50 protein-coding genes, 1 tRNA gene and 1 pseudogene (1 of these 52 running past the window's edge) are annotated in these 57,671 nt (G+C 61.8%); 25 read left to right on the top strand and 27 right to left on the bottom strand.

Annotation, left to right across the window (positions count from 1 at the left end; genetic code table 11):
- The 3 genes from X744_RS150735 to X744_RS150745 form a co-directional block, all read left to right on the top strand.
- Positions 1-1,069 carry the 3' portion of a hypothetical protein gene (locus tag X744_RS150735; RefSeq protein ID WP_023760649.1) on the top strand. Its footprint begins 680 nt before the window's first position, so only the last 1,069 of its 1,749 coding nucleotides appear in the window; the start codon falls outside the window, past its left edge; the stop codon is at positions 1,067-1,069.
- A gap of 198 nt (positions 1,070-1,267) precedes the next feature.
- Positions 1,268-2,071: an alpha/beta fold hydrolase gene (locus tag X744_RS150740; RefSeq protein ID WP_023760648.1), complete on the top strand. Its 804-nt coding sequence runs from the start codon at positions 1,268-1,270 to the stop codon at positions 2,069-2,071.
- Positions 2,072-2,185: 114 nt separating this feature from the next.
- Positions 2,186-2,803, top strand: coding sequence for a hypothetical protein (locus tag X744_RS150745; protein ID WP_023760647.1), 618 nt, complete (start codon positions 2,186-2,188; stop codon positions 2,801-2,803).
- On the opposite strand, the gene X744_RS150750 is transcribed toward X744_RS150745, so the two are convergent.
- Complete coding sequence (locus X744_RS150750) at positions 2,787-3,716, bottom strand: metallophosphoesterase (RefSeq protein WP_023760646.1); 930 nt, start codon at positions 3,714-3,716, stop codon at positions 2,787-2,789. The two genes, X744_RS150745 and X744_RS150750, sit on opposite strands and share 17 nt — an antisense overlap.
- 53 nt (positions 3,717-3,769) lie before the next feature.
- Here X744_RS150750 and X744_RS150755 point away from each other — a divergent pair, with 53 nt between their 5' ends.
- Positions 3,770-4,267, top strand: coding sequence for an NUDIX domain-containing protein (locus X744_RS150755; protein WP_031260660.1), 498 nt, complete (start codon positions 3,770-3,772; stop codon positions 4,265-4,267).
- Between the two features lies 1 nt (position 4,268).
- On the opposite strand, the gene X744_RS150760 is transcribed toward X744_RS150755, so the two are convergent.
- Positions 4,269-5,258 carry a glutathione S-transferase family protein gene (locus tag X744_RS150760; protein ID WP_023760644.1) on the bottom strand — a complete coding sequence of 330 codons (990 nt, stop codon included), beginning with the start codon at positions 5,256-5,258 and terminating at the stop codon, positions 4,269-4,271.
- A gap of 275 nt (positions 5,259-5,533) precedes the next feature.
- Between X744_RS150760 and X744_RS150765 the strand changes: the two genes are divergently transcribed.
- From X744_RS150765 to X744_RS150790, 6 genes are all read left to right on the top strand, one after another.
- Complete coding sequence (locus X744_RS150765; protein ID WP_023760643.1) at positions 5,534-6,067, top strand: N-acetyltransferase; 534 nt, start codon at positions 5,534-5,536, stop codon at positions 6,065-6,067.
- 62 nt (positions 6,068-6,129) lie between these two features.
- The gene (locus X744_RS150770) at positions 6,130-6,891 is read left to right on the top strand and encodes a 3-hydroxyacyl-CoA dehydrogenase (protein ID WP_023760642.1); all 762 of its coding nucleotides are present in this window, start codon (positions 6,130-6,132) and stop codon (positions 6,889-6,891) included.
- A 6-nt stretch (positions 6,892-6,897) separates the two neighbouring features.
- Entirely contained in the window at positions 6,898-8,073 is a 1,176-nt protein-coding gene (locus tag X744_RS150775) for a CaiB/BaiF CoA-transferase family protein (RefSeq protein ID WP_023760641.1), read from the top strand.
- Positions 8,074-8,108: 35 nt separating this feature from the next.
- Positions 8,109-8,897, top strand: coding sequence for a HugZ family protein (locus X744_RS150780; RefSeq protein WP_023760640.1), 789 nt, complete (start codon positions 8,109-8,111; stop codon positions 8,895-8,897).
- Positions 8,898-9,042: 145 nt separating this feature from the next.
- The gene (locus X744_RS150785) at positions 9,043-9,387 is read left to right on the top strand and encodes a metalloregulator ArsR/SmtB family transcription factor (protein WP_023760638.1); all 345 of its coding nucleotides are present in this window, start codon (positions 9,043-9,045) and stop codon (positions 9,385-9,387) included.
- A 161-nt stretch (positions 9,388-9,548) separates the two neighbouring features.
- Positions 9,549-10,352 (top strand): RNA methyltransferase, encoded by an 804-nt coding sequence (locus tag X744_RS150790; RefSeq protein ID WP_023760637.1) that lies wholly within the window; start codon positions 9,549-9,551, stop codon positions 10,350-10,352.
- A gap of 2 nt (positions 10,353-10,354) precedes the next feature.
- Here the strand turns inward: X744_RS150790 and X744_RS150795 are convergent, their stop codons facing one another.
- Complete coding sequence (locus X744_RS150795) at positions 10,355-11,485, bottom strand: hypothetical protein (RefSeq protein WP_023760636.1); 1,131 nt, start codon at positions 11,483-11,485, stop codon at positions 10,355-10,357.
- A gap of 247 nt (positions 11,486-11,732) precedes the next feature.
- Entirely contained in the window at positions 11,733-12,269 is a 537-nt protein-coding gene (locus tag X744_RS150800; RefSeq protein WP_245266769.1) for an EipA family protein, read from the bottom strand.
- A gap of 411 nt (positions 12,270-12,680) precedes the next feature.
- Here X744_RS150800 and X744_RS150805 point away from each other — a divergent pair, with 411 nt between their 5' ends.
- Complete coding sequence (locus X744_RS150805) at positions 12,681-13,310, top strand: histidine phosphotransferase family protein (RefSeq protein WP_023760634.1); 630 nt, start codon at positions 12,681-12,683, stop codon at positions 13,308-13,310.
- A 240-nt stretch (positions 13,311-13,550) separates the two neighbouring features.
- Positions 13,551-13,955, top strand: coding sequence for a response regulator (locus X744_RS150810; protein ID WP_023760633.1), 405 nt, complete (start codon positions 13,551-13,553; stop codon positions 13,953-13,955).
- A 106-nt stretch (positions 13,956-14,061) separates the two neighbouring features.
- On the opposite strand, the gene ctrA is transcribed toward X744_RS150810, so the two are convergent.
- A complete protein-coding gene (gene ctrA, locus X744_RS150815; RefSeq protein ID WP_006203583.1) occupies positions 14,062-14,757 on the bottom strand; it encodes a cell cycle two-component system response regulator CtrA in 696 nt (231 codons plus the stop codon).
- 451 nt (positions 14,758-15,208) lie between these two features.
- Here ctrA and X744_RS150820 point away from each other — a divergent pair, with 451 nt between their 5' ends.
- Positions 15,209-15,586, top strand: coding sequence for a flagellar export protein FliJ (locus X744_RS150820; RefSeq protein WP_023760632.1), 378 nt, complete (start codon positions 15,209-15,211; stop codon positions 15,584-15,586).
- A gap of 81 nt (positions 15,587-15,667) precedes the next feature.
- Here the strand turns inward: X744_RS150820 and X744_RS150825 are convergent, their stop codons facing one another.
- A complete protein-coding gene (locus tag X744_RS150825; RefSeq protein WP_023760631.1) occupies positions 15,668-16,066 on the bottom strand; it encodes a helix-turn-helix domain-containing protein in 399 nt (132 codons plus the stop codon).
- Between the two features lie 90 nt (positions 16,067-16,156).
- On the opposite strand from X744_RS150825, the gene X744_RS150830 reads away from it, so the two are divergent.
- Complete coding sequence (locus tag X744_RS150830; protein WP_023760630.1) at positions 16,157-17,083, top strand: NADP-dependent oxidoreductase; 927 nt, start codon at positions 16,157-16,159, stop codon at positions 17,081-17,083.
- Between the two features lie 248 nt (positions 17,084-17,331).
- Positions 17,332-17,736: a hypothetical protein gene (locus X744_RS150835; protein WP_023760629.1), complete on the top strand. Its 405-nt coding sequence runs from the start codon at positions 17,332-17,334 to the stop codon at positions 17,734-17,736.
- Positions 17,737-17,928: 192 nt separating this feature from the next.
- Here X744_RS150835 and X744_RS150840 read toward each other — a convergent pair whose 3' ends face one another.
- Positions 17,929-18,204 carry a DUF1153 domain-containing protein gene (locus X744_RS150840; protein ID WP_013529904.1) on the bottom strand — a complete coding sequence of 92 codons (276 nt, stop codon included), beginning with the start codon at positions 18,202-18,204 and terminating at the stop codon, positions 17,929-17,931.
- Between the two features lie 309 nt (positions 18,205-18,513).
- Here X744_RS150840 and mnmA point away from each other — a divergent pair, with 309 nt between their 5' ends.
- The gene (gene mnmA, locus X744_RS150845) at positions 18,514-19,704 is read left to right on the top strand and encodes a tRNA 2-thiouridine(34) synthase MnmA (protein ID WP_023760628.1); all 1,191 of its coding nucleotides are present in this window, start codon (positions 18,514-18,516) and stop codon (positions 19,702-19,704) included.
- Between the two features lie 80 nt (positions 19,705-19,784).
- Here the strand turns inward: mnmA and X744_RS150850 are convergent, their stop codons facing one another.
- A complete protein-coding gene (locus X744_RS150850) occupies positions 19,785-20,744 on the bottom strand; it encodes a Gfo/Idh/MocA family oxidoreductase (protein WP_023760627.1) in 960 nt (319 codons plus the stop codon).
- A 240-nt stretch (positions 20,745-20,984) separates the two neighbouring features.
- Between X744_RS150850 and X744_RS150855 the strand changes: the two genes are divergently transcribed.
- Positions 20,985-21,061 (top strand) — tRNA-Met (locus X744_RS150855).
- A 175-nt stretch (positions 21,062-21,236) separates the two neighbouring features.
- Complete coding sequence (locus tag X744_RS1000000175365; RefSeq protein WP_084025519.1) at positions 21,237-21,491, top strand: GDCCVxC domain-containing (seleno)protein; 255 nt, start codon at positions 21,237-21,239, stop codon at positions 21,489-21,491.
- On the opposite strand, the gene X744_RS150860 is transcribed toward X744_RS1000000175365, so the two are convergent.
- Together X744_RS150860 and X744_RS150865 are read right to left on the bottom strand one after the other, a co-directional pair.
- Complete coding sequence (locus X744_RS150860; RefSeq protein ID WP_023760626.1) at positions 21,468-22,745, bottom strand: MFS transporter; 1,278 nt, start codon at positions 22,743-22,745, stop codon at positions 21,468-21,470. The two genes, X744_RS1000000175365 and X744_RS150860, sit on opposite strands and share 24 nt — an antisense overlap.
- Positions 22,746-22,748: 3 nt before the next feature.
- The gene (locus tag X744_RS150865; RefSeq protein WP_023760625.1) at positions 22,749-23,489 is read right to left on the bottom strand and encodes an MBL fold metallo-hydrolase; all 741 of its coding nucleotides are present in this window, start codon (positions 23,487-23,489) and stop codon (positions 22,749-22,751) included.
- 70 nt (positions 23,490-23,559) lie between these two features.
- Between X744_RS150865 and X744_RS150870 the strand changes: the two genes are divergently transcribed.
- From X744_RS150870 to X744_RS150875, 3 genes are all read left to right on the top strand, one after another.
- The gene (locus X744_RS150870) at positions 23,560-24,228 is read left to right on the top strand and encodes a metalloregulator ArsR/SmtB family transcription factor (RefSeq protein WP_023760624.1); all 669 of its coding nucleotides are present in this window, start codon (positions 23,560-23,562) and stop codon (positions 24,226-24,228) included.
- Between the two features lie 36 nt (positions 24,229-24,264).
- Positions 24,265-24,414 (top strand): hypothetical protein, encoded by a 150-nt coding sequence (locus X744_RS1000000173905; protein WP_023760623.1) that lies wholly within the window; start codon positions 24,265-24,267, stop codon positions 24,412-24,414.
- A 125-nt stretch (positions 24,415-24,539) separates the two neighbouring features.
- The gene (locus tag X744_RS150875) at positions 24,540-25,178 is read left to right on the top strand and encodes a response regulator transcription factor (protein WP_023760622.1); all 639 of its coding nucleotides are present in this window, start codon (positions 24,540-24,542) and stop codon (positions 25,176-25,178) included.
- A 305-nt stretch (positions 25,179-25,483) separates the two neighbouring features.
- Here X744_RS150875 and X744_RS150880 read toward each other — a convergent pair whose 3' ends face one another.
- Both X744_RS150880 and X744_RS0137540 read right to left on the bottom strand, forming a co-directional pair.
- Positions 25,484-27,574, bottom strand: coding sequence for a hypothetical protein (locus X744_RS150880; protein ID WP_023760621.1), 2,091 nt, complete (start codon positions 27,572-27,574; stop codon positions 25,484-25,486).
- A gap of 469 nt (positions 27,575-28,043) precedes the next feature.
- Positions 28,044-28,240 (bottom strand): annotated as a pseudogene (locus X744_RS0137540) (ATP-binding protein); the annotation flags it as partial.
- A 1,734-nt stretch (positions 28,241-29,974) separates the two neighbouring features.
- On the opposite strand from X744_RS0137540, the gene X744_RS1000000175360 reads away from it, so the two are divergent.
- The 3 genes from X744_RS1000000175360 (at position 29,975) to X744_RS150890 (ending at position 35,582) form a co-directional block, all read left to right on the top strand.
- A complete protein-coding gene (locus X744_RS1000000175360; protein ID WP_245266767.1) occupies positions 29,975-32,371 on the top strand; it encodes a DUF5801 repeats-in-toxin domain-containing protein in 2,397 nt (798 codons plus the stop codon).
- Between the two features lie 77 nt (positions 32,372-32,448).
- Positions 32,449-34,236 (top strand): type I secretion system permease/ATPase, encoded by a 1,788-nt coding sequence (locus X744_RS150885; protein ID WP_023760620.1) that lies wholly within the window; start codon positions 32,449-32,451, stop codon positions 34,234-34,236.
- A complete protein-coding gene (locus tag X744_RS150890) occupies positions 34,233-35,582 on the top strand; it encodes an HlyD family type I secretion periplasmic adaptor subunit (protein WP_023760619.1) in 1,350 nt (449 codons plus the stop codon). Before X744_RS150885 ends, X744_RS150890 begins: the two co-directional genes overlap by 4 nt.
- A gap of 83 nt (positions 35,583-35,665) precedes the next feature.
- Here X744_RS150890 and X744_RS150895 read toward each other — a convergent pair whose 3' ends face one another.
- From X744_RS150895 to X744_RS1000000171080, 6 genes are all read right to left on the bottom strand, one after another.
- Positions 35,666-36,418 (bottom strand): GGDEF domain-containing protein, encoded by a 753-nt coding sequence (locus tag X744_RS150895; RefSeq protein WP_023760618.1) that lies wholly within the window; start codon positions 36,416-36,418, stop codon positions 35,666-35,668.
- A gap of 185 nt (positions 36,419-36,603) precedes the next feature.
- Positions 36,604-37,302, bottom strand: a complete 699-nt coding sequence (locus tag X744_RS150900; RefSeq protein WP_023760617.1) for a thermonuclease family protein — start codon at positions 37,300-37,302, stop codon at positions 36,604-36,606.
- Positions 37,303-37,335: 33 nt separating this feature from the next.
- Positions 37,336-38,601 carry an ABC transporter substrate-binding protein gene (locus X744_RS150905; protein ID WP_023760616.1) on the bottom strand — a complete coding sequence of 422 codons (1,266 nt, stop codon included), beginning with the start codon at positions 38,599-38,601 and terminating at the stop codon, positions 37,336-37,338.
- An 87-nt stretch (positions 38,602-38,688) separates the two neighbouring features.
- Entirely contained in the window at positions 38,689-39,435 is a 747-nt protein-coding gene (locus X744_RS150910) for a transglycosylase SLT domain-containing protein (RefSeq protein ID WP_023760615.1), read from the bottom strand.
- Positions 39,436-39,467: 32 nt separating this feature from the next.
- Positions 39,468-39,839 (bottom strand): hypothetical protein, encoded by a 372-nt coding sequence (locus X744_RS150915; protein ID WP_023760614.1) that lies wholly within the window; start codon positions 39,837-39,839, stop codon positions 39,468-39,470.
- Between the two features lie 60 nt (positions 39,840-39,899).
- The gene (locus tag X744_RS1000000171080; RefSeq protein WP_245266765.1) at positions 39,900-42,677 is read right to left on the bottom strand and encodes a DUF5801 repeats-in-toxin domain-containing protein; all 2,778 of its coding nucleotides are present in this window, start codon (positions 42,675-42,677) and stop codon (positions 39,900-39,902) included.
- Positions 42,678-45,957: 3,280 nt separating this feature from the next.
- Between X744_RS1000000171080 and X744_RS150925 the strand changes: the two genes are divergently transcribed.
- The gene (locus tag X744_RS150925) at positions 45,958-46,896 is read left to right on the top strand and encodes a transglutaminase-like cysteine peptidase (RefSeq protein ID WP_023760611.1); all 939 of its coding nucleotides are present in this window, start codon (positions 45,958-45,960) and stop codon (positions 46,894-46,896) included.
- A 44-nt stretch (positions 46,897-46,940) separates the two neighbouring features.
- Here X744_RS150925 and X744_RS150930 read toward each other — a convergent pair whose 3' ends face one another.
- The 9 genes from X744_RS150930 to X744_RS150970 form a co-directional block, all read right to left on the bottom strand.
- The gene (locus X744_RS150930) at positions 46,941-47,582 is read right to left on the bottom strand and encodes a ribbon-helix-helix domain-containing protein (protein ID WP_023760610.1); all 642 of its coding nucleotides are present in this window, start codon (positions 47,580-47,582) and stop codon (positions 46,941-46,943) included.
- Complete coding sequence (locus tag X744_RS150935; RefSeq protein WP_023760609.1) at positions 47,572-48,861, bottom strand: HlyD family type I secretion periplasmic adaptor subunit; 1,290 nt, start codon at positions 48,859-48,861, stop codon at positions 47,572-47,574. The genes X744_RS150930 and X744_RS150935 overlap by 11 nt, the downstream gene beginning before the upstream one ends.
- 42 nt (positions 48,862-48,903) lie before the next feature.
- Complete coding sequence (locus tag X744_RS150940) at positions 48,904-51,036, bottom strand: type I secretion system permease/ATPase (RefSeq protein ID WP_023760608.1); 2,133 nt, start codon at positions 51,034-51,036, stop codon at positions 48,904-48,906.
- A 39-nt stretch (positions 51,037-51,075) separates the two neighbouring features.
- A complete protein-coding gene (locus X744_RS150945) occupies positions 51,076-52,524 on the bottom strand; it encodes a TolC family protein (RefSeq protein ID WP_023760607.1) in 1,449 nt (482 codons plus the stop codon).
- Positions 52,525-52,857: 333 nt separating this feature from the next.
- Complete coding sequence (locus X744_RS150950) at positions 52,858-53,421, bottom strand: invasion associated locus B family protein (RefSeq protein WP_198032255.1); 564 nt, start codon at positions 53,419-53,421, stop codon at positions 52,858-52,860.
- Positions 53,391-53,873 carry a DUF4189 domain-containing protein gene (locus X744_RS150955; protein ID WP_023760605.1) on the bottom strand — a complete coding sequence of 161 codons (483 nt, stop codon included), beginning with the start codon at positions 53,871-53,873 and terminating at the stop codon, positions 53,391-53,393. The genes X744_RS150950 and X744_RS150955 overlap by 31 nt, the downstream gene beginning before the upstream one ends.
- A gap of 45 nt (positions 53,874-53,918) precedes the next feature.
- Positions 53,919-54,584, bottom strand: coding sequence for a hypothetical protein (locus X744_RS150960; RefSeq protein WP_023760604.1), 666 nt, complete (start codon positions 54,582-54,584; stop codon positions 53,919-53,921).
- 13 nt (positions 54,585-54,597) lie between these two features.
- Positions 54,598-55,179 (bottom strand): invasion associated locus B family protein, encoded by a 582-nt coding sequence (locus X744_RS150965; RefSeq protein ID WP_023760603.1) that lies wholly within the window; start codon positions 55,177-55,179, stop codon positions 54,598-54,600.
- Positions 55,180-55,186: 7 nt separating this feature from the next.
- Positions 55,187-57,671 (bottom strand): YadA-like family protein (locus X744_RS150970; protein WP_023760602.1); only part of this gene is annotated, 2,485 nt, incomplete at its 5' end.

Genomic DNA, 57,671 nt, shown 5'->3' with positions numbered 1-57,671 from the left:
TGTCGCCGCATCGCTGCGTGCGGGCCTGAGCGGCTTCGATACGATCGACTTCATCGGGCGCGATGCCGTCGCCGATTCGGACGACGATGCCACAAGCTTCATATTCGATATCCTGCCCGGTGCCGGCACCGGTGACATCACAATCGAACTGCAAAGCGTGGCGTCCGGACGAGTGCTTCTTTCGCGCAATCTGACGCCTGCCGACAGCGCTCCTGCGGCGATCGAAGACCGTATCGCAGACATGCTCAGTTCAGCGCTTCCCGCCTCGGGCACGATCTACAACTATATCGAGCAGACCAGTACGCCAAATGGCCTGACGCAATGTTTGCTGCTCAACGACAAATATTATCTCGACCAGAACGCCAGGACGCATGAGACTGCCTATCGCTGCCTCGAGAAGCTGGCCAATGGCGGCACGAAATCGTCGCTCGTCTATTCGGAACTGGCCTCCCTTCATCTCGAGGCGGTCTCCGATCACTATGCCTATCCGCCCAATGCGACGATCGAGAAGGCGGTGGAGTTTGCCCATCGCGGCGTGCAGATGGGACCGACCAGCCCCTATGCGCATCGCTCCTACGGCTATGTCAGTTCGCGCCTCGGCAATACGGACGAAGCGATCCGCTGGATGCGCAAGGCCTATGAACTCAATCCGTATGATCTCGGCATGGCCGCCGCGTATGGCTACGGACTGATCTTCGCCGGCCGATACGCGGAGGGAACGCCGATCCTTGACCATGCGGCAGAGACCTTCAGCGGGCACTCGACATGGTGGGACTACGGGGTGTTCGTTGGCGAGTTCATGCTCGGCGACATGAACAAAGCCATCGCGGCCAGCATGGCATTGAGAACGACGGCAACGAAATCGCACTATCTGGCGGCGCGGCTGATCGGCGCCAAGGCCGCCGGACAGGACCATCTAGTGAGCACTTTGCTGAATCAACTGACCACCGAGTTCCCAAAATTTGCCGCCGATCCGCGCGCGACCTTCGTCGAGCGGAAATATCCGGCTGACCTGACCGACCGGCTGGTCCAGGCGCTGCGCGCTGCCGGGCTTGGCAACCCAAGCTGACACCAATCGACATCCGCAGGCCGGCCGCGCCACGTCCTAATAGTGGGTTTCCTGTCTCCAAACGCCGCTGCGGTTGGTCGCCGAAGTCTGTCCGCGACCGTACAAATCGCGAAAATTTTACTGGCTTCGTGTTGACTAGGAGCAATCCAGTCACAATTGGTGTTCCGCATCCTGATAACAGCAAAAAAATCAGCATTCATGACCGCATCGCTTTTTGTCGCCGAACAGGGTGCTGGCTCGAAGGCCATTGTCCTGCTGCATGGTTTCGGCGGTTGCCACGATGTCTGGCGCGAGGTGATTTCCTCCCTGATGCCTGCCACCCGCACGCTGGCCTATGATCTGCCGGGGCATGGGCTGTCGCTCGATTTTCCGTCGGCCGGTCCGGCCAAGGTGGCGGCAAGGGCCGTGCTCGCCGATCTCTCGCAGCGTCGCCTGAGGCGCTTTCATCTCGTGGGCCATTCGATGGGCGGTGCGGTGGCAGCGCTGATGGCGCAGGCCGAGCCCGAAAAAGTCGCCTCGCTGACGCTTCTGGCGCCGGGCGGCATTGGCCCGGAGATCAACGGACCATTGTTGCGTCGCTATGCCGGTGCAGCGGATCGGTCCGAGATCCGGGCCTGCCTCGTCGCCATGTCGGGACCATCAGCCCGGCCGCTCGATCACATCGTGGACACCCTCTGGGAAATGCGTAGGCGAGCCGGCCAGTTGGAAAAACTCATCGAGATCGCAGCCGCCATGACCAAGGACGATCGCCAAGGCGTTATCCCGCATGATCGCCTCGGCGGGCTGAAGATGCCGGTGATGGTAGCTTGGGGAACGGACGACGCGGTGCTGCCCTTTGCCCAGGCGGATGATCTGCCGGCGCATTTTCATGTGCACCATGTGCTGGAGGCCGGCCATATGCTGGCCGAAGAAGCCCCCGACCTCGTCGCCGAGATTATTCGCCGCAACACCAACCGTCGCGCCGCGTCGCGTCGCCAGAAATTCGCCGCAGCGGCCAGCTGATCCTTTTCGCGCACGATAGGCTTCGTCCGCGCCTCAATGCCGTCCATCTCGCCAGTGCATTTTGCCGGCGGCTGTGTTAACCCCGTGTTAACCAAACCCGCGAGGCAAACGCCGATGAAGGAAGCAGGCGAGAAGACCATCGATCAGTCGAATAAACTATCCGATGCCATCCGCGATGTGAAAAATGCCTTCGCCGACCGCGATGACGTCGTAGTCGATATGCGCGAGGCGCATCGCATGCGCCTTGATCTGCTTGCCGCCGAGCTGGCGCCGGTTTTTGCCGATGTTCCGGCCGACATGGACAATTTCGACTTTGTCGTCTCGTCCGGCTTGCAGCCGCGCCTGTGGATCGACGCCGTCAGCCATGTTGCCATGGGACGCGACCGCCGCACCTATCGCTTCCTCAAGGACACCCGCATCGGCCGGATGGTGCTTGCCGAATCGACCGAGATGAAAGCGGTTGCCGATTCCGTGACGCGCTATGTCGCCGAGCGCATCGTCGAGCGTCAGAGGATGATGGAAGGCGGGGTCGAGCCGGCTGTCGCCGGCATGAAACGGGCCGATGTAGCGGAAGCCGAACCGCCGCTGCGCGCAGCGACGAGCGGCAACGGCTGGGCGACCTTTCTGTCCGGGCTTGGCCTGATCGCCGCCGGTGCCCTGGTCGGCCTGGTGGTGTCGGTCGTCTTGTTGTGGGACCGTCTCGTCGGCATGATTGTCAGCTTGCGGCCATAACGGCTCCGGGCTCCGCGCCAAGCTCAAGCGTCTGCAGATCGGATGGCGGTATGGACGGCCCGGTCAGGCCGCGCCGCGTCAGCCGGATCCGCCAATTGCCCTTTTCGCCGTCGATGTCGAACAGATTGTACTGCGCCGCTGGGGGCTTGCCGCCCGGTGCCTGGCCTGCGGCAGCAACGCCGACCGCCGGGATCCTGACGCCTCGACCGCCGATGAAGAACAGCGACGGCAGATGCGAATGGCCGTGCAGGACAAGTTCGGCGCCATGGCGCCGAATGATCTTGTGAAAGCGGGCGATGCCGAACAGCCGCTTGTGCTGCGGGACCGCGCCACGCACCGGCGGATGGTGGATCATGATGGCGCGAAACAGCCCCTGTCGGCCCGTGGCATCAAGCAGCTTACGGAGCCGCTCCGCCTGGCCTTCCATGAAGAAGCCGTTGGCCATGAAGGGTGCTGTGGCGCGCGCCGTCGAGACGCCGATCAGCGCGACGTCGCCGCGCACCCGCAGATAGGGAAACGCGTTGCGGTCGACGGGCGTGTTGATGCCGTCGCCACTCATCCACGCCGCCCAGGATCGGCAGACCTTGTCGAAGGCGCCCGGTACATAGGCGTCGTGGTTACCCGGAACGACCGAAACGTCATGCGGCGGCCCCAGCGTCTCCAGCCAATGCCTGGCCATCTCGATTTCGCCGTCGAGCGCCAGATTGACCAGGTCGCCAGTGACGGCGAGGTGGTCAGGCGTGTTCGCCTTGATGTCGGCGACGATCGTGTCGATGACGGCGTCATGCATGTGGCGGCGGCGGTTGCGCTGCCAGTTGACATAGCCAAGCACGCGCTTGGACGCGAGATCGCGATAGGATACATCGGGGAGCGGCCCCAGATGGACATCGGAAATATGCGCGAGCCTGAACATTTCTCCTTCATATGCGAGGCGCGCCCCGCTTTCCACCTGCGGTTTGGCTGGTGATGAGGAGTGATCCCGAGAAGGCCTTTCGCCAGACTGGCTGGGCAGGTCTGAGGGCCAGGCTGTTCCATCTCTATTTCGTGCTGCGGCGCCCTATGACGCTTGGGGTGCGCGGCCTGGTCCACGACACCGCGTCCAATTCCGTCTTCCTCATTCGCCACACCTATGTTCCGGGCTGGCAGCTTCCCGGCGGCGGTGTCGAAGTAGGCGAGACGCTTGCCGAGGCGCTTGCACGTGAATTGGCCGAGGAGGGCAACATCGCGCTGACCGCCCCGCCGGTGTTCAAATCGATGCATTTCAACCGCCACGCCAGCCGGCGCGACCATGTCGGCTTCTACGTCATCGAACGCTTCAGCCAGACGGCACCCAAACTTCCGGACCACGAGATCGCCGAAGCCGGCTTCTTCCCGCTCGATCGCCTGCCGCAAGGAACGACACCTGCAACGCTGCGCCGGATCGCCGAGGTTTTTGGCGGCGAGCAGCCCTCGCCCCACTGGTAGATCAGGCCGCCGCCTTGCTGAACCGCGCCCGGTCATGCCGTGCGCCATAATCCAGTTTCGGCCCGACAGGCACGATCCGCGTTGGATTGATCGTTTCGTGGCTGCCGTAATAGTGCGCCTTGATGTGGTGCAGGTTCACGGTCTCGGCGACACCAGGCACCTGGTAAAGATCGCGCAGATAATTCGACAGGTTTGGGTAGTCGGCTATGCGATGCAGATTGCATTTGAAATGGCCGACATAGACCGGGTCGAAGCGCACCAGCGTGGTGAATAGCCGCCAATCAGCTTCCGTAAAGCGATCGCCGACGAGATAGCGTTGCTTCGACAGCCGGCCTTCCAGCGCATCGAGCGCAGAGAACAGCTCTCCAAATGCTTCCTCATAGGCGGCCTGCGTCGTGGCGAAGCCGGCGCGATAGACCCCGTTGTTGACCGCGGGATAGACCAGTTCATTGACCTTGTCGATTTCGCCGCGCAGCGCGTGCGGATAGAAATCGAGGCCGGCATCACCCCATTCGTCGAAGGCTGAATTCAGCATCCGGATGATTTCGGAAGATTCGTTGGAGACGATGGTCTGCTCCCTCTTGTCCCACAACACCGGCACCGTCACCCGGCCTGAATAGACGGGATCGGCCTTGGTATAGATCTGGTGCAGGAAGTCGAGGCCGTAAAGCGTGTCGCCAGTGGCGCCGTCCTCTGCCAGGAACGTCCATCCATTGGCGCCCATGAAATGATGCACCACCGACACCGATATTACGTCTTGCAGCTTCTTCAATGCGCGAAAAATCAACGTCCGGTGCGCCCACGGACAGGCAAGCGAGACATAGAGATGATAGCGGCCGGGCTCGGCCTTGAAGCCGCGCGTTCGGCCTGCGGCCGGCGCCCCGTCAACGGTGATCCAGTCGCGCCATTGCGATTGCGTCCGTACGAACCTGCCGCCGTTGTCCGTCGTATACCGACGATCCTGCCACTTGCCTTCGACCAGCAATCCCATGCAAATCTCCTTGTCTCTCGCCATTGCATGTAGGCACAGGGTTGCCCCGTCTAAGACGTCAGGTGCTGAACAGACCGTCACTTGGCCGAAACTGCGGACAGAAGCGGCCGATTGCAGCGGCGGGAAATTGGTGCTAGCGGACAATCCGCATGTTCGACTTTGCTTTAATCCGGTTTGACCGACGACGAAAGGGCGCCCGCGCTTGATGAAGCGCTGACTGGCGCATGCTGCCGTTTGCAGCAAACCTTTCCTCATTCTACCGGATCGCAAAGACCATGAGCCTTGCCGACGTGAAATACCTGCTGGAAACCCCGGCGCACAACCCCCAGATCGAAGCCATCAACGACGAAGCCTTCGGGCCCGGCCGCTTTGTGCTGGCCGCCTACAAGATCCGCGAAGCCGGAGGGCACGAACGCTCGTTGTCCTTTGTCGCCGTCGACGGCGACATTGTCGTCGCCTCGGTGCGCATGACCCGCATCGCCGCCGGCGCCGGTCGCGCGCTGATGCTCGGGCCGCTTGCTGTGCGGCCGGCCTTCAAGAATCTCGGCATCGGCCGCCGGCTGGTGGCGATCGCGCTGGAGGCCGCCGCGAAGACCGGTGCGCCCGCGGTCATGCTGGTCGGGGACGAGCCCTACTATGGGCCGCTCGGCTTCAAACGCATCCCACGCGGCCAGATTTCGATGCCGCGCCCTGTCGATCTTGACCGCTTGCTGTCGCACGAGATCGTGCCGGGCGCGGTGGCCAGGCTCTCGGGCGAGGTCTGCCACGCCGATCAGGCCAGGATTGCCGCGCTCGCGGCGATGGCTTGACCTTCCCCATCGATCTGGCGCCTGATCTGTCCCACTGTTCCTGAGATCAAAAGGATGACGCCATGAACCCGAACGGCCAGATCGCGATCGTTACCGGTGGCGGCTCCGGCCTTGGCGAGGCAACGGCGCGCGCGCTGGCTGCCAAGGGCGCCCGTGTCGCCATCTTCGACGTCGGTATCGACCGCGCTGCCAAGGTCGCGGCCGAGATCGACGGCATTGCCGTGCAGTGCGATGTCAGCAGCGCCGACAGTGGGACCGCCGCATTCGTCGACGTCGCCGAAAGGCTTGGCGAGCCGCGGATCCTGGTCAATTGCGCCGGCATCGCCATTGGCGTGAAGACGATCGGCAAGGATGGTCCCCATCCCCTCGATCAGTACCGCAAGGTGATCGAGGTCAATCTGATCGGCACGTTCAACATGATCCGCCTCGTCGCCGAGCGCGCGTCAAAGCTCGAGTCGCTGCAAGGCGGCGAGCGCGGCGTCATCGTTAACACTGCCTCTGTCGCTGCCTATGATGGCCAGATCGGCCAAGCGGCCTATGCGGCCTCCAAGGGCGGCGTCGTCGGCATGACGCTGCCGGTGGCGCGCGATCTTGCCCGTTCCGGCATCCGCGTCTGCACCATCGCGCCCGGCATTTTCAAGACGCCGATGATGGCCGGCATGCCGCAAGAGGTGCAGGATTCGCTGGGCGCCGCCGTGCCCTTTCCGTCGCGCCTGGGCGAACCATCCGAATATGCCGCTCTCGCCCTGCACATCATCGAAAACCAGATGCTGAACGGCGAGACCATCCGTCTCGACGGCGCCATCCGCATGGCGCCGAAATAGACGGACATGAGCACCGGCCCGTCCGCTGCCGGCAAGACCGGCCCGCTTGTCGGGCTGAAGGTGATCGAGATGGCTGGGCTGGGGCCCGTGCCGCTGGCTGGCCTGATGCTGTCGGAGATGGGCGCCGAAGTGCTGCGCATCGAACGGGAGGGGACCAGCCGACCGCTCCTGTCACTCCCGGATGAGTACAATATCGATCGCCATGGCCGCACCATACTGCGTCTCGACCTGAAGCGCCGGGACGGCGCCGATCTGATGCTGCGTCTGGCCGAAAAGGCGGACGTGTTGCTCGAAGGATTTCGCCCCGGTGTCATGGAACGGCTTGGCCTCGGCCCGGAAGCGATGCTGGCGCGCAACCCGGGGCTGATTTACGGCCGCATGACCGGCTTCGGCCAGGACGGCCCGCTCGCCGGCCGCGCCGGCCACGACATCACCTATCTCGCCTATTGCGGCGTGCTGCACGCGATCGGCCACGCCGACAGCCGCCCCGTCCCGCCGCTCAACCTAGTCGCCGATTATGGCGGTGGTGCCATGATGCTGGTTTCCGGTCTGCTGGCTTCCCTGTTCCAACGCTCGCGCACGGGCAGCGGCGAGGTCGTCGACGCCGCGATGGTCGAAGGCGCCTCGATGCTGGCGGCGCCCTTGCACGCTTTCACCGCGGCCGGGTTGTGGAGCGAAAATCGCGGCGCGAACCTGCTCGATTCCGGCGCACCCTTCTACGACACCTATGAGACATCAGACGGACGCCATATCGCTGTCGGTTGCCTCGAGCCGCAATTCTTCGCCGAATTCGCCAGACTGCTGCCGCTCGACGAGCGCTTTGTGTCCGGTCAGTACGACAAGACACTGTGGCCGCCGATGCGCGCGGCCATCGCCGATCGGGTACGGCAGAAATCGCGCGACGACTGGGACCTGCTGTTTGCCCAAACCGACGCCTGCGTTGCGCCTGTCCTGTCGCTGCATGAGGCCAAGCAGCACCCACACAATCGGGCGCGCAACGCCTTCGTGACCGCGGGTGCATTTGAGCGCCCTGCCCCGGCGCCACGTTTTTCCGGCTCACAGCAGACACCGGCGACCAAGCCTGCCGACAGCGATCTCGCCCCGTCGACGGTGCTGGCACGTTTCGGGTTTTCGAAAAACGAGATCGACGACCTTGTCAAATCCGGTTTGTTCGACAGATAATTGGAGAAAGAGAATCCACTTATTGCGGTGATGCCATGGACGAGCCGAAGAAGGGCGTGATCCGCGAGACGGACGCCGAAGCGATCCGGTTGGCGAAGACGCTTCTGCGCAACGCCCGCTTTGGCGCGCTGGCGGTGATCGAACCGCAAACCGGCTCGCCGCTGGCCAGTCGGGTCGGTGTGGCCACCGACATCGATGGCGCGCCGCTGATCCTGGTGTCGATGCTCTCGGCGCACACCGGTGCCATGCTTGCCGATCCGCGCTGCTCCCTTTTGCTTGGCGAACCCGGCAAGGGCGACCCGCTGGCGCACCCGCGCCTGACACTGGTCTGCAAGGCGGCACGGCTCGAGCGCGGATCAAGCGAACATGCCCGCACCGAGCGCCGCTATCTCAACCGCAACCCGAAGGCGAAACTTTATGCCGGTCTTGGCGACTTTTCGATCTTTCGCCTCGAGCCGCAACGCGCCAGCCTCAATGGAGGTTTCGGCAAGGCCTATCATCTCGATCAGTCGGATCTGCTCACCAGCGGGCCGATCGTCGAGGAACTGGCGGCGAGCGAGCAATCCGCCATCGATCACATGAACGCTGACCATCTTGACGCGATCGCCGTGTATGCCCGGCATTTCGCGACAGCATCCGGCAACGACTGGACCGTCACCGGTTTCGATGCCGATGGTATGGATCTGATGTCGGGCGATCATGTTTGCCGGGTCTTCTTCCCACAACCATTGGCCGCAGCGCGCGAACTACGACACGTTCTGGTCGAAATGGCCAAGGTTGGCCGGGCCTCGGCCGATACCGGGACTGGCCTTAATTTTGCTTGATTAAAAGCAACACTTGAGATTTAACTGAAATGCTCTACCTTTTGTTGGTGACGCTGAATCGCCAGCGCCGGTTCACAAGTGAGTTTATGGAATCAGACGCCATCGCCCCCATGGCGTCGGGATGAACAAGAAGCATGGGGCATCAATGGTCTCGACAAAGCTAATCGTCAACGCGGAATCTGCGGCCGAATTTCTCATGCTGATGGGCAATGAGAAGCGGCTGTTGATCATGAGCTATCTTGCCGACGGTGAAATGTCGGTCGGCGCCATCGCCGAGAAGGTGATGCTCAGTCAATCGGCACTATCCCAGCACCTGGCCAAGTTGCGCGCGCTCGACCTCGTCGACACCCGCCGTGACCGCCAGATGATTTATTATTCCTGCAAATCCGACGCCGTGCGCGAACTGCTTGTCATGCTGGACGGCATTTTCGGCAGCGGCAAGGATGACTTGTCCCAGATGGCGCACCGTTTGCGCCGTGCGGGAACCTGACCGTGCTGTAGCCGCTGACCTCGTCGGCGATTTCAGAGCAACCTGCGCCCATCCGGGCGCATGGAGCTGGCTGACCATCTCGAATTGTGCTTTCCAAACCAAAGGCTAGCGTAGCGAAATCGGTCTGGATTTCCGGCCGATTCGATGGCCGCGAGGAACGCATGGATCCCATTCGCATCGACGACCCGCAAGATCCGCGGGTCGCTGCCTATCTCGACATCCGCGAGCGCGATCTCGCCGGCCGGCAGGGCCGCTTCGTCGCCGAAGGCAAGGTGGTGCTGGACCTGCTGCTCTCGGCCGGACGTTTTGGCGCCGAATCGGTTCTGGTTCTGGAGAACCGGCTGGCCGGCCTCGGCGACATCCTGCGCAAGGCGCCGGCCGACCTTCCGGTCTATGTCGCCACCGGCACGGTGATGGACGCAATCGCCGGATTTCACATGCATCGGGGCATCCTGGCCATAGGCCGCAAGGGGACGCCCCAGTCTGCCGAGGCCCTTGTGGATGCCCTGCCGGCCGGGGCGCTTGTCGTGGTGCTCGTCGGCATCGCCAATCATGACAATATAGGTTCGATCTTCCGCAACGCCGCCGCCTTTGGTGCCGACGCCATACTGCTGGATGAGACATGCTGCAATCCGCTCTACCGCAAGGCGATCCGCGTTTCGGTCGGCGCCGCGCTCAAGATCCCTTTCGCATCGTTCACCGACGCCGCCGGCTTCACGGCAATGCTCGCCCGGCGGAACTTCGAACAATTCGCACTGACGCCACGCGGGCAGACCGACATCCGCGATGCGCAACGGAGCGAACGCCTGGCGCTCTATCTTGGCACTGAGGGCGAAGGCTTGCCGGAAAGCCTGCTCGCGCGCTTGCACACCGTGCGGATCACCATGTCGGAAGGTTTCGACAGCCTGAATGTCGCAGCCGCATCAGCCATCGCTCTGCATCATTTTTCGGCAAAAGAGACCTGATTTCAACTTGTCGCGTCAGCCTTCTGCAGCGCCCGCACGCGGTCGGCAAGACTGCGGTTGCCGGAGCGTACATCCGAAGGGGCCGCCAAGGCCTTGGCGATCGGCGAACCAGGCCCCTCGAGCTTGGCCGTCAGGTAGACGACCTCCGCCGCGAGTTCGTTCATCTGCTCGCGCAGGGCGGAGCTGCCGTCCGCGGGATTGGACGCGGACAGCGCCGTGAGATCCGCCTTCAGACGCTTGTTCTCGAGCGCCAGCGCCGTCAACCTCGCCTCTAGGCGCTCCCGGTCGCTGTCAAGCTTGGCGATTGCTTTGTCGAGGTCGTCGCTCTTGGCGGTTTCGCCGGCCTTGCCGACCAGCCGCAAGCCCGGTTCGCTGTCTTCGGCTTTCGATTTTTCGCGCATGCGCGCCAGTTCCTTTTCGCGGCGGTCAAGCTTGTCCTCACGGTCGGCAAGTGTCGCCAGCAGCCGTTCGACCTTCTTGTCGAGCTCAGCGGTCCTTTTCTTCTCGGCTTTCAGCGCTTCGCGTGCTGCCTTGCTTTCGGCCGCGATCTCCTGGCCGCGCCTGTCCGCCTCCTTGCGCTGACCGCGCAGCAGCGCAATGTCGCTGGCGAGTTTCTGCATTTCGGATTCGCGCGCGACGAGCTCGATCTGCCGGCTGCTGGAGGAAAAACTGGCGTCGTCATACATCTGCTCCAGTTTTTCCAGCTCGAGCGCGCGTTTTTCCAGCTTGCGTTCGGTTTCCTTGAGTCGCTCCGAAAGCTGCTGCAACTCGCTCTCGCGCTGATGCAACGCCTCGTTCTTGGCGCCGAGCTCGGTCAGCGCCTGGTTCTTGTCCATGCGCTCGACCGCCAGCCCCTTCAGGGCCTCGCGACCGCGATTGATCTCCACGAGTTGTTCAGCTGCCTTCTCGCGCAACGTCTTGGCGATGATTTCGAGGCGGCGTGTCGACATGGCGTACTCGGCGCGGATGCGATCCTTGTCCGCCTGGATTTCGGTTTGCGTCAGAGGGATCGAGGCTTCGATACGTTTTCGCGTCAGGGTGACGGCGCGACGCCATATGGCCGGAGCCACCATAAGCGCCAGAAAGCCGGCGCAGAGAAAGCCGAGGACGAAGAACAGGACCGACTGGACCAAGTGACTACCCGTTGTGGACGGCAACCATCAAACCAATGCATGTCGCCCAAACGTGGGAACCGGTTTTGGGAACCGACATGCAACAAGATCAAGCAAAAGCGCATCGAGCGCTTTTGACTGTGCCACGTTGACATGGCGGAAATCCAGCGTTGCGGCAAGGGTTTGCCGCAACGTTGCCAGTTTTACGCATGTCGCCGAAAGCGGCCCCGGTTTTGGGAGAACGACATCCATAAGCCAAAGAATAGGCTCAGAAGGGATTCCAGGTAGCGCGCTCGGTAAGCTTCAGATAGCCGAGATTGATGCCGAGCCGGGCACCGACGCCGGTACGGATCGGCACCAGGAGCACATTGTTGTTCTTCAGCACGTTGAAGCCGACGCCCGCCACCACATAGGCCGAACCGGCGACGCCGCCATAGCGGTTGTAGAGACTGCCCACATCGTCGAGATTGTAGACCAACATCATCACCCGCGACCCTTCGCCGCCGAAATCCCAGCCGAGCGACGGGCCTTGCCAAAATACTTTGTGATCGCCGGCATTCTTGGTGTAGAGCGTGCCTTCGCCATAGGTCAGGCCGCCGATCAGCGCGCCCGAGCCCTCTTCGCCCAGCAGATAGCCATTGGGCAGGCCGTAGGAAGCAAAGATCTTCTCGATGACCGTGGCGAGCCCGCCCGATGTCGCGCCGAAAAACTTGTGACCGGAATCGACAATCTCCTGAGCGGTATATTCCTGGGCCCGCAGGGCCGAAGTCGAGAAAACGAGAACGCCTATGAGCGCGATCGCCATTGAGATGACACGGACAAAGGTCCGGTCGCGGACGCGGAAAAAATTGCGGCCATAGAATCGGGAAAACATGCTTCCAATCTCCGTCAGGGAGCACCTTCGCCGACGCCTCGCACCCCGTACGGCTCTTTTAGCCGGCCGTTAGGGGTAACTGTTACGGGCAAACTATGCCGTAATCCTTTTTCAACCATTAAGCTCCCACATGAACATGGCGGTTCAAAGGCTGTTTGGGGTCGCTCAAGTGGGGTCGGCAGCCTGTGTGAACGCCATTTGCCATAACCACAATTTGGATTTGTTGCTGCACGCACGGGCGCTGTGTATTCAGAAAGTCCGAGGAGAGAGCGTGATTCGTGCGGGCAGGCGACGATCGATCGCTCGGCCGTGAGTTATAAAATTTTGCAGGGATTTTCGCCGATGTCCGATCTGTTCACCCTTTCCGCACCCGACCTGGCAGCGCTGTTGTGCAGCCGGGTCTGCCACGACATCATTTCGCCGGTCGGCGCAATCAACAACGGGCTCGAACTGCTCGACGAAGGCGGTGCCGACGAAGACGCCATGAAGTTGATCCGTCAGAGTGCCCGCAACGCTTCGGCCCGCCTGCAGTTCGCCCGCATCGCCTTCGGTGCCGCCGGCTCGGCCGGCATGCTGATCGATACCGGCGATGCCGAAGCGGTCGCCATCGCCTTCCTCAAGAACGAGAAACCGGAACTGACCTGGAACGGAACCCGCGCGCTGCTGCCCAAGAACAAGGTCAAGCTGCTGCTCAACCTGATCCTCGTCGCCAACGCCGCCATTCCGCGCGGCGGCAAGCTCTCCGTGACGCTGGAAAATCTCGAGACCGAGCCGCGTTTCGCGCTTGCGTCGAGCGGCCCGATGTTGCGCGTGCCGCCGAAATTCCTCGAGCTGCATTCCGGTCATAAACCGGAGGAACCGATCGACGCCCATTCCGTGCAACCCTACTACACGCTGCTTCTGGCGCGTGAAGCTGGCATGACGATATCGATCCACGCGACACCGGAAGAGATCGTGCTTTCGGCAGCCTGATAGCGTCGTCGAGAAACACCGAAGTATTTTGCCAGCGAAATCTGTAGTTTCGGGCTCAACGACATGAAATGCTTTTGGTTGCCAGGGCGGCAATGAAGCATTCGCGAATAAAAGCCAGCAGCCGCCATCTTTGCAAAAATTTTACCTAACGCCTTTTCGGCTTCTTTACCAGATTGGCCTATGCTGCGTCTGAATGCCCCGGATGCTACCGGACGGCCAGACGGCAGAGAGGACCCGGATATGAAACGCTGCATGTTCGTCGACGATTCAAGCGTCATCAGGAAGGTTGCAAAGCGCATCCTGGGCGGTTCCGAAATGGTTATTATCGAGGCCGCCAGCGGACTTGACGCGCTGGAGATGTGCGCCGCCGATATGCCCGACATCATCGTCGTCGACGGCGCCTTGCCTGACATAGCGGCGGTCGATCTTATCCGTCGCGTGCGTGCCATGGAGAGCCCGATAAAGCCGCAGATCCTGGTTTCACTGGTCGAGCTCGATATCGCTTCGATCATGCGGGCCAAGCGCGCTGGAGCTCAGGGCTATCTTTTGAAGCCGTTCAACCGGTCGCAATTGCTCGAGCGTTTTCGCGCCTTGAGGATCGCGCCTGATTCGGTCGCAGTGAGCGTTTCCAGGAAAAGTGCGTGACGGTTTTCAGCTGGTAATTGCGTAAATCAGACGCTTATCAGCCAATCACGCAAAAAACCCGGCAAAGCCGGGTTTTTTATTGAATAAGTTCGAAAGTATTCTTCGCTCAGGCGCTGACGCGGATGTCCTCGGGTTCGCGCAGCACATAGCCGCGGCCCCAGACCGTCTCGATGTAATTCTGGCCGCCGGATGCCGCATCGAGCTTCTTGCGCAGCTTGCAGATGAAGACGTCGATGATTTTCAGCTCAGGCTCGTCCATACCGCCATAAAGGTGGTTGAGGAACATTTCCTTGGTTAGCGTCGTACCCTTGCGCAGCGAGAGCAGCTCCAGCATCTGGTATTCCTTGCCGGTCAGGTGCACGCGCTGGCCGCCGACTTCGACGGTCTTGGCGTCGAGGTTGACCACCAGGTCGCCCGTGGTGATGACCGACTGGGCGTGCCCCTTGGAGCGCCGCACGATAGCATGAATGCGGGCGACCAGTTCATCCTTATGGAACGGCTTGGTCATGTAGTCGTCGGCGCCGAAGCCGAGGCCGCGTACCTTGTCCTCGATACCGGCCATGCCGGAGAGGATGAGGATAGGCGTCTTTACCTTGGAAAGACGAAGCGTTCTCAACACCTCGTAGCCCGACATGTCAGGCAGGTTGAGATCGAGAAGGATGATGTCGTAATCGTAGAGCTTGCCTAGATCGACGCCCTCTTCACCGAGATCGGTCGTGTAGACGTTGAAACTTTCCGATTTCAGCATCAGCTCGATGCTTTGTGCGGTTGCACTGTCATCTTCTATCAGCAGAACACGCATTTCATTCCCCTTTTCTGCTGCCGGACCATTTCACGACCCGTCCGGACCCGGAGCAGTGGTTGCCTTGTGCCGAGGCTGCCATTAAATGGTTAACAAAACCTAATTTCCCGTCCATGACGGTACCAGATTTTTTAACCTCTTTCTACACCCTCTTGAATCCAATAACGAATCTCAGAACCAAATTCCTAATGCAACACATCAACAATCTGGACTAAGTGACTCCAGGGACTCATCGACGTCGCTTCGCATCGGCAGCCGGAATTTTTACCCGGCCTTAAGTCCTGACCCGTATGATTAACAATGCCCGTAAACGAATGGTTACCGCCGGCAAAAAACTTTAGGGTTTTGTTTCCCATAGTTCGGGGAAAGGCGGTGGACACGGGTGCGGCCTGGGCCCTTCCAGGTGGTTTGGACGATAGATGCGGGTGTGCGTTTCCGGGAGTACCGAATCATGAAGTCACGTGAAAACCTCGTTCGGCTGAAACAGTTTCAGGTGAATGAGAAGCGGCGGCAGCTGCTGCAACTCGACATGATGATCGCAGAGTTCGAACGCATGGCCGTCGAGCTGGAGCTTCAGATCACCGCTGAAGAAAAGAAGGCCGGCATAACCGACATCAACCATTTCGCCTATCCGACCTTCGCCAAGGCTGCGCGTTTGCGCCGCGACAACCTCAGAAATTCGCAAAGTGACCTCGCTCAGCAGCGAAGCACTGCCGAATCATTACTCGGCGAAGCTGAAGCGGAGCTTTCCAAGGCGGAAATGCTCGAGTCACGCGACACCAAGGTCCGCGAAGCCGAGATCGGCGGCCGCAGTGCCATGATCGGCTGAAGCTGCCCTGCCGCCCTCTGCATTAGCGCTTCTCGGCTCCAGGCCTTGGCGGGGAAAGTTGCCAAGAGAACTGCAAGCCACCTAGGCGGCCCAGTCCCCTTCGTTTCCGGCAATTGCCTTTGCCCGCGCATCCTTGATGTCCGGTGCATGCTGCTCCGCCCATGACCGGATCTGGGTAAGCAGCCCCGCCAGATTCTGGCCGAGATCCGTCAGTTCATATTCGACGCGCGGCGGGATGACCGGGAATATCTCGCGCCGCACCAGTCCATCACGCTCGAGAACGCGCAGCGTCTGCGTCAGCATCTTCGGCGTGATGCCTTCGAGCTTGCGCGCAAGCTCGCCGTTGCGCAGCCGGCCTTTGCGCAGCGCGCAAACCACCAGATAGACCCATTTGCTGGCCAGCATTTCCAGCACTGTGTGCGATGGGCACGTTCGCCGGAACGCATCATAGCCGAAACCGTGGTCGTCATCACTATCCATGGGGTTCGTATATATCATGAAGGTACATACTAGACAAGAAGCCATTACTATCCAAATGATAGTGACGCCAACCAAACAGGAGATATCCCAATGCGCGCCGCTATCCAGAATTCCGTCGGCGGACCCGACGTTCTCTTCGTCACCGACCAGCCCAATCCGACGCCAAAGGCAGGCGAAGTGCTGGTCCGGGTCAAGGCGGCCGGCATCAATCCGGTCGATGGTGCCGTTCGAGCCGGCTACTTCCCATTGCTCGGCGAGCCGCCCTTTATCCTGGGGTGGGATATCTCGGGAACTGTTGAAGCGCTGGGCGCCGGCGTTTCCGGCCTGCGGATCGGCGACGAGGTGTTCGGCATGCCGCGCTTTCCCAAACAGGCCGCGGCCTATGCCGAACTGGCCGCTGTTCCCGCCGATGAAATCGTGCTGAAGCCAAAGGGCGCCGACCATAACCAGGCAGGCGCCCTGCCGCTGGCAGGCCTCACCGCCTGGCAGGGCCTGGTCCGCCATGGCGGGCTGGAATCGGGCCAGCGCGTGCTGGTTCACGCGGCAGCCGGCGGCGTCGGTCATCTCGCGGTGCAGATCGCCAAGGCGCGCGGTGCTTACGTCATCGCCACCGCGAGCCCGCAAAAACTCGACTTCGTCCGCAAACTCGGCGCCGACGAGGTCATTGATTACACCAAGGGCGATTTCACCGACCATGTTCGCGACATCGATCTGGTGCTGGATCCAATGGGCGGCGACCACGCCGAACGCTCGCTGAAGGTGCTCAAGCGTGGCGGCGTGCTGGTGTCATTGCTCGATGTCAACGACGACACCAGAGCGCAGGCCAGTGTGCGCGACATCCGGGTCGAGCGTATGCACGTCGTGCCCGACAGGGAGGGCCTGCTGGAATTGGCTCGCTTGATCGATGCGAACAAGCTCGCCGTCCATGTGGCGAAGAGCTTCCCGCTTGACCAGGCAGCAGGTGCTCACGCTCACCTTGCGACCAAGCCGATCGGCAAGGTTGTGCTGTCGATCTGAGTTCCACGGGCTCGCTTCGGAAAACAAGGGCGCGCGTCGTCGCGCCCTTGTGGCGAAACGCCCGCGGCGCGATCGTCTCGCTCGACCGTGACACAAGAGAGGCGATGTTGAAGAAGCGGACACGCGCTCGCCAAGTCATACCGGAATAACCAATTCGAGCAGTACCTCTTATCGGTCCTTAAGGTTTTTAATCCAAGCTGGCGAAGTGCTGATGAATACTTTGACTCCTGGATCTTGGGACAAAACCCGTGGAACATTCTGGCGGCGTCGAGGAAAAGCGCAGATGGGTTCGAAGGAACGTCAATTTCCTTGTTCGCCTCATCTTTCCGTCACATGGCTTGCGCGAGGTACAGAGCGCCAATTTCCGCATGCTGGACCTGTCCGAGGGTGGAGCGGCGCTGTATGTCGGCAGCTTTTCCGGCAGGCCGGATTACTTTTACCTGCAATTTGGCGATGATAAATCCGAACTCGTAAGCTGTTATCTGGTTCAAAGAACACAGCACGCGCTGAGTTGCCGATTCACCAGTCCCCTGCCAACCGCACAGATCGACGCTATCATCGCTCAGAAAGAGATGGACCTCACCATCGAAAGTCTTTTTTCGGAGACGAAAGAGGATTTGGTCGACAACTTTCTTGGCTCGTTTGTGACGTAGATTTCGCCCTGCCCGATCACAGGGCGCGGCCTTCGTCTCGCACGTTTAAGAAGAAAGGCGCGAAGAAGCGCGCGATCACGTCTCGCCCTCCGCAGGTCGGCGAGCACGTCCATGCAGCGAGAAATCGAGAACGGCGAAAAGAAGCGGTTGCGCCGCCCCTTAACTCACGATCGCCGTTCCTGAAGCGAATTGCTAATGTCGGTATTGCTGGATGCGCGTCGTGCGCAGCCCGGCAAGGCCATATTCGTCGATCGACGCCTGCCAGGACAGGAATTCCTCGGTGGTGAGCTTATAGCGTTGGCATGCCTCGTCCAGGCTCAAGAGCCCGCCGCGCACTGCCGCAACCACTTCCGCCTTACGCCGGATAACCCAGCGACGTGTATTCGTCGGCGGCAGATCGGCAATCGTAAGAGGGCTGCCATCAGGCCCAATAACATATTTGACTCTCGGTCTAACCAGATCGGTCATCGTACTCTCTACAAAAAACTCAAAGACCCAATCCCCGCCACGTTACCGCCACAGCTTTAAAAATTGCCTAAGCAGACCCTAATGACTAGGTAAGGATCATGAACGCCGCGTTAGTCTTTTCGCCGGCATTTGAACCATCTGCCCGCAAACCCTGGTTTGCCGGGGAAGAAACCAATGTTCGCCGGGGCAAAGCATCCCCTCACGCGGATCGATCGCAGCCGATGAATCGCCCCGCACGCTGGCGCGCCGGTAAAGCTTGACCTATATTCTCGACATTGGCATTGAGACGCCGCGTAGAACGAAAGCATCATGAACAGTCTCGATCTTCCCGGACGTCCCGAAACCAACCGCATCGTCGTCGCCATGTCGGGCGGTGTCGATTCATCGGTCGTCGCTGGCCTGCTGAAGCGCGAAGGCTATGATGTCGTCGGCGTCACCTTGCAGCTCTACGACCATGGCGCGGCGACGCATCGGGCTGGCTCATGCTGCGCCGGGCAGGACATCGACGATGCCCGCCGCGTCTCCGAGACGCTCGGCATCCCCCATTATGTGCTCGACTATGAAGAGCGCTTCCGCAAGGCCGTCATCGATCCCTTCGCCGAAAGCTATGTCGCCGGCGAGACGCCGATCCCTTGCGTTTCCTGTAACCAGACTGTGAAGTTCGCAGACCTCCTGGCCACCGCCAAGGAGCTTGGCGCCGACGCGCTGGCCACCGGCCACTATATCCGCTCCGGTGCCAACGGCGCCCACCGCGCGCTCTACCGGCCGGTCGACGCCGACCGTGACCAGAGCTATTTCCTGTTCGCCACCACGCAGGCGCAGATCGATTATCTGCGCTTTCCGCTCGGCGGCCTGTCGAAGCCGCAGGTTCGCGCCATTGCCGAGGAGATGGGGCTGACGGTTGCCGCCAAGCAGGACAGCCAGGACATCTGCTTCGTGCCACAGGGCAAGTATTCCGACATCATCGCCAAGCTGAAGCCGACCGCCGCCAATCCAGGCGACATCGTCCACATCGACGGCCGCGTGCTCGGCCGCCATGAGGGCATCCTGCGCTACACGATCGGCCAGCGCCGCGGCATCGGCATCGCTTCCGGCGAGCCGCTTTACGTCGTCCATCTCGATGCCGACCGCGCTCGCGTCGTGGTCGGCCCGCGCGAGGCGCTGGAGACGCACAAGATCTATCTGCGCAACATGAACTGGCTTGGCGACGGACCGCTCACGGACGTCCCCGCCGGCGGCCTGGAGCTATTCGCCAAGGTTCGCTCGACGCGACCGCCGCGCCCGGCCGTGCTGCATCATCGTGCCGGCGCCACATGGGTGGAACTGGTCGACGGCGAGTCCGGCATCGCGCCGGGCCAGGCCTGCGTGCTCTACTCCGATGACGGCAACGAGGCCCGCGTGTTCGGCGGCGGCTTCATCGAGCGCTCGGAGCGTGGCGCCGAGGCCGAAGCCATGCTGACCCGGCTTGCTGCCCAGCCGGCGCAGGTCCCCGCGGAATAGGGGCCCCGTCCTCTCGGAGACCGTTTCGGAAGCGCAGAAGACGCACTCGATTGGCCGCCGGAGTAGAATCTCCAAACGGTTCAGGATTTGGTGTGCGTGACGGTGCCCGCTGTCAGGATGCGCAGCACCCTGATCGCTTCCTCGCCGCTGGTGCGCGGCTCGGCACGGGTCTCGATGCACTGGATGAAATGTTCCAGCTCGCGCGTCAGCGGCATGCCCTGGGCAACCGCGACATAGGATGGCTCATTGGTGGTGAAGGCCCATTGGCCGCTATCCTGCCACACCGCATGGCGGTAGACGGCAAGCTTGCGTTCCCATGGCTCGACATCGTCGAACACCGCCATCGCCTTGGTGCCGACCACGGTCAGCCGCCGCTCGCGATAGGGATTGAGCCGCGAGGTGAAGAGATGGCTGCGCAGTCCGTTGGGAAAGCGCATGTGCAGATGCGCGAAGTCGCTGAGATTGTCGAGCAGCGCGGCCCCCTCGCCGCGCACGTCGATCGGCTCGGTGCCGGTGATCGCCAGGATCATCGACAGATCGTGCGGCGCCAGGTCCCACAACGCGTCGTTCTCGGTGTGGAACTTGCCGAGGCCGAGCCGGTGCGAGTGGATGTAGCGGACTTCGCCGAGCTCGCCCTTGTCGATCAGCCCTTTCAGCGTTTCGAAGGCGGGATGGAACCGTAGGACATGGCCGACCATGAAGACGCGGCCATTGTCCTTGGCCGCCTGCACCGCGCGTTCGGCATCCGGCACCGTCAGCGCGATCGGCTTTTCCACCAGCACGTCCTTGCCGCTCTCGACGGCGCGCACGGCAAGATCGGCATGGAATTGCGGCGGCAGTGCCATGACGATGGCGTCGATATCGTCCCGGACGAATAGCTGGTCGGGCTCGATCGCCAGGCAGTCCTGCTCGCTGGCAAAGCCTTCGGCACGGGCCCGGTTGGCGTCGGAGACCGCGTGCAACGCGCCGAGCGCCTTGAGGGTGCGGATGTGGTTGCTGCCCCAGTATCCGCAACCAAGGACTGCAATGCGCGGCTTCATCTGTTTCAAACTCTAAAAACTCGTGGCCGAGACATAGCGACGTGCCCCTGCGAACTCAACCCCGACGGCGGCAACCAAATGTCTGCGCGGCAAAGCTTTTCGATAATGACGATAAGCCGGCAAGCCGGTTGTTTCGAAGCTTGACAGGCTCGCCCTCCCAACCTTATATCCGCGCGACCTTGGCGAACGCCCCCGACATGCCTTTCGATTTGAGGCGGATTTCGGGCCTTTCGCCGCCCTGGCGGGGTAGCTCAGTTGGTTAGAGCACGGGAATCATAATCCTGGGGTCGGGGGTTCAAGTCCCTCTCCCGCTACCATCACAATCTCATAACTATCTGCATATTTTCTGGCACGAGTGTGAGCGAGTCCATGAGTTCGCCGCCGGTCGACCACCTGCTTGAAGGGTAGTGTCTCGGTTTGGAATTTTGACCGCGCCGTTTTCGCATCCGGCCCCGATCTCCTATATGCTTGGCGCAATGCGCGGGAGTGGCAATGAAGCTTGAGTGCACCCTTACTTGCCCAGAATGCGGGCATCGGTCTGTGGAAACGATGCCGACCGACGCCTGCGTTCACTTTTACGAATGCAAGAACTGCGGCGTGCTCTTGAAGCCGTTGGCGGGTGATTGCTGCGTTTTCTGCTCATATGCCGATCTGCCATGCCCGCCGCGTCAGGAGAATGGCCGTGCCCATCGCCGCCGGCAAACGCCCGCTCCTCTTCAAAATTCAAACCGAGACGCCGGAAGATGACGGCTGACCGGAACCCCTGGCGGCCTCCTGCATCACGATGGCGACAATCGCGCCAGAGACAAACGTCAATGCGGCGATCGATGTGATCGCCCATGAGAGGCCGAAGCGATCGGCGATGAGGCCTGCGGAGAGCGCCCCGATCGCGTAGCCGAGATCGCGCCAGAACCGGTAGACGCTGAGCGAGCGGGCGCGCCAACTGGGATGCGAAGCGTCGGAAACGGCAGCGATCAGACTTGGATAGACCATTGCGGTTCCAAGGCCGAGCAGAAGGCTGCCGACAAGCCACCATTCGAACCGGTTCGTGGCCGCGGTGAGAAACAAGCCGCCGGCCTGGATCCACATTCCGGCGACGATCAGGCCCTTGCGACCCCAGCGATCGCTCAAGGGGCCGGTGACGATCTGCAGGATTCCCCATGTCGCGGGATAGACCGCCTTCAGGATGCCGATGCGCTCGATGCCAAGTCCGAAGGACACGAAGAACAACGGGAAAATACCCCAGCTCATGCCGTCGTTGAGATTGTTGACGAGGCCGGCTTGCGAAGCCGCGAACAGATTGCGGTTCCGGAACGAGGTCAGCGCAAACACCTCCCGGAAGCTGATCGGCGCGGATTGCCGTGCGTGAGCGGATACCTCAAGCCTGAGGTGGTCGCGTGTGTCGCGGATAAGCAGCACCGACAACACTGTGCCGACGACGGCATAGCCGATCCCGAGATAGATCGGTACCGGGCGCAATCCGTATTGCGAGGCAAGATAGCCAGTCAGGAACGCGGTTACGCCGACGGCAAGATAGCCGGCGAATTCATTGAGGCCGACGGCGAGGCCACGCGACTTCGGACCGACGAGATCGACCTTCATGACCACCGTCATCGACCAGGCGAGTCCCTGATTGATGCCGAGCAGCGCATTGGCCGCAATCACCCATCCCCAGCTCGGGGCCCAGATGATCATGAACGGAACCGGCAAGCCGACGAGCCAGCCGAGGACGAGAACGCGCTTGCGCCCCCAGCTGTCGGCGAGTTGGCCGGAGACGAGATTGGCAAGCGCCTTGACCACGCCGAAGCTGACGATGAAGGAGACGACGAGTGTCGTCGACGTGATGCCGAACATTTCCGACCCGATGAGCGGCACGACCGTTCGCTCGATCCCGACCATGCCGCCGACAAACGCATTCACCAGCATGAGGAGAGCAAACTGCCGCCAGTTTTCCCTAAGCCCAAGTCTGACGGTCGAGCCTGCTGATTGTGAAACGCTCATCGGTCAGGCGGCAGCGGCAGCCAAGCCGGCATTGGCGGCGCGGTTGCGCGCCGCTTGCGGCGGCGGGGGCGGTATGTCTGCAATCATCGTGGCGACGAAAGCGTCCTCGTCCTCGATGCGGAATGCTTTGTTGAAGCGCTTCTCGAAGCCGATCGTCGATGTCGGCTTGCCACTGAGCGAGCGCCCGCAGACCGAGCCGGAGTAGGCGCCCGGCAGCACCTCGACGTGATCCGGCAGTTGCTTGAGGCGCCGTACGCTGGAAAACAGCGTCCGCGCGCCGGCCTCGGCGCTGGTTGCCAGTTCGGTTCGCCCGAGATCGCCAACCATGAGCGTGTGGCCTGTCAGCACGAACCATGGCTCCGCCGCGCGCGTCCTGTCCGTGACCAGGAGCGAGATATGCTCCGGCGTGTGCCCGGGCGTGTGCATCACGGTCATGGTCACATTGCCGAGCTCGAGCACCTCACCGTCCTTGGCACGCAAAAATGGGAACCCGGCTTCCGCGCCTTCGAAGAGCACGTATTGCGCACCCGAAGCGGCGGCAAGTGAGCGCCCGGCGGAAATGTGGTCGGCATGGATGTGCGTGTCGACCACGAAGAGGATACGCATGCCGGTTGCCTCGGCAACTTCGAGATAAGGCGCGATGTCGCCGACCGGATCGACGACCGCGGCGGCGGATTTTCCACCGCAGCCGAACAGGTAAGATGCTGCAACGGGATCGGAATGGAGGAATTGACGGAGGATCATGACTTGCGCGCCCTACCTCGCCCGAGATATCATTCAATTATTCTACTGAATGTTTCACTGAGAAGATCACATGTCAAGCATCGGGCCAAAACAGGCGATTTTCGCCAGCCTTGCCGAAGTGGCTCAAGCTCTCGGGCATGCCCACCGGCTGGAATTGCTTGAGCACCTCGCCCAGGGTGAACGCAGCGTCGAGGGGCTTGCGGCACGGGCCGGCCTCAACTTCGCCAACGCCTCGCGCCACCTTCAAATTCTTCGGCGCGCGCGACTTGTCGAGGCGCAGCGGCACGGCAAGCATGTGCTTTATCGACTTGCCGGGGATGCCCAGGTGGTTGAATTGATGAAGGCCCTGGGGCGCTTGGGCGAACGAAACGTCGCCGAGGTCAACCGCGTGATGACGGACTACTTCCACGCGCGCGACGCACTGGAGCCGGTGTCGCGCGAAGACCTTGTCTCAAGGCTGCATGACGGCCTTGTCACGGTTCTCGACGTCCGCTCGGAGGACGAATTTGCGCTTGGACATCTTCCGGGGGCGCTCAACATCCCGCTCGCTGAACTCGAACGCCGACTGGCGGAGCTTCCCGCGAACCGGGAGGTCATCGCCTATTGCCGTGGCCCCTATTGCGTTCTGTCGTTCGAGGCCGTCGCGGCATTGCGGATGCGGGGGTATGTCGTTCACCGGCTCGAAGACGGCTATCCCGAATGGAAGGCTGCAGGCCTTCCAGTTGAGGCAGCAGCCTGAAGTGGTCTTGCATCCAAATATTTTCGGACGAACAACATGACGCCGCCAATTCCGCATTCGCCGCTGCTTGAGCTGAAGGACTATTCGGCGGAGGCCGTGTTTCAGGTTGAAAACATGCTGCGTAAGGCGCGGCGGCAAAAAGGCCTGCGGCGTCTACCCCTGCCTGGCGTGCCCGCGCCGGTCTGAAAGACTCGGTCGCTATTATAGCAGTCACTATATTAGTGTTTACTTGACAATACGCATGAGCTCTGGTTTCGTGGTTTTAACGGGTGCTTAACCAAGTTTATTGCGTTTTTTCGGACGGTGTTGGTATGTCGACTTTGGTTGTGGCCGACCCGCGGGGGGTGTATCTCGCCGGTCTGGAGTGGGTGTTGCAGAAGGCTGGACATGAGGTTGTCGCCCAGTGCCGCCGCCCTGTCGACGTGGTCCCTCATGTGGAGCGCCATCGGCCGGACATGGTCATCGTCGGCCTGGATATGGCGGATCCGCAGACGATCGGTCTTTCGGCCCGGCTGAAGGCCTGCAACAGCGCTCTCGGCATCATCTTCATCGTCCAGCCGGCCGGCAGGATCGACATCAAGGACATACAGGCGCTCGACAGCGACGGCCTGGTGCTGGAGGGCATCAGCCACCGCTATCTCATCGAATGCGTGAGCGCGGTGGCGACAGGCAAGAAATGGATCGACAACAAAATCGTCCAGCAACTGCTGATGCCGGAAACGCAGCCCCAGCCGATGTCCAGACTGACCGGACGGGAGACTGAAATCGCCGATCTCGTCTCGCGCGGGTTGCGCAACAAGGCCATCGCCCAGCGGCTGCACGTATCCGAAGGCACGGTGAAGATGCACCTGCATCACGTCTACGAGAAGCTGCGCCTCGGCGGCCGGGCGGAGCTGGCCTGGATGGCGCATGGCAAAGGCACTGAGCGTCCAGGAACGGGCCTCCTCTGACACCAGCACCGCCTGACGGCATCGGCCGTGATACCGCCGCAGCGTCCCGCTCTATGTCCCAAAGCCGGGGCCAAAATGATCCAATTGTGGGAGCCGGCAGCCCAGCCTTGCGCATGCCTTCGATAAGAACATCGTGATCGGCGCCTCCGTTCTCGACGATTGCGACAGCCTGCTCTCGGTCAAAGCCGACGACGCTTTGCGCGCCGCCTGGTTTTAGTCCAGGGCCTTGGTGTCTTGAACGACCGGTCCCCCTAGGGGGACCGGATCGCCAGGCGTTGAAGCTCCTGCGGGCTACGAGGACGCCATTAAACAATGAAGGTCTGGCTTGCGTCGATGTGCAGCTGTTGCGTAACAGCATCCCCGTCGAGGTCGGTGTTTGCCAGCGTGAAATCGAACGACTGATCGGGAACCGGAGCCTCGATGCTCGTCGAGAAGTCGAGGATGCGAACACCCGAATTGGCACCGCCGATGTGGAACTGAACGTAGGCTGTGTCGAAGGCTTGGCCACCATCGTCATTGATGGTCACGGTCTGATTACCCGAGCGCAAGCCAGTAACGTTGTCGGTATTGTGATCGATCAGATTACCGCCATCGTCGTAAAGCCACGATTCTACTGTGATTTTGTCGATGTTTCCAATCCCTGCGACCGCAAAGGTTAGATTGTTGATGTCAGACCCGTCCGCAGTAGAGAAGGTGAAGCCCTCGTTGTTATTGATCTGCGACGCCTGACCGCCTTTCACCCCGAATCCAACTGCATCGGGGTTAAGGTCGTCAGCCGCAACGGTCGGGCCTCCCAGTGGAGCAGTGTTGAACGGCGCAAAGGCTCCCTCGGCCGCGTCCGGCGCGGGCGTAGCGTTGAAGATCAGACCGTCAAAGACGATGCTGCCGGTGTTGTCCACCGTGGGTACCGTCAAGATCTCCTGGGGACCGCCCGACTTGACCGCATTGAAGTCGAGGTCGGACTGCTCACCGTGCGGTGTGAAGAGCACGTCGAAGGTGTACCCCGAATCCGTGACGTTCAGTCGGTAGAGGTCCGTATTGGTGGCCACGTCGTGGTACGTCAGCGTGGTTCCGCCGTTGGTGAGGTTCTCCGTGATGTCAGTGCCACCGAGATCGGTGAAACCGGTGATGGTGACGTGTGAGCCATCGGCTCCGGGAGTAAGGTCGAACGTCCCTGTGTCCTGCTGACCGGCGGCCAATCCGACCTGGAACGCCGTGGCATCACCAATAATGTCGGTGAACGTCGGCCCGGCGTCCTCGAACACGAGGTGCGTTCCGAGATCCTCGTGGTTGTGGACTGTCACCTCGGTCGATGATGGGAACTTGACTTCAAGGTTCTCAATGCGAACGCCGGAGGTGCTTTGCTTCGTGTCGTAGGTAAATCGGACGTAGATTTGATCGACGCCATCCGCATCCGCCGTTTCGATGGTATAATTATCAAAGACGGCGCTGCCAGCAGGTAAGCTTACTTTGTCAGTGCCGTGCTCAACTATTGCCCCATTGTCGACAGTCCACCACTCGATATTAACGCTCTTCACGCCGCCTATGGCCTGGATGTCGAACCTGATGCCGCCGATCTCGTTCGCATCCGGACTACCAGAAGTCCAGGCCGCGTCTTGAACGAAGAAACCCTCATTTTGATTCATCTGAGAGGCTTGGCCGCCCTTCACACCGAAGCCGATGGCGTCGGGGTTCAGATCATCATTGGTTCCGGAGTTGATTGGAACTGCCGTTGGATCGGGCACCGCCCCGACCGGGAAGATGAGGCCATCAAACTTGGCGCTGTGGTTGTCATTGGGATCTGTTGTCGCAACCGTGAGCGTCTCCTGCGGGCTACCTGACGGGATCGACGCAAAGTCGAGTGTCTGAAACGTTGTTACGAATTCGGTGGTCGTTACATCCAGTGTGATCTTGCCCTCGACAAGAGACAGGATGTCGCTTTCGTCAACGAGAGAATTATCGTTGTGTTGCAGCGGTTCGTACTGGATGAGGTAGACCTTCGCCGACGACACGCCGTCGCTCAGGTCAAGCGCAACCGCGAACGCCAGGTCGCCCGTGGGGTCAGCGACACCATTCACGGCCTCGCGCCCGTAAATGATGCCGCCTTCGTTGTAGAGGAAGATTTCCGTACCGTCGACGGTAAAGAGGCCGCTCGTCGTGCCGTTAGCGGGGATCAACAGCGCCAGATCGTCCGCTTCGGTTGTGTCAAGGAGGGCTGTGTTGACGGCCACCTGCGGGAAGCCTGTCGTGGGGTCGGTATCACTGATTTCGACGCCAAGATCATTGGCGAGATGGGCGAGCAGCGTCGCGCTCAGGGTGATATCATTATCGGTATCCTCGGTCTGGACGCCGATTTGCTCGTCGAGAACGAGATTTGTGTCGGTAATGGTGGCCATAACCTGCCCTCCGTTTGTTGATCGAGCTGGTTCCAGGGTCTGTTGGGATTCAGGTCGGGCCGCGCCGAAAAGTGGATTTCGAGAACCGGAACGGAGCACGCCTTAATGTGCGCAAGTTCTGGAAGCGCGGAAGACCGCGATTACCAGCCCGCATCACCTGAATGCTAAAATGCTAACAAACCCTAGCTGCTCAGGGGCCCACTTGGCGCAGCCTAAGGATGGCAAGTCAACTTTCCGTCTGGTAGTATTACGACCTATATCGAACGATATATATCGTTTTCGATAGATCGCTGTCCTCAGTATAAATGGGAATATTGACCTTGCGGAAAAGCGCCGCAATGAATGCTTGCGTCGGAGCAAATCACTCGTGTCAAACGCCTTGCAAAACTGACCCCCGATTGGAGTGCGCCCCTCGGACCGGACAGGGTCAAGTCGCAGTTTTGACCATCTGCCGGCCGTGTTGGGTTGATCAGGTGCGGTTCTTGAAGCGCCCGGACTCGTTGCCAGTCTCGGTGATCACACAGTGATGCGTGAGACGATCGAGCAGCGCTGTCGTCATCTTGGCGTCGCCGAACACGGCCGGCCATTCGCCGAAGGCCAGATTGGTGGTGACGATGATCGAGTCCGCTCGTAGAGCCTGCTGATGAGGTGGAAGAGCAATTGTCCAAAACGGGCCTCCTTTGACACCAGCACTTTCAACTGGCATCGAAATGAGGCCGGCAACGAGCCGGAAAGCTGCGTCATGGCATCGGCCGTGACACCCGCCGCAGCGCCTGCGCCGGCCTGAACTATCGAAGGATATATATCGTTCGATCAGGTACGGCCATTGACCTCAATACTACCGAAGCGGGAATGGACGCGCCCTCTGCGTCGGCGGCACGATGAGGGGTGGGGACGTCCATCACGCGATCGGATGTGCTGGGGTAGGTGCATTTTCGGCATCCGGGGGCTGGTTCCCTTTTTTGAATCGTTTTCAACCAAGGAGAACCTCCATGGCACTCGACATCATAGCCCAAGACATCATCATCGACGAAACCACCGGTCTTCAGGACGATGATGTTAACCCGTTGCTTCCGCCGTATAATGCCGACCCCACGCTGTCATATCTCCTAAGTCTCGACGGTCCGGGCGGACTGACCTCACCGGAGGTCGCCTTCCAGGCCGACTTCGTGGTGGCCTCGGCGACCGCGGGGGAAACCATCAGCACGGTTATTCTCACGCAGAATGCCTCCGGGACCCCGTATTCCACCACCGTCGGTGTGAACAGCGGCATTCAGACGGTCGATGGCAATTATGTCTGGCTGTTCCAGGACCAAACTCATCCAAATGTCGTGATCGGCGTCATTGGTACCGCTGACCCGGCCGCTGAGCCCGCTGAGACCGGGCCGCTCGCCTTCTCGTTCGCGCTGATCACCACCAGCACCACCGGTCATTTTGACCTATATACGGTCGAGTATGTGCCGTTGCACCATCCGATAACGACCAACCCGGACGACCAAATCGATCTGACCGGTAAAGTGTACGCCTCGGTCACAGGGACGACCGTGGTCAACTTCAGCCAGCTTAGTGACGCCCCTTCTGGACACAACGACTGGTATATCCTGGACGCCGACACAGCGAGCACGCAGAAGATTCTCGTCACGGCGCATGACGATGGCGTGCAATCTGAAGTCAACATCAGCACGCAAGGCTTCGGTGTCGCATCCCAAGACGTGCGCTTTGGCCGTGAGCTTCAGATCGACCTGATCAACGGCGGCACCCAGAGCGCGGGCAAGGACTTTACCGACTCGCCAATAGCGCCTGACTACATCGATCACATCGAGACCATCTCCAGCGCGGGTTTTTCGGTCTCGCAGTCCACCCCGACCGGCACCGTCGCCGACATCGAAATCCACGCCTATAACAATGACGACAACGTGGAAGGCGCTGCGTTCCCCGGTGATGACAACGATACGGCGATCGACATCACCGGAGTGACCTTCAAACTGAACGGCGTCGACACAACGGCCGCAGCCCTGGGCATCACGGTTGACTTCAGTGGCACTGGACTAATCCTTTACGATGTCGGCGAGGGCGTGACGGTCGATTTCACGACCGCAGGCGGGGTTGGCGGAACCTTTGATCGCTTCACCATCAAGAATGTCGATACCGAGAAAGACTTTTTCGACGTCAAGGAGATCCACTTTGGTGGTGAAACAACCAATGCCGCCAACGAAGAGGTCGGCTCCCTCATCAACTTCGACGACGACGGGCCGAGCATTTTGACGATCGGCGCGGAGCCGACGCTGACCGTCGACGAGACGGTTCTTGCGACCAACGACACGCAGAGCTTCGCCGCCAACTTCAGCCCGGCCTACAGATCGGAAGAGCGTCGTGTAGGGAANCGGCGCGGAGCCGACGCTGACCGTCGACGAGACGGTTCTTGCGACCAACGACACGCAGAGCTTCGCCGCCAACTTCAGCCCGGCCTACGGCGCCGACGGCGCCGGCACGCTGACCTACGCGCTGAGCATAACGGCAGGCTCAACCGGGCTCGTCGACACGGCGACCAATGAGGCGGTTGTCCTCTCGGTCAATGGCAGCGGCGTCGTTGAAGGCCGCACCACCACAACCAACCTCCTTGTGTTCACGGTCTCCGTCAGCGCTGCGGGCAGCGTCACCCTCGATCAGATTCGCGCGGTGGTTCATCCCGACGCCAGCAACCCCGACGACAGCAAGAGCCTGGCTGCGGACGACTTGGTCAAGCTCACCGCGACCATCACCGACAAGGACGGTGACCATCAATCGGCCACACTCAACATCGGCCAGAACCTCAACTTCAAGGACGANCGCGCGGTGGTTCATCCCGACGCCAGCAACCCCGACGACAGCAAGAGCCTGGCTGCGGACGACTTGGTCAAGCTCACCGCGACCATCACCGACAAGGACGGTGACCATCAATCGGCCGCCCTCAACATCGGCCAGAACCTCAACTTCAAGGACGATGGCCCGAGCATTTCGACAATCGGCGCGGAGCCGACGCTGACCGTCGACGAGACCGTACTGGGGCCTGACGCCACGCAGAACTTTGTGGCCAACTTCAGCTCGGCCTACGGCGCCGACGGGGCCGGCACGATCACCTATGCGCTTAGCTTCAATGCCGGCGTAACCGGGCTGGTCGATACGCTAACCGGTGAGGCGGTCGTCCTCTCGCTCAATGGCCTCGTACTTGAAGGCCGCACCGCCGGCACCAACGACCTCGTGTTCACGGTCTCCGTCAACGCCGCGGGCGACGTCACCCTCGATCAGATCCGGGCGGTGGTCCATCCGGACGCCAGCAACCCCGACGACAGCAAGACCCTGAACGCGGACAATCTGGTCGTGCTCACCGCCACCATCACCGACAAGGACGGTGACCACCAGTCGGCCGCCCTCAACATCGGCACAAACCTCATCTTCAAGGACGATGGCCCGACGATCACGCACCCGTTCGACGGTGACCCAGTTACCCCGGGCACCCAGAACGAAACCCTGGCTAACACGGCCGGTGCAACGGCTTCCGGAACTTTCGGCTACGACATCGGCGCGGATGCTCACCCGGCATCGTTCTATGCTGGCGGCGGCTCTGACTTTGTCGACCAGGACCTCGTGGCTCCTAAAGTCCAGATCGGACTCAGCGGCACGATCATCGGCGGCGGCGGAGGCACTCTCATCACCTCGAACGTCACGCTCGCGTCGGAGGACTCCGACTTCGCGACGTTCGACTTCACCTTCACCTATCACAAGGACCCAGCGGATAGCACCCAGATCGGCACGGCGGGCGGTACCCTCATATTCGACAAGGTTGGCAACACCTACACCATCAACCTGACCGACCCACTCGAAGGCTTCAGCTTCGACATTCTTCACACCAGTGAGTTCCTGTCCAAGGTGCCCACGAGCAACTCGGGCCACCCGCCGATCGTGGTGGAGCAGTTGCAGGCGGATGATCCGGGCACGACGGGTGTCAACGAAGGCTTCTACGTGCAGTTCACGGCCAACGCGATCAACAAAGCCAATCCGTTCAGCTTGACCGTCGATGGCGAAGCGAAATCCACTGACACCGTGTTCGACGGCACTCCTACTCACGAGATGGTGAGCAACAACCATGAAACGTGGGTGTCTGCGACGCAGGGCACCAACGGCGTCGCCGGTGACACGATCCAGCAAGGCGAACTGCTCACGTTGCGGTTCTTCAACACCAACGTCGGTATCCAGACCGAGGCTACCGACCCGACGACGGTTGCCTCCGCAGTCGCCATCAAGTTCGACGGTGTCGGGACCAGCGAGGACCTTATCCTGATCCTCGACCTCAAGGACGCCAACGGGCACGAGATTACGCGGGCCATCACCGTCGACAACGGTGACCTCTTCAGGATGGGACAGGTCCCTGCCCCTTACAGCAGCGATTTCACGCTCGACAACAACGACGCATTGCTGGTTGTCGAGCACAATGACTACAACTTCGGCAGCGAGACTTACCAGATTCAGGGCATCCAGATCATGCAGTCCGCGAACGGGCTGACGGGGTCTGGTATCAACCTGAACGGTGGGGTCGGAGGCAATGGTGGCAGCAGTTTGGCTAACCTCCAAAGCTTTACCGCCGCTTCCTTCGGCAATGAGCAGGACGTCTTGAAGATCACCGACATCGGCTTTACCTCGACGCAGACCACGACACCGGACGCGCACCTCGACTTCGCCTTCCAGGTGGCGGACGCGGACGGCGACACGACGCCTACGTCGCCGTTGTTGCAGCACATACTTGTTGACGTCACCTGATACTTGACCAACGGGGCCAGCTAACGCTGGTCCCGTTGCGATCTCTTGCTCAAGATGTCATCTCGCGAGATAAAATGATGAAAACCAAGCAACAGCCCCCTGCCCTGCAGGTGGTGATGAAAGAGGCCAAACGCGCCATCCGGCCGCTTGTCTGGTTCAGCGGCGGCATCAACGTGCTGATGCTGACCGGGGCGTTCTATATGCTTCAGGTCTACCACCGCGTACTCGGCAGCCATAGCGTGGAGACGCTGGTGATGCTGTCGCTGATGGCGGCGATGGCACTCGCGACGCTCGCGGGGCTGGAAGTGGTACGCGGGCGTCTGTTGGCCAAGGTCGGGTCATGGATGAACGCACGGTTGGGCCCAGTTCTCCTGACCGCATCGGTGGAATACGCCGCTTCTGCCCCAGGCCAGATCAATGCGCGACCACTGCGCGACCTCGACCAGGTGCGGAATTTCTTGACCAGCCCGAGCATCTTCCCAATCCTCGACGCGCCTTGGGCACCGATCTTCTTCGCCGCCATATTCTTCATGCACCCTTGGCTGGGCTGGCTGGCACTCTGCGGCGGGCTCGTGCTGTTCGCACTCGCTTTGCTGAACGAGTACATCAGCCGCAAACCGTTGACCGAGGCCGCAAGCGCTCAGTCGCGGGCATACACACAGGCAGAGGCAGCGATCCGCAACGCTGAAGTCGTCCAGGCGATGGGCATGCTGAAGCCCCTGCTGGAGGGTTGGAAGGCGCATCAGGACGAGGCAAACAAAGGACAGGTTCTTGCCGCCAACCGGGGCGGCGTCATTGCGGCCATCGCACGTTGCCACCGGCTGGCCCTGCAGATGGCCATCCTCGGCCTCGGCGCTTATCTGGTCCTTCGCAACGAGGCTTCACCCGGCATCATGATCTCCGCCTCGATCTTGATGGGCCGTGCGTTGGCCCCTGTCGAGCAAGCGATCGCCACTTGGAAGGCGACGGTCGGAGCGCGTGCCGCTTACCGGCGTCTCACCGCGGTCGCCGGACAGCGCCAGGAGGCGACGCCTGTTCTGCCACTGCCACGACCCAAAGGCAGGTTTGAGGCCGACAACCTTGTGCTTGCCCGTCAGGGCGGCGAACCGATCCTGAAGGGCGTCAGCTTCCAGCTCAAGCCTGGCGAAGCGATGGCGTTGATCGGCCCGAGCGGCGCCGGCAAGACAAGCCTGGCGCGAATCCTTGCCGGTGCCTGGCGTCCGACCGGAGGGCGTGCCTTGCTTGACGGCATGAGCATTGTCGAATGGGCGGCCGAGGACAGGGGTCGACACGTCGGCTATTTGCCACAGGACATCGAGCTTTTCGCCGGCACCGTCTCCGAGAACATCGCCCGTTTCGCGTCGCTCAACCCGGCGGTCTTCAACAATGTGGTCAAGGCCGCGCAGTTGGCCGGCGTCCACGAACTGATCAAGGGGTTGCCGAAGGGCTACGCCACCGAGATCGGTGAAGGTGGCGCGGCACTGTCCGGTGGGCAACGCCAGCGCATCGGGCTGGCGCGGGCACTCTACGGCGACCCGGCGTTCCTTATCCTCGACGAGCCTAACTCCAATCTCGACCACGAGGGAGAGCAAGCACTGGCGACAGTCATCGGCGGGCTCAAGGCGGCAGGTACGACGCTGATCCTGATCTCGCACCGGCCAAGCATTTTGGAAAAAGTCGACAAGGTGTTGGTGCTTAGCCACGGCGCACAGGACCTGTTCGGGCCGCGCGATGCCGTGTTCAGCGAACTCGCCAACCGCGCTCGCAAGGTCACCCAGATGCCAAAGGCAGCCCAGCTGCCAACCCTCGAAGTGGTCAAGGAAGTCAAGGAAGTCGACGACAGCAAAGAGGTCAAGGAAGCATGAGCCGTTCCCCAGCATTGAACGTCGTGCCATTACCCGTCGCGCCGCCCTCCCTCCTGGAACCGGTACCCCTGCGTCTGGCCGGCGTGAAGTTCACCGGGTTCGCGATCATGTTCCTGTTCTTCGGCGTGGCCGGGGGCTGGGCGGCCCTGGCACCGCTGGACAGCGCCGCGGTGGCACCGGGCATTGTCAAGGTCGCCGGCGACCGCAAGCTCATCCAGCATCTCGAGGGCGGCATCATCGCGGAGTTGAACGCCGCCAACGGTGATATCGTCAAGGCGGGCAAGATCCTCGTCCGCCTCGATGACACACAGGCAAAGGCGCAGCTTGACCTGCTACAGAACCGGATAGCAACGCGTGAAGCGCTGGCTGCGCGTCTCAGGGCTGAGCGCGACGGCATGGCCGACATCGAGTTCGATCCGGCGCTGCTCGCAAACCCCGCCAAGGCCGTGAAGGACTCGGTGGCCGCACAGCGTGACGTGTTCGCGGCAAAGCACCACAATTTGACGGACGAGCGGGAAATTCTCAGCCAGCGCCGTCACCAGACAGAGGATGAGGTAACGGGGCTGCAGGAGCTCATCGTCACCGAGGACAAGCAGATCGAGGCGATCGAGGGTGAAAGCAAAGATCTTGAGAGCCTGCTCGCGAAGGGGCTGACCACCCGCGAGCGGAACCTGTTGCTCAGACGACAACAGCGGGCGATGGAGGGGGAGCGCGCCACCAACGTCGCGGCAATCGCTCGTGCCAGAAGCGCCATGGCCGAGATCGACATGCAAGTCTTGAACCTCGACACGGTGCGGCTGAACGAGGCCGTCGATGAGTTGAGCAAGATCGAGGCGGAGTTGTTCGACCTCGGACAGCAGGAGCGCTCCGCCAAGGACGTGCTTAACCGCACCAATGTCGTCGCACCGGTTGACGGCATCGTCATGGATCTGAAGGTCCATACGGCAGGCGGTGTCGTTAAACCCGGTGAGACATTGATGACGATCGTGCCGCTCGGACAGCAACTCGTGGTCGAGGCTATGGTCAAACCAGAGGATGTCGAGACGATCGCCCCCGGACAGTCCGCGCACGTCAGCTTCCCGGCCTTCGCCCGCTACAACCTGCCGCCGCTCGAGGGCGTCGTGGAGATCGTGTCGGCTGACCGCATGGTGGAGGAGCGCAGCGGGGCACCCTATTTCGCCGCGACCGTGTTGATCGACAAGAGCGAACTCGCCAAGCTGGAGGGCCGCAAGCTGCTGCCCGGCATGTCGAGCGAGGCCATGATCCGAACGGGTGCTCGCACCGTGCTTTCTTACCTCGCCGAGCCGATCACGCAGAACTTCCGCCGCGCGATGCGGGAAAAGTAAAGTAGCCATAGGTCGCCCAACGGCTTCCTTGCAGGCGAGATAAGAAGCCGATCCCGGACTGGATGGCGCCCGGTGCCCGGCGGTCAGCTGTGGAGATGCGTCAGTTCGAACGCGGCTCCGTCCTGGACGGCGGCCATGCGCTGCTCGACGGACCGGAACATGTCCGCGAACTCCACCTCGTCTTCGAACACCACGCCGCCGACCTTGACGCTCAGCGCATCCTCGGTTCCTTTTGGTGCGAAATAGACTTGCGCGATGCGCGACCGGATACGCTCGCCGATTTCGCTGGCTTCCGCCTCGGTGGCGCCTGAGAGGAAGACCCCGAACATCGAGGCCCCTATACGTCCAACCAAGTCCTCCGCGCGCACCGACGATCGTATGGTCGAGGCCACCAGCCGCAAGGCCTCGTCGCCCCATTCAAGGCCAAAGCGCAGGTTGATGGACCGCAGCTGTTCCGAATGGATGACCAGGAAGGCGCCGGATCTCGGCCCCGGCGACGATGGCCTTGCTGTTCTTCGTTCGACCATCGATGTGAACACCGCTCCGTTCAGGCAGCCGGTCATGGTGTCGAAAGTTGCCGACTTGTCGAGTTCCCGGCGATAGTGACGGATCTCGATCTGCTTCAATCCGACGAACAGAAAAAGCGGAACGCCGAGGATAACAGGCAACAGGATTGCCGTGATCATACTGCGCCCAAATGGCGTCAGCGCCTCCGAGAACAGCAGCAGATAGTTGAGGCCGACGGAAAGGGCCAGGATTCCCGTGGTTCCCAGAAAGGTCAGCCAAACGACGCCTTTCCATGCCTGGGCGGTGCTGCTCGCCGATATCTTTGTCACTGGCCGATCTCCTGTGGATGGGCTGGTAATAAGGCCGGTGTGTTGCAATTTCAGTTTCAAGGAACCTTGCAATTTAATCGATTGCGCGATGACCCCATGAAAGGCTGCGGACGAAATGGCTTGATCCTGGGGAAAGCTTCGCCCGTGACGGTTAACAAACCAAGTATCAGGGGTTGAATGGCCGGCTATTGCGCTGGGCCAAACATGCCCATCTCCGCACCCCTGGCTGTCGCCTCCGCCTTGCCGTAGATGCCGTTCGGCAGCGCCGTGGCCCAGCCATTGGAGACAAGCCAGGCGCCGACATCCTGCTTGCCCAGGCTGCACGGTGCGGCGATGGCAAAACGCTCGACGTCCGGCGGCACGAAACATTTCAACGCGCGTCCCCTCAGCCAGGAATTGAAGGCGGCGCGTGCGCGCTGGCCGCAGGGCCAGGTGACGTCGTGAAACGAGCAGGATCTCTCGAGGTCGATGCCTTGCACGCCGCTGATGATCACCTTCCGGCCCATGGATTCGAACATCGCCGACGATGTCGCAATCGGGCGGTAGAGCAAAACCTCCCGCCAGTCCCCGGGCATCGGCGTTTTCGGGGGCACGGCGAGCCCGAGCTCGCTGAGCGGCGGACGGGGCTCGACCCGTTCGATCTCCGCGGGATCGAGCCGTGGCGGCGCGATGAGGTCCTGAGCAACCGTGCGCGCCGGCTCTCGGCGTTGTGCGTCGGTAACGGCCGCAGCCGGTCGGATTGGCTGCGCGTCGTCCTGCGAAGGCGCCAGGACAGGCCGGTCGACCGAAAGCAAAGCCCCGGCCCGGCCGATCAGCAGGATGCCGGCCAGAAGCAGCAGGCTTCCGAGCCCGATCGCCTGGCGGCTGCGGACAAACCCGCCCATCAGCCCGAACAGGTTCTCAAGGTTTCTCGCCGATCAGAAACCCGACGTCGATTTTGCAACCAGCTTGAGAGCACCTTTTTCAATCCGATAGAACGGCATCGATCGCTCGCTGGATCCGTCGGCCCGAAACCGGAACAGGCCAGTCGATCCACGAAACCCGTTTGGATTTTCGAGAATTTTCTTGCTGAAGCCTTCAGGCCCGACCGCGCTGGCAATCCCCGCGGTCAGGGCAACCATGTCATAGGCGTAGGCCACATTGACGTCGGCCGGATAGTTGTATGCGGTCCTGAAACGGTCGGCGATCGGCCCGGTTTCGCGCGGATCGAGCGTGGCGATATAGGCGCCCTCGAACAGCGGATCCATGGGACGGTCGAGCCAACGGTTCGTCCCGACGACGGAGATTTTCTTCCCCGGAATGCCCTTTGATTTGAGGGCGGCAAGGATGGCCGACGGACTGCCATCGCCGCTGGCAACGATGACGGCGTCGGGAGCTTCCACCAGCGAGCCCATATCGTCGACCGCCTTCGCGCCACCGTCGCCGGCCGAATACGGGACGGTGACCGCCAGCGTCGCGCCGTAGATGCTGAGGCTGTTTGCGACGCGCTTTTCGATAGCGCCGGCGTTTTGGCCTGCTGCGACAAGCAGTACGAACTTCTTGCTGCCTTTCGCAGCCAGTCCCGCGGCGCCCGCCGCAGCGCTGTCCGCTTCGCCAAGCGGCACGGCATAAACCCCGGCGCCGCCGGCGAAATTATCGGCAAGCGCCAGGACCGGTGGCCGCGTCGATCCAGACAGCGTGGCAATATGCTGGGCTGCCGGCAGTTCGGTCGGGCCGATGACGGCCTTCGACCCCGTCGTTATGGCGGTTATAGCCAGTTTGCTGGCCAATGTGCTGTCGCCTCTGGTGTCCTCTACCGTCAGCGTAAGCAGTCCATTGCCGATATCCGTCATCGCCAGCTTGGTGGCGTCGAGCATCTTCCTGCCGTTTTCCCCTGCCGTTCCGGCGGCGGACAGAGGCAGCAGCATGGTGATCTTCGTCGGACCGGTGCCCAGCGACTGGGTCGCCTGGACTGGACCGGCAACAGCGGCGCCATTTTGCCCAGCAGGCACGGCAACAGCGGCGCCCTTCTGCCCGGCAGGTACGGCAACAGCGGCGCCATTCTGCCCGGCAGGTACGGCAACCGCCGCCGGATCGAGCGCTTCGGAAACGCGATCTTTCGATTGGCAGCCCGACACCATGACGGCGAGCGCAAGGGCGATTGCCCATGTCCGTGGACAGTGGACCCGTCGGCCAGCTTCCATGAATACTCCACCCCTATTTGCCGCCGGCTTCCCGGTCTGGCCCTCGAGTCATGTTACGGCGGACTTGCCGTGCCGTCTGCATTTCTTTTAACCGCCGAAAAGCCTGGCTCTGAGCGCCTTGATCTGTCGTGCCTGCCCGGCACTCCGGTAGTCGGCGCATTTCATGTATCGCGGCCCGGGCACGAACACACGGCGCACGCACACATTTTTTCCCTGGGCAGCAGCTCCGCCACTTGGCGAAAATGCGGAAAAGCCGAAGGATGCCACTGGTAGCGGGCCGGTTACGTCGATGCCGTCCCTTGCCAGGATTGCCCGCGCACGCTGACAGTAGTGGACTGACAGGGCCGAGAACCGGCTTTCATTGTGGCCGGCGCGATATTTCATGACGGTGGTGCACAGATCGCCCGCGGCGAGCCTGTTGGCCTGCGCAAGATATCTGACCCCCAGCGCGATGTTGGTCGCCGGTGCGTTCAAATCGTCCAGAGAGCCTCTAAAGCCGAGCATCCTGGCGGTCGCCGGCATCACCTGCATCAGGCCGACTTCGCCATCGGCGCCCTGCACGTCGGGATCGAACCCGCTTTCGATCTCCATGACGGCATGCGCCAGCAGCGGCTCCAGGCCATAGATCGATGCCTGGCAGCTGGCAAACGCCTTGAATGTCTGCCGGGTCCACTGCGTGGCCGCCTCACAGTGCACCGGTCGCACCGGATCGGAGGACTGTTCCACCGAAGGTCGTTCCAGCCAGTTGGCGCGGGCCGGCGTGACAGCCTGGCCAAGGCCGATCAACGCGACCGCGCCGGCGATCGCGCCCAAAAATGATCCGTCGGCTGTCATGACGGCCAACAGGCGTGGCTTCGCCTATCCGGTCAGTGCATGTACTCGACCATGCGATCGTGAAAACACTCGCATTTGTTGAGCGTGTCTTCGTCCTTGTAGTTCGTCTTCAGGTAGCCGTAGGCCATGCCGCAAGCGACCTTGGCCTCCGACGCCCAGACGAAGACGGGCCGGGACGAGTTGATCCACTCCGAGCTGTTGGCGGCGGCCACCGACTCGTCCATCAGCTTCACCACTTGCACCCTGAGGTCGACGATGTTGTCGGTCAGCACCAGGTTGGACGTGCCGACGGTACGGCAATAGTCGACCGTCGGACCTTCGATGATGTCGGCGGCAAAGCTCGTCGACCCGACTGCCAGCAACAGCGTCGCAGCGGAAACCAGCAGTCTTGCAGAATGTCTCATGATGAACTCCCCTCGATATTAGCGGTGTATAACATAGTGGCGTGGTCGTGCGCCATGCCGTTAGATCGTGGCTGTGTGTTGTGTGTGTGCCGTGTCGTCATAAATCAGATTGATGGTGCCGGCGACAGGTGCGTTCTGCAAGACGGCGACGTCGACGAAATTGGCGCCGCCGGTTGTACCATTGGTATCGACGCTGAGGGTGTGTGTTCCCGAATCGTATTTCACGAAATCCGCGATATTGCCCCCTAGTGCTGTTTCGAACAGGGATGACAGGTCGATCTTGTCGCCTTGTGCACCATTGTAGTCAGTGATCAAGTCCTTGATGTCCAAACCGTCGAGCTTGAACGTATCGGCGCCCGTACCGCCGGTCATGGTGTCCTGGCCGGAACCGCCGATGAGAAGGTCGTTGCCAGCGCCGCCGTTGATCGTATCGGCACCAGCGCCGCCGTAGAGTACGTTATTGCCGCCGTCGCCGTTCAACGTGTCGTTGAAGTCCGAACCAATGATATGAGGTTCGGCCAACGTCGACGTATACGAGTGAGGGTCTCCGGCCAGATCCGACGAGTGATCCTGAATGGCTCCTCCCGTCGGACTCAAGGTGATGCCGATCGTGCCGCCGGCAATGTCGCCATCGCCGTCAACAACGCTGACCGGAATATCGAAGCTGACTGGCGTATGTGTAGCGACGGCCGCGCCGAAATCTCCAACCTTGAAAGTATCGCCCGAAACATAGGTGTATTCGACGCTGTTGTAGCCGTCGTTAGTGAAGACCGCGATCTCCGTGCCGATCGCACCTGCGCCGGCAGTGCCGTAGACGCCACCTACATTGACGCTGCCATCCACATTCAGCTGTACCGTATAGACGTGGCCGTTGATGGTGTAGTTCTCGAGGGAAGCGGTGGCTGTTATGGTCTGGAAGACGCCATTGTAGCCGATGATGACCGAATTGATGTGGTCTATGCTGCCGCCACCGACGATGTTGTCTCCGTCCGGATCATCGGAGGCCGTGATCCTGATCGTCGACCCGTTGGTGGCCGTGAATGTGGCCGTCGAACCGTTAACTGTGTAGTGGCCATCGAACACGTGATCGCGATTGGCGGCGTCGCTGTAGCCGCCCGACCCTGCCGGATCGCCGCGCAGGTCCGTCACGAAATCCACTCTCATGCTTTCCGGAAGGCCACCGTCCAAACCGACGGAACTGCCAGAGCCAACACCACCCGAAATCGCGCTAGCATTGATCGTGCTGGTGCGCACCCCATTGACCTCGGGGGTTATGAGCAGGTCGGAGCTGTTGTTGTCGATCGGCGAGCTGACGGTTTCTGTGCTCGGAATGAAACCAGCCCAGGCACCGTTTCCGCCGACGAAGTTGTATCCCGCCGAGCTAAAGTCGACATGGGTTACGCTGTCCACGGTTCCGTTCATGTCGACGGAGTAGGAAGCGGTCGCCGGGTTGAGTGTAATGACAAATACGGACGTTAAGCCGGCCAGACCCGTGAGCGTGTGGCCGTCTGCTGAGACGTCGTACACGATCGAAACGCCGTTGGAGGTCAGCCCGCTCGCCGTGCCGTCGAGCGATGTCGGGAAGATGACAGTTCCACCGTCCGCGCCGTAGTTGTTGGTAAGTATCCCATCGATATCGAGGTCGAATGAGACGGGCGCTCCTGCTCCGTTTGAGACGACCGCGGAGGCCGGGGATATGGCCGAAGGGCCGTCGTCGTTGATGGTCAGCAGGCTGCCGAGGTTGAGCCCCTGCGAGGCCTTGTCGCCGTCGCCGTCCGTCACCGTCGCCGTCAGCGTGATCAGGTTCGACAGGCTGGTGCCGTCGTTCGGCGTGTTGCTGGCGCCGTCCTCATGCACCGCCCGGTCGAGATCGAACGACACCTTGCCGTTGGCGTCCACGCTCACCGTGAACACCAGCGCGCCGCCGGCGCCGGCATGGCCTTCGACCACGCCGCTGGCGTTGACCGACAGGATCACCGCCAGTCCGCTCGCCGTGTCGACCAGGCCGGAGGACCCGCCCGCCACGCTCAGCGCATAGCTGGTCGTGCCGCCATCGGCGCCCGTCGCCACCGTGAAGGCGTCACTGAAGGTTGCTTCCGCATGCGTCGAGCCGGCAGGCGCCTGGCCCGAGCCGTTGATGCCGCCATTGGTCGCAGCCGTCAGGAAGCTCTCGTCGACCGTCAGCGTCGGCAGCGCCACGTCGGCCAACGCCACCGTCGGCGCATCATCGTTAAAGGTGATGGTCAGTGTGCCAGGCGCCGTCGAGCCGTCGGCATCGGTGATCACATAGCCGAGATCGACCGTCGCATTGTTCTCGTCGTTCGGTCCTTGAGCTTGAAGGACGTTGTCGAGCAGTGTCACGGTGTAGGCGCCCGTTGCTGGGTCCGTCACATGCACCGTGAACAGATCGCCGCGCGGACCCGTTGCCGTCAGCGTGTCGGTGGCGACGTCCCAGCTATAGGTTACGCTCTCCTGGCCGACAGTGCCACCAGTACCGTCCAGCGTCGCGAACGAGAAGCCGTTGGAGCCGGCTCCATCACCGCCGACGCTACCACCCAGTGTGCCGTTGTAGACTGCTTCGCTGAGGCTCGCTGGGGACTCGCCCGTATTGGCGTCGATGTCCCCTATCGTGTTCGCTGGATTGCCGCCGGCGAGGCCGTCATCGTCAACCGAGGCCGCAGCTGTGCCGCCGGTCGGAACATTGGCGTCCGTCACCGCAAAGCTGATGCCGGCCGTTGATGTGTCACCGTCGCCGTCCGTCACCGTGTAAATTGCAGAAGCCGCGCCGGTGCCGACAACCGAATTGTCGGCGGTGAAGGAGTAATGGCCGTCAGCCATGACCTTGATCAAGCCATCGCCGATATCGATCGGCTGCGAATAGCCATCGCCTCCGAAGACCAGGGCGGTGCCGCCGATATGCGTCACCGTAGCGCCGTCGGCGCCGGCGACGAAGTCTAGCGTTCCAGTGATCGTCGCACCTTCGGCGACGTTCTGCGAGGCTTCATCATGCGCCGTCGGCACGTCGTCGGACACCGTCACGTTGACCGTGCCAGTCGCCTGGTCACCGTCAGTATCGGTTGCGACCACGCCGAGATGGCCCAGATTGACCAGATCGTCGAGATTGATGCCGGGATGTGCATCGTAGTTGTTGTTCAGCGTCGCCGTCACCGTTGCCACATTGTTGGCAACCGACAGGTCGAGCGTCACCACCGTCACGGCGCCGTCCTTGCCCACGACCTGGGTGTCCGACACCCTGGTCCAGGTCAGGTTGGCGGTGTTCAGCCCGCTCAAATCGGTGCCGAAGGCGATCGAGGCGATCGCGTCCGAGCCCGGCGTGAAGGTGATCGAGTTCGCGGCGAAGTCAGGGCCGGCCGGCGTCGAGCCGTCGCTCAGGTTCTGGTCGTCAAGCGCCAGCGTGATCGGAGCGCCCGCAGCCGGGCCTGCGCCGTCCGTGATCGTGAAGGCGATGTTGGCGGTCGAAGTGTCGAGATCGCCATCCGTCACCGTGTAGGTCGCGTTGACCGCCACCGGACCGGAGCTGTTGTCGACCGAGGCATCCGGCGTGAACGAGTATGACCCGTCCGCCTTCACCTGGATGGTGCCCGCGCCGATGTCGACCGACTGCGAGTAGCCCGTGCCGGCATCGAAGATCAGCAGCGTGCCGTTGACATGCGTCACCGTCGCGCCATCTGCGCCCGCGACGAAGTCCAGTGTCCCGGTCAGCGCCGGAGCACCTTCCGCAATTGACTGCGAGGCTTCATCATGCGCCGTCGGCACATCGTCGACGATCTTGACGGAGAGCGTGGCGTCGGTGCTCTGCAGATCCTGGTCTGTCAGTGTGACGGTGAAGTTTTCAAACAGGTTGTTCGTGCCCTGGATGGGGTCATGCGCCTCGTTGTCGACCAGCGTGTAGGTGTAGCTCACCTGGCCGGTGGCGGCATTGTAAGCCGTCACATTGAGTGTGTTGCCGAGCGCGGTGGTGAAGGAGCCTGCGGTGAACGCGCCATTGGTGATGAAGGCATTGCCGTCGATCGCCAGCGAATGGATGCCGTCGGGCGAGGAGATGGTGAAAGTGCCGGCGCCGGTCTCGGCCGTGCTTGCCGGATCCGACCCAGGCCCGCCCGCCGTGCCGACATTCAATGCAGCCTCGTTGACGACGACATCGCCGCCGTTGGCTTGCGGCGTCAGGTCGGTGATGACAGGCGTCGAATTGCCGATCGAGATCGTCAGCGTGGTGTGCGAGGTGTCGCCGTCGCCGTCCTTGATGGTGTAGGTGAAGACATCGCTGACGCCGCCCTGCGTGCCGGCATCGCGAACATAGGAGNGCTTGCGGCGTCAGGTCGGTGATGACAGGCGTCGAATTGCCGATCGAGATCGTCAGCGTGGTGTGCGAGGTGTCGCCGTCGCCGTCCTTGATCGTGTAGGTGAAGACGTCGTTGACGCCGCCGGGCGTGCCGGCGTCGCGCACGTAGGTATAGCTGCCGTCGCTGTGCAGCGTCAGCTTGCCGTAGGCGCCCTGGAAGGGCACGTCGAGCGTAGCCGCGTCAGTGACATCGGTATTGGTGTTGCCGGCCGCAACGCCCACCACCGTCGCCCCGTCGGCGCCCTGGGTGTCGGCAACGCCGTCCGTGGTATTGCCATCACCCGCATCCGTACCGCCGACAAGCACATTGCCCGTGGCGGGGCCGAACTGGCCGGCGGCGATGCTGTCGCTGTCGGCAACCGCAGTCGGCACGTCGTCGACGATGGCGACGGCAAAGGTGGTGCTGGCCGTATCGCCGTCGACATCCGTGACAGTGATGCTGAAATTGTCCGGAACCGTGTCGTTCGGATTGAATCCATCCCCCTGCAAGGGATGCGTGACCGATTCGGTCACCGTGTAATTGTATTCGATGGCACCGGTGCTCGGATTGTAGGAGACGATCGTCAGGAAACCGAAATCCCCCGGGATGTGCTGGCCGACACCGGTGACGGTGACGCCGTTGATGACGATCGACCCGATTCCATCCGGCGCATCGATGCTGATCGTTCCCTTGCTGGATGTTTCCGAATGGCTCGGTGCGTCGCTACCCGGCGATTGTGTCGGGCCGCCATCAAGGCCGGTTTCGCTGGCCGCTTCGCTGGGAGCAAGCAAGGACGTGGCCGTCACTGTAACCTGCCTGTCGACGATCGAGGGGAACAGCTCACGCCGGTCCAATTGACCAAACTGCAAGGCTGTCGGCGGGAGCAGGGCCGACAGGTCGAAGCCGTCGCCGATGCCGCCGGGGGGGACCGAGAAGTCTCCGCCTGCACTGGAATTCGAACCGCCTGGGCCGGCCGATATGGAACCGTCGGCACCGAAGGCAACATCGACATGGCTGGCTTCCAGCGCCGCCAGCAGGGCAACGCGCGGCACCTCGACGTCGCCGATGATGAAGGTCGGCACGTGCAAGGCGCCGTCCTTGATCACGATCACCGAGCCGTCGGCCTGTTCGAGCACAAGGTTGTTGCCGTCGACCTTGATGTTGTCGATGGAAACGTTGGACGGAAGTTTTACGATGTTGCCAGCGTCAGCCACATATTCGTGCGGTGCCGTCGCCGCGGGTGCGTTTGCCGTAACCGGTGCCTCCGGCTTGGCCGGCGCTGCGCCGACATCGACCGGCACCGGTTCGGAGGCTGCCGGGGCGGGCTGCTGTGCCGCCGTTGCCTGTGCGACCTGCATCTCTGCCGGCGAAATCTGACTGTTGTGTTCGCCGGACGCCGAATGGTCGTCCATGGAACCCGAAAAGCTGTCCAAATCGATATTGGTGGTCATTGCTGAAACCCCTCCGTCATTTCCCGGAAAGAGACAGTGGCGACCTCTGCTTTGCAACCGTCCTGCAATCTATTTCATATACTCAGATATGCATGGTTCGGCATTTTTTACACGTGGTAAACTACAACAATATAACCTGATATACATTGGCCCGCGTGGGAGCCGAAAGGATGGAGGTGAGCCGCGATTCTTTGGTAAATGGAAGTATAAATTTGTATAAAATTTTACGCAAAATAGTCGAAGTGATTTGGGGGAAAGTTACCTACCTTCCTTTCCAATAATTTGAGACAAGATTGGTAGCGTCCACAGTCAAAGGTGGGCGTCATGAAAAAAGAAAACTCAGCTCTGGGAAAAACCGGGCTCAAGGTGCTCCTGCTGGCAATCGGGCTTGTCGGCCTGGCAGGGCCATCATTCGCGAACGCTATTTCCAGCGATGCAGCCGCACAGGGCGCGCCTCTGGAAAGGGTCCAGACGCCGCCCTGCCTCGGCGGCGTGTCGCTGGCGAGGCCCCAGCCCTGGCTGCCTGCTGCCCCTTACCGCATCGGCATGATGTTGGGCAGCTATGGTCCGGCCGTTGCCGATCATGGCGACAGCCCATCAATGGCGCAAGCCGGGATAGACCCTGTGCAGACCGCGTCGATCATTCCGGGCGTATTCGGGTCGGTCGCCTTGTCGATGCGCAATTTTCCCGTCTCGGCCCGCTGGGCGCCCGTCTACCGGGCAATCATCGCCTGTTCGGCTGGCAGCGACTGCGAGCGCAAGAGCGCGGCTTTCGTCGACATGGTCTCCGTCGCCCAAGGCAAGGGGTTCAGCGAGAAACTGTCCTTCGTCAACAGCAGCGTCAATCACCTGATCGCCTATAAGAAAGACAGCGTCGTCTACGGCAAGCTCGACTACTGGGCGAAGCCGTCGGAGATCCTGGAACGGCTTGCCGGCGACTGCGAGGATTTCGCCATCCTCAAGATGACGGCTCTGATGAGGGCCGGCATCCCGACGCAAAGCATGGCGCTGGTCGTTCTCCAGGACCGCAAGAGGGGCTTCTTTCACGCCGTGCTGTCGGTGAGCACGGGTAGCGGCACCTTCATTCTCGACAGCCTCAGCAACACCGTTAGGCGCGACAGCGATCTGCCGGACTACGTTCCGCTCTATTCGTTCAGCACGGACCGGGCCTGGATCCACGGCTCTAGACCGGGCGAAGCCCAGATGGCCGACATCAAGGGCGGCTTCGCGACGGTCGCGCCGGGCGAAGGTTTTCAGCCGTAGGTCTACTCTGGGGTGGGCGATGCAGGTCCGGTGAGCGGACCGGTCTAGCCGGCGAAGACGAACGCCATCAGCAACTCCGGCTCGACCACCGGCGCGCGCACCGCATTCAACTGCCCACGGTATCGACGCTCGCCGGCGCCGATGACAAAGCCGGTGGCCACCGGCGTTTCGCCATTGGCATCGAGCCGCGCGAAGATATCAGCCACATTGAGGTCCAGCGCCAGCTTGAGGTCGTTGCGCGCATCATCGCTTGGGGCGATCGGCAGTTGACGCTTGACCAGTTGCTGGAACGGCGCGTTGAACGTCAGGATCTTCTTCGACGATGCCAGCGCAAAGGCCGGTGACGGGCAAGCGACCAGTATGGCATTGATGGTGTTGATCGACGCAAGCCTTCGCAACGTCAGGTTCTCGTCCCCCAACCCACGCATGCAGGCCACCCGGATCGCGGATGTCAGGTTGCCTGTCTGCGCCTGGCTTTCGGCGATCTCGTCGATGAGCATGCCGATCGTGCATTTGCGGACTTCGGCCATGTGCTTCAGCGCCATCCAGAATGCCCGCTCCAGACGGATGCCGCGTCGTATGCCGCCGCGCGCCACGACCCGAAATTCCAGCCCAAAATCCTCGGCCGTGACCGAAGGCAGCAGTCGCTCGCGATCGGGTTGATGAAGGCTGGCGCTACCGCTCACTCATCGCCTCCTCACGCGCCTTGTTGATCGGCTTCAGGAGGTAGTGCAGGATCGTCTTGCGCCCGGTCTTGATGTCGACTGAACAGATCATGCCGGGGATGATCGAATAGGCTTTGCCGTCTCTCAGAAGTGTCGATTTGTCCGTCGACACGCGCACCTGATAGTAGGGTTCCCCTGTCTTCTGATCGACCAGGCTGTCTGCCGTGATGTTCGAAACCTTGCCCTCGATGCCGCCGAAGATCGAGAAATCATAGGCGGTGACCTTGATAAGCGCTTCCTGGTCGGGGCGGATGAACGCGACGTCCCGTGGCGAAACCCGTGCCTCCACCAGCAAGGTCTCGGAGGTCGGCACGATGCCGGCCACCACGGCGCCAGGCTGGACGAAGGCGCCGACCGTGTTCAGTTCCAGCGTGTTGACGATGCCGTCCACCGGAGACCGGATATCGGTGCGGGCCACCTTGTCGGTCGCCCCTCTTATGGTTTCATCCACCACCGAAAGGTCCGCCAGCGCCTGGGTGAGGTCGTCCAACGCCTCCTGCTGCAGTTGCAGGCCGAGTTCCTCGACCTGAAGCTGTGCTTCCGTGATCGCCGCCTTGCCCTTCTTGATCGTCTCGCCCGCCAGGTTCAGCTGACCGTTGAGTTCGGTCTGCTCGCGTTCCACCCGGAGCTGCTCGGTCCTTGCCATCAAGCCTTTCTTGACCATCGCGTCGACCAGCGTTGCCTCCTGGTCGCTGACGGCCAGGTTCTTGGTCAGACGGTCGGAATTGGCGATCGCCTCGGCCAATTCCTTTTCGCGCTGGTCGAGGCGCGACTTGAGCACCGATAGCTTGTTGTCGAAATTCTCGCGTCGGGCGATGAGCAGCTTTTGTTCATTGTCGCAGATTTGCGGAGCGATCGACTGAATGTCTTGCGGGCACGGAAATGCGCCCGACAGATTGCCGGCCTGTTCGTATTTCAACCTTGCTATGCGCACTTCCAGCGCGCGCGCTTTGGCCTGCTGCTCGCCGAGGCTGGACGTGTTGAGCGTGTTGTCCAGGCGGATGATGAGATCGTTCTTCTTGACGATCTGGCCGATCGTCACGGCGATCTCCTGAACGACACCGGCTTCACTCGCCTGAATGACCTGGGTCTTGGAAGCGGGTATGACCTTGCCGTCGCCGCGTGCGATCTCATCGACTTCGGCAAAGGATGCCCAGGCGACAAAAGCGACGAAGAGCGCTCCTATGATGAATATGGACGCCGACGCGAAAAGCGGCGGTCGATCTTCCCTGGCAAGCATTTCCCACGCCCCAACGCATTGGATGCATTACTATTTGTTCTATCAGGCGCTTGTTTTCTGCAACGCCTGTATGACTTGGTCCTTCGGACCGTCGGCAACGATCTTGCCCCGCTCGATGACGATCAGGCGGTCGGCCAGTTCAAGCATGCTGAACCGGTGTGTGGAGACGATCAGCGTCGTGTCGCGGTCAAAGGCGACTTTCAGCTGCTTTATCAACTGGCGTTCCGATGCGAGATCCATCGAGCCCGATGGTTCATCCAGAAAGACGACTTTCGGTTTGGTCAAAAGCAGTCGTGCGATCGCCACCGTCTGCCTCTGGCCGCCGGAAAGATTGGTGCCGCGCTCGCCGACATTCATGTCGTAGCCGCGCGGGTGGCGTGAGACGAAATCGTCGACGCCGGCGGCCTTCGCCGCTTCGATGATCTGCTCGTCGGTAGCCTCGGGGCATGCCATCAGGAGGTTTTCCTTGATGGTGCCCGAGAACAGGTCGCCAGCCTGCGCAACGATGCCGACCGCGGCGCGAACCTCGGACGGGTGATACTGGCGAATGTCGATCCCATCCAGCAGCAGCTCGCCGGAAGTCGGCAGGAAAAGCCGGCCGATAAGACGACCCATCGTCGTCTTGCCCGATCCTATGCGGCCGATGATACCGACCCGCTCACCCGGCTTCACCGAGAAATTCAGGCCGCTCAACACCTCGTTTTCCGTGCCGGGATAAACGAACCCGACGTTTCTGAACACCATCGCCCCGCTGCGAATGGGGCGATTGACGAAACCCACAGTGTCCGGCCGGTCTTCCGGCTGAGCCATGATCGAGTTCACCATCCTCAACGAGAGCATGGCCTGGCGGAACCGCGACAGCGTGATGGCGATCTGGCCGAGCGGAGCCACGGCCCGGCTCGCCAGCATCACCGTTCCTATGATCGCTCCCGTCGAAACATGTCCTTCCGAGAAGGCGTAGGCACCGGCCACGACCAGGGCGACGGTCACCAGCTGCTGTATGGACTGGGTGATGTTGCCCGCGGCCGCCGAAAGCTGCTTGATCTTCTCGGAGGTGTTGGCGGCGTTCTTGGAGTGCTCCCCCCATTTGCGCAGCAGATACGCCTCGGCGCGCAGCGACTTGATCGTCTCCAGCGTGGAGATGGATTCGACCAGCAGCGACTGGCGTTGCGAAGCTTCGTTCATCGAGGCGGCGACGCGCTTGCCGATGCGACGCTGCGTGATCAGGCCGACGACAACCGACATCACGAAGGCCAGCGCCGGAATGATCACCAGCCAGCCGCCTATCGCATAGATGACGAGCAGAAAGACGAAGACGAATGCCGTGTCGATGAACACGCTGATGGTGTTCGAGGTGAAGAACTCCCTGACGAACTCATATTGCGTGACCCTGTTTGCGTATTCACCGGTCGAACCGGGACGCGCCGACAGCGACGAGTTCAGCACTTTCTCGAACAGAAGATACGATATCCGAAGATCGGCTTTGCGCCCGGCATAGTCGATAAGGGAAGCTCTGGCCGTCTTCAAAAGCAGGTCGAACAGGATGACGGCGCCAATGCCGATTGCCAGAACCCACAGTGTCGATATCGCCTTGTTCGGCAGGATCCTGTCGTAGACGTTCATCGTGAAGATGGGCGAGGCTATGGCCAGCATATTGATGAACACCGCCGCCAGGACGACCTTCGAATAGGTGCGCCAGAAAGCGCCCATCGTTCCGGTAAGCCAATGTCTTCGCTCGATCTTGGCTGCCGAGCCGACCGTCATCCCCTCGGCCGCGTTGGCATAGGTGATCGAGAAGGACGCTCCACCGCTGATGTAGCTGGCGGCGAGTTCCGATCTGCCGATTGCGGTGCGACCGTCCTCCTGGGGCGCGGTGATATACGCGCCGTCTTCGGTTTGCGCGAGCAGGGCGATGGGCAACTGGCTGACGCGAAAGACGATGGCGGGCAGGTCGATGCGGCCCCTGAGAAAGTCGCGGTGGCTGAACTCGGTGACTTCCATGCCGATGCGCTCGGCAAGGTGCCTGATGTCGTCGACTTCAATTCGGGTGTCCGACAGCGGTACGCCGGCGAACAGCACCGTCTCCGCGCTCGGCCGGCCGAGATATCCGGCAACGGCTGAGAAGCAGGCCTTGAACGCCTCCTTGGGAGACAGGATATGGGGTTGCTGGTTCACGATCTGCCCGTCGGAACTCTCGCTGGACTTTGCGCCGTCTTACTTCTTCCTCACCGGGGCGAGAATGTCGAAAGGCAGGTCGTTCTTCTGCTCCGACGGCGTCCGCGCATAGGTCTCGGTGTCTGCGGTTTCCGGTGCCGCAAACTCGGTTCGCGCATAGGCCGTCGCTTGTTTCGCCGGCTTGAGGTTCATCGTTTTCAGCAACTGTCCGGTCGCGGCCAGCAGCCGGTACTCGGCAAAGAGCGATGCATAGGACGAGGTATCAGCCAGCGTTGCGGTGTTGAACCGCGTATTCTGTGCATCGAGCACGTCGAGCAGCGAACGCTGTCCGACTTTGAACTGCTCGCGATAGGAAGCGACCAGCTTCTCACTGGAGGCGGCTTGTTGCCTCAGGGTCTTTGCCAGATCGGCTTGCCGGAAACGGCGATCCCATGAGGTGCGAACGGCTTCCTCGATTTCGCGCTGGACCTGATGCAGCGCCAGACGCTGTTCGCTGGTGCGGCGGATCTGCTCCTGCTCGTTGGCCTTGTCGATACCACCGCGGTAGAGGTTCCAGCGCAGGACCACGCGCGCCTGCAGGTCGCTGGTGTCGCCATCGTCGCCGTCAATGTCTGCTCCCGCCCGGGCGCGACCTTCAGCAATGATGGAGGGGCCAAATTTTGCCCGTGCAGCATCCACGAGGGAGGCCGCGGCATCGATGTCGCTGTTGGCCATGTGCACGCGCGGATTGCTTTCCCGCGCCAACCCTATTGCCTCGTCAAGCGAGCGTGGCAGCGCGGCCGAGACATCGCCCGGCCTTGAAGGGCTGGTCAGTGGCTTTCCGACGGTCTTGAAGAAGCGGATCTTGGCCGCTTCCAGTTCCTCGGTCGCCTCCTGCATGCGCGCCTTGGCGGCGAACAGCCGTTCCTCGGCCTGTTGCCGGTCGGCCTCGTTCAGCGCGCCGCCCGAAATACCTTGCCGGATGTCGCCGAGAATTGCCTGATGGAAGCCGAGATTCTTCTTCGCTTCGGCAACGATCGAAGCCTGCAGCATGTACTCCAGGTAATCCTGGACAACGGACAGCCCGATGAATTCGGAGCGCTCCAGCACCCGGAACGAAGCGCCATCGACTCGCGAAGCCTGGCGGTTCAACTCGGCCCGCCTTGCGCCGCTGTCATAAAGCGTCTGCGAAACCGTAAGATCCGTTTCAGCCGGGTAGAGCGCGTCGTCTTCTATGGAAAGCGATCGCCGGGACGGATTGTCGAGCCGGCGAACGCCAGCCGATGCCTCGACGTCGACGCTGGGAAGATAAAGCCCCTTGGCCTGCCGCAGCTCGAATTCGATGGCTTCGCGGTTTTCGATTGCCTGTCCAATCTCGGGATTGGATTCAACCGCAACGGCCATCGCCTCCTTGAGCGTGAGCGCATGAGCGCCCCCGCAGGTCAGCATGGTGGCCGCCATCAAAAGACCAAGGCGCTTGCCTATGGTCGACATGCTTGTCGTATTCATATGAACCCACCCTACGGTTTCCCCAGCGCCCCTATTACTTGAGCGCTATGGCCAAGCCAAGGCCTACCTGTCGGGGGATTATTCACAGTTTCATGAAATTTGTGAGCGATTATTGGTTTAGCCGCCACTAAAAGGGCGATTCAGATCAGAAGAGCGGCGGGATGTAACAAAAATGGCACATAGAAATCGACCCGCTGCAGTTGTACCCGGACGCCGCCACGTGTGGGAAAGCGGCCGATGCAGCCAGAATCATACCGGCTACTAACGGCCGAAGCGGGGCTGGATCGCTATTTCGGACAGCGCCACGAGGTACAGGCTGACCCCCGTTCCCCCTCAACGCGCGCTTAACGCGGTCATGCGGTCGAGCGCCGCGGTCAGCCCGTGCAGCGACACCGGGAATGTCAGCGGGGTCTCGGCATCTGTCGTGACATTGAGCTTCAGCACCGAGCCTTCCCGCAGTTTTCCAAGCACCGACCGTTCGATGGCAAAGACCGCGAGGCAACCCGTTGGCAGGCAGGTCCTGAAGCGCTGCTGGGACAATGGCGGCCGATCGTCGATCTGGAGCGTCACGCCTGAGTCGAGCAGTATGCCGAAGGGTAGAAGCAGGGTAGCCGTCGTCGAACCGTCCGCGCGTCCCGCGATTTCCACCGCAAGAAGCCTCTGGCCGTTCTGCTGGACCTGGTCCTGCGAAAGTGAGCACACCCTTGCCTTCTCGCGGACGGAACAGGCCACGCTCCAGTCCTGATAGACTTCGCGCAGCGACGACGGTCCGTCGAGGACCGCCGCCACCTGTTGCTGGGCCAAGGCCGGCGACATCAATGAGAATACGATTGCCCCACACGCGGAGACGGCCTTGAGGCCACGCTTCATGTACAAACCCACTCGCGGATCTTGCATTTGCTTCCCGCCGCCTCGCAGGCCTGCAAAGCGAGGTCTTCCGCTTCACGACGCGTTTCGGCGGAATCCACGCCCCAGGGCGTGAACTGCCGTTCGTTCGCCTTCTCGGCCAAGGCCAGGGCACCGCAATGCTTGTAGGGAAAGCCGGTATCGTCGTCGTCGTTCCAATGGCGATGATTGCGGAACACCGTTACGACGGTGCAATTATCTCCGCCCGCGTTCTTGCAATGCTTGAGCGCGATATCCGACGCCTCCTGCCGCTTGTCGGCGCCCCAGAAGAAGCCGTATTTGACGTCGGTGCTGGAGTAGGCGATCGCCGCCCAGATGCCTTTTTCCTCCTGCGGTGGTGGCGCCGGCGGTTCGGGCGGCGCTTCCGGCAGATCGGCCGAGATGACTTGCCCGGCCCAGAGCAAGGCAAAGCCAAGAACAGCAGCCAAAGGTCCGTATCTCATAGTCAGCAATCCTCTGCAGGAGCCGTCGCCATCAGCTTCGCGTCCTCACTTCGACGCCGAAGCGACGGAGATCACCACACAGCTGTTGCCTGTCGGCAGGAGAAGGGCTTCACCCGCGTTCCCGCCAAGCTCGTACACCTCGACCTTGCCAAGATGGTCGGTGATCTTGCTGCCCTGCGGAAGAACGGAGGGAATCTCGGAACACGGACTGGCGAACGGCGCCACCCGTACCATCGCTCCCTCGCAACCCGAAGCGGTGGGCGATGCGAAAACGACGCCGGCGGCCGGTCCGCTATAGCGCTCGGTCGCATAGTCCATGCCGACAAAGGCCTGAACGGCATGTTTGTCGGCGGCCTGGTCGTTCCACAGCGATTTGACGCTGTATTTGGCGCCGGTCGTCAATATCTGCCCGAGCACCGGGTAGATCGTAGAACAGGCCTGCACACCGGCTTGCTTGACGTGCTCGAGGAAAGGCGTGTCCGGAAGTGCTGGCGCGGCTGCCTGCGCCTGTGCGGCCGTCGCGCCGCCGATCAGGCTGGTCATCGCGACGTAGTTCGCGGCGGCGAAGCCCAGGCCAGCCATCGTCAGCCCCATCAGCGAAAGTGCGAGGACGCGCGGCCACCGCCGCCGCGGCGGCTCAGCGAGCCTCTGCCGATCCGGCTCGACGGTCGGGCTGCGTTTTGCGGACATGAACTGGTCCTGCTGGCTCATGATGCTTCCCCGGTCATTTGATTGGCGAAAGGGCTTGCGTCAGCCCCTTGAGTGTTGCGGTCACGGTGATCGTCTGGCCATCGACGGTCGAATAGGAGATCGCCGGCGTCGCGCTCTGCGATATCTGCTGGCGCATCACGGGCCCGACCGGCAACATGCCGACACAGACCACGTCGTTGCAGCCGTTCAAGTGAACGTCGATCGGCTTCGCCTGTCCGTCGAATTTCAGCGACACAAGGCCGTCGCTCCTGGCGTTCGGCGCGGTGCGCAGGATCATGTACGGCTTGCCGTCCTGCGTGGCCGCAAGCGACCAGCTGAAGGCCATCTTGCCGGATGTGTCCTCGATCACCTGCGAGACATTGCAGACCTTCTTGCGGGCCTTGAGGTTCTCGTCGCAGATCAGCGTCCAATTTTCGAAGGGACGGATGGTCCGCTGGTAGTCCCCCAGTTTCACCTCGGGTGGGACCGCCACGTCCGAGGGCTTGATCCTGTATGTCGAGCCTGCCTGCCCGGCAGCCTGCACGAGGCTACCCGACAGCACCAGACAAGTCAGTGCGGCAAGCCCGAGGCCGGCATGTCTGGTCAGTCTGTTCATCCCCGCCTCAGTTCAAGGTGAAGCTGAGGCCGGCGCCGACCCCGACATCTCCGCCCGCCGCCGTGCCCGAGACATTACCGCGGATACGGCCGTCTTCGCTGGTGTAGCCCGCGCCGAAGGCGAACGCACTCTCGTCCCGCCAGAAGCCGCCGCCGGCCGCCACGCTCAACTTTCCGGGACGGTCGTCGTAGCGCAGCGAGGCTGCGGCAAGGCCGATGGCCGCCGCTTGCCGTGCTTCGTCCCGGATGCCGCTGATGTCCGAATTAAGCTGGCCGAGTTTCTGGTCGGTGTAGTTGTTGGCTTGCTGGAGCGTCGTGCCTGCTACCTGATCGGTATAGGTCTTCGAATCTGCCAGCGTGAGCGACAGCCCGTCGTTGAGTTGCTTGACGTTGACCGCGTCATTGTTCGCGACGCCCGCCCCCACATTGTGGATGACCACCGGAGCGTTCGGATCGCCGCCAGCAAGCGTTAGCGAGTTGGATTTGTTGCCGTCCACGTCCTTGTCGTACTGGACGGAGAATTCAGCGAGATCGCCGACACTCCCCTGCACTGCCTCGACTGCCTGGTTGGTCGCATAGAGCTGGCTGCCGTTGATCGCGTCGGTGGAGGTGGAACTGATCCGGCCCGCCGCCACATTGGTGATGGTGCGCTCGTTGCCGGCGCTGCCGACGCTCACCGTGCTCGTCGGAGCGGTTCCGGCAAACGTGTAGTTGACGCCGTTGATCGTGGTGCCGGTGGTGGCGACCGCCGCCGCCGTCGTCGAGCCCGCGCCGAGAGCGACGCTGCCCGGCTCGTTGGCCGTGGCGCCGGCGCCAAGCGCCATTGCCTGGGCGCCGTTGGCGGTCGAGTTCGTGCCGAAAGCAATGCTGTCGGCCTGATTGACCGTCGCGTTCTGGCCGATCGCGATGCCTCCCGGCGCCGTCTGCTGCACGATGGCGCCGTTGCCGATGCCAATGCCGTTGTCGCCGTTGACGGTCGTGCGCGGGCCAACCGCAACCGAATCGGTGCCGACCGCAAGCGAGTCCGATGCCGTCGAATTAGCGTGGAAATACTTGGTCCCTGTCACCGCGAAAGAGCTCAGCGCGCCCTTCAACTGGCGAAGCGAGACCGCGTCCTGGTCCTCCGTGCCGTCGGCCACATTGGTTATCTGGCGATAGGAGGTGGAGGTGCCCACCGAGACGGCGCCGAGCAGTGTCAGGTCGGTGGTGTTGTAGGGAACGAGGCCGGTGCCGGCGAGGATCGATCCCGATGCGGGCGCTACCGCGCGATCCGAAACAGAACCGGAACCGAGAGCCACGCCGCCGTCGATGCTGACATTGCTGTCGCGGCCGAGCGCCAGCGCGCTGGCGCCCGTCGCGGTCGCCTGGTAGCCGACCGCGGTGGAGCCGACGCCTTGCGCGAAGGAATCGGTCTGCGCCAGGCCCGCCTCGTTGGTGCGGGCATAGCGGATACCGATGCCATTGGCGTCGGTATAAGCAGTCGAGGTATCGCCGGCGATGTTGGCGATCGTGTTGCCGAGATTGGTTAGGGAACCGCCGATGGTGCTGAGCGTGGTGCCGATGGCGTCGACGGCTTGGTTGGTGGCGAACAGCTGCGAACCGTTGATCGCATCCGTCGAGGACCCGCTGATCCGCCCTGCCGCGACGTTGGTGATGGTGCGCTCAGCGCCGACCGCGCCGACGCTGACCGTCGAGGTTGGGTTGGTGCCCTGGAACGCATAGGTCGTGCCGTTGATCACGGTGCTGGGCGTGCCGACCGCCACGGCCGTGACCGAGCCCGAGCCGAGCGCGACGTCGCCTGCATTGCCGGCACTGGAGAGGGCGCCCAGCGCGAGCGCATTCTGGGCGCCGGCATTCGCACCCGCGCCAAGAGCCGCCGCCTGAAAGCCGGTGGCAAACGCATTCTGGCCGATCGCCGTGCTGGACGTGGCTGTCGCATTGGCGTTGGCGCCGACGGCAGTGCTGTATTGGCCCGACGCCTTGGATATGTAGCCCATCGCCGTTGCGTCGAGGGCCGATGCGACGGCGCCGCTGCCGAAAGCCGAGGCATTGGCGTCGGTGGCGCTCGAATTGGTGCCGGCCGCGATGGCGTTCGTCCCGGTCGCGGTCGCGACGGGCCCGATCGCGACGGAGTCCGTACCCGATGCCAAGGAATCCGCCGCCGTCGAGTTGGCATGGAAATACTTGATGCCGCCGATATTGATGTTGGTGATGGCAGCACCGATGGCGTCGACCGCCTGGTTGGTGGCGAAGAGCTGCGAGCCGTTGATCGCGTCGGTCGACAGCGCGCTGACGCGCCCCGCCGCCAGGTTGGTCAGCGTACGCTCGGCGCCAGGAGCGCCGATGCTGACGGTCGAGAGCGGGTTGGTGCCCTGGAAGGCGTAGGTCGTACCGTTGACCACCCCGCTCGCCGTGCCGACCGCCGTCGTGGTCGCCGAGCCCGAGCCGAGCGCCACGTCGCCGGAGCTCGCCGCCGCCGTCGCACCGTCGCCG

The organism is Mesorhizobium sp. LNHC252B00 (genome assembly GCF_000502955.1).
In the GTDB taxonomy this organism is placed as follows: Bacteria; Pseudomonadota; Alphaproteobacteria; order Rhizobiales; family Rhizobiaceae; genus Mesorhizobium.
This window is presented reverse-complemented; position numbering and strand designations above follow the sequence as displayed.

Bases quoted from the DNA above. Each gene is read 5' to 3' on its own strand.
- X744_RS150740 (WP_023760648.1), top strand. From the start codon at position 1,268: ATGACCGCATCGCTTTTTGTCGCCGAACAGGGTGCTGGCTCGAAGGCC.
- X744_RS150745 (WP_023760647.1), top strand. From the start codon at position 2,186: ATGAAGGAAGCAGGCGAGAAGACCATCGATCAGTCGAATAAACTATCC.
- X744_RS150750 (WP_023760646.1), bottom strand. From the start codon at position 3,716: ATGTTCAGGCTCGCGCATATTTCCGATGTCCATCTGGGGCCGCTCCCC.
- X744_RS150755 (WP_031260660.1), top strand. From the start codon at position 3,770: ATGAGGAGTGATCCCGAGAAGGCCTTTCGCCAGACTGGCTGGGCAGGT.
- X744_RS150760 (WP_023760644.1), bottom strand. From the start codon at position 5,258: ATGGGATTGCTGGTCGAAGGCAAGTGGCAGGATCGTCGGTATACGACG.
- X744_RS150765 (WP_023760643.1), top strand. From the start codon at position 5,534: ATGAGCCTTGCCGACGTGAAATACCTGCTGGAAACCCCGGCGCACAAC.
- X744_RS150770 (WP_023760642.1), top strand. From the start codon at position 6,130: ATGAACCCGAACGGCCAGATCGCGATCGTTACCGGTGGCGGCTCCGGC.
- X744_RS150775 (WP_023760641.1), top strand. From the start codon at position 6,898: ATGAGCACCGGCCCGTCCGCTGCCGGCAAGACCGGCCCGCTTGTCGGG.
- X744_RS150780 (WP_023760640.1), top strand. From the start codon at position 8,109: ATGGACGAGCCGAAGAAGGGCGTGATCCGCGAGACGGACGCCGAAGCG.
- X744_RS150785 (WP_023760638.1), top strand. From the start codon at position 9,043: ATGGTCTCGACAAAGCTAATCGTCAACGCGGAATCTGCGGCCGAATTT.
- X744_RS150790 (WP_023760637.1), top strand. From the start codon at position 9,549: ATGGATCCCATTCGCATCGACGACCCGCAAGATCCGCGGGTCGCTGCC.
- X744_RS150800 (WP_245266769.1), bottom strand. From the start codon at position 12,269: ATGGCGATCGCGCTCATAGGCGTTCTCGTTTTCTCGACTTCGGCCCTG.
- X744_RS150805 (WP_023760634.1), top strand. From the start codon at position 12,681: ATGTCCGATCTGTTCACCCTTTCCGCACCCGACCTGGCAGCGCTGTTG.
- X744_RS150810 (WP_023760633.1), top strand. From the start codon at position 13,551: ATGAAACGCTGCATGTTCGTCGACGATTCAAGCGTCATCAGGAAGGTT.
- ctrA (WP_006203583.1), bottom strand. From the start codon at position 14,757: ATGCGTGTTCTGCTGATAGAAGATGACAGTGCAACCGCACAAAGCATC.
- X744_RS150820 (WP_023760632.1), top strand. From the start codon at position 15,209: ATGAAGTCACGTGAAAACCTCGTTCGGCTGAAACAGTTTCAGGTGAAT.
- X744_RS150825 (WP_023760631.1), bottom strand. From the start codon at position 16,066: ATGGATAGTGATGACGACCACGGTTTCGGCTATGATGCGTTCCGGCGA.
- X744_RS150830 (WP_023760630.1), top strand. From the start codon at position 16,157: ATGCGCGCCGCTATCCAGAATTCCGTCGGCGGACCCGACGTTCTCTTC.
- X744_RS150840 (WP_013529904.1), bottom strand. From the start codon at position 18,204: ATGACCGATCTGGTTAGACCGAGAGTCAAATATGTTATTGGGCCTGAT.
- mnmA (WP_023760628.1), top strand. From the start codon at position 18,514: ATGAACAGTCTCGATCTTCCCGGACGTCCCGAAACCAACCGCATCGTC.
- X744_RS150850 (WP_023760627.1), bottom strand. From the start codon at position 20,744: ATGAAGCCGCGCATTGCAGTCCTTGGTTGCGGATACTGGGGCAGCAAC.
- X744_RS1000000175365 (WP_084025519.1), top strand. From the start codon at position 21,237: ATGAAGCTTGAGTGCACCCTTACTTGCCCAGAATGCGGGCATCGGTCT.
- X744_RS150860 (WP_023760626.1), bottom strand. From the start codon at position 22,745: ATGAGCGTTTCACAATCAGCAGGCTCGACCGTCAGACTTGGGCTTAGG.
- X744_RS150865 (WP_023760625.1), bottom strand. From the start codon at position 23,489: ATGATCCTCCGTCAATTCCTCCATTCCGATCCCGTTGCAGCATCTTAC.
- X744_RS150870 (WP_023760624.1), top strand. From the start codon at position 23,560: ATGTCAAGCATCGGGCCAAAACAGGCGATTTTCGCCAGCCTTGCCGAA.
- X744_RS1000000173905 (WP_023760623.1), top strand. From the start codon at position 24,265: ATGACGCCGCCAATTCCGCATTCGCCGCTGCTTGAGCTGAAGGACTAT.
- X744_RS150875 (WP_023760622.1), top strand. From the start codon at position 24,540: ATGTCGACTTTGGTTGTGGCCGACCCGCGGGGGGTGTATCTCGCCGGT.
- X744_RS150880 (WP_023760621.1), bottom strand. From the start codon at position 27,574: ATGGCCACCATTACCGACACAAATCTCGTTCTCGACGAGCAAATCGGC.
- X744_RS150885 (WP_023760620.1), top strand. From the start codon at position 32,449: ATGAAAACCAAGCAACAGCCCCCTGCCCTGCAGGTGGTGATGAAAGAG.
- X744_RS150890 (WP_023760619.1), top strand. From the start codon at position 34,233: ATGAGCCGTTCCCCAGCATTGAACGTCGTGCCATTACCCGTCGCGCCG.
- X744_RS150900 (WP_023760617.1), bottom strand. From the start codon at position 37,302: ATGGGCGGGTTTGTCCGCAGCCGCCAGGCGATCGGGCTCGGAAGCCTG.
- X744_RS150905 (WP_023760616.1), bottom strand. From the start codon at position 38,601: ATGGAAGCTGGCCGACGGGTCCACTGTCCACGGACATGGGCAATCGCC.
- X744_RS150910 (WP_023760615.1), bottom strand. From the start codon at position 39,435: ATGACAGCCGACGGATCATTTTTGGGCGCGATCGCCGGCGCGGTCGCG.
- X744_RS150915 (WP_023760614.1), bottom strand. From the start codon at position 39,839: ATGAGACATTCTGCAAGACTGCTGGTTTCCGCTGCGACGCTGTTGCTG.
- X744_RS1000000171080 (WP_245266765.1), bottom strand. From the start codon at position 42,677: ATGGCTGACGGCCATTACTCCTTCACCGCCGACAATTCGGTTGTCGGC.
- X744_RS150925 (WP_023760611.1), top strand. From the start codon at position 45,958: ATGAAAAAAGAAAACTCAGCTCTGGGAAAAACCGGGCTCAAGGTGCTC.
- X744_RS150935 (WP_023760609.1), bottom strand. From the start codon at position 48,861: ATGCTTGCCAGGGAAGATCGACCGCCGCTTTTCGCGTCGGCGTCCATA.
- X744_RS150945 (WP_023760607.1), bottom strand. From the start codon at position 52,524: ATGAATACGACAAGCATGTCGACCATAGGCAAGCGCCTTGGTCTTTTG.
- X744_RS150950 (WP_198032255.1), bottom strand. From the start codon at position 53,421: ATGCAAGATCCGCGAGTGGGTTTGTACATGAAGCGTGGCCTCAAGGCC.
- X744_RS150955 (WP_023760605.1), bottom strand. From the start codon at position 53,873: ATGAGATACGGACCTTTGGCTGCTGTTCTTGGCTTTGCCTTGCTCTGG.
- X744_RS150960 (WP_023760604.1), bottom strand. From the start codon at position 54,584: ATGAGCCAGCAGGACCAGTTCATGTCCGCAAAACGCAGCCCGACCGTC.
- X744_RS150965 (WP_023760603.1), bottom strand. From the start codon at position 55,179: ATGAACAGACTGACCAGACATGCCGGCCTCGGGCTTGCCGCACTGACT.